This window comes from Streptomyces sp. E11-3, from assembly GCF_046540415.1.
Lineage (GTDB): Bacteria > Actinomycetota > Actinomycetes > Streptomycetales > Streptomycetaceae > Streptomyces.
In genome coordinates this window covers 1,320,394-1,375,276 of the sequence record NZ_JAZGRL010000001.1, presented here as the reverse complement: position 1 = coordinate 1,375,276, position 54,883 = coordinate 1,320,394, and the positions used below count along the sequence as shown (strand labels likewise).

At 70.3% G+C, this 54,883-nt stretch carries 57 protein-coding genes and 2 pseudogenes (1 of these 59 cut by a window edge); 32 read left to right on the top strand and 27 right to left on the bottom strand.

What is annotated here, in order from left to right; translation table 11 throughout:
* On the bottom strand, positions 1-547 hold the 5' portion of the coding sequence (locus tag U9R90_RS06340; protein WP_411055395.1) for an IclR family transcriptional regulator. Its footprint begins 272 nt before the window's first position; the window shows 547 of its 819 coding nt (coding positions 1-547); the start codon lies at positions 545-547; its stop codon lies beyond the left edge, outside the window.
* Positions 548-889: 342 nt separating this feature from the next.
* On the opposite strand from U9R90_RS06340, the gene allB reads away from it, so the two are divergent.
* Both allB and alc read left to right on the top strand, forming a co-directional pair.
* Positions 890-2,227 (top strand): allantoinase AllB, encoded by a 1,338-nt coding sequence (gene allB, locus U9R90_RS06335; protein ID WP_411055394.1) that lies wholly within the window; start codon positions 890-892, stop codon positions 2,225-2,227.
* A 4-nt stretch (positions 2,228-2,231) separates the two neighbouring features.
* Positions 2,232-3,347 carry an allantoicase gene (gene alc, locus U9R90_RS06330; RefSeq protein WP_411055393.1) on the top strand — a complete coding sequence of 372 codons (1,116 nt, stop codon included), beginning with the start codon at positions 2,232-2,234 and terminating at the stop codon, positions 3,345-3,347.
* A gap of 326 nt (positions 3,348-3,673) precedes the next feature.
* Here the strand turns inward: alc and U9R90_RS06325 are convergent, their stop codons facing one another.
* The 4 genes from U9R90_RS06325 to U9R90_RS06310 form a co-directional block, all read right to left on the bottom strand.
* Positions 3,674-4,354 carry a class I SAM-dependent methyltransferase gene (locus tag U9R90_RS06325; RefSeq protein ID WP_411055392.1) on the bottom strand — a complete coding sequence of 227 codons (681 nt, stop codon included), beginning with the start codon at positions 4,352-4,354 and terminating at the stop codon, positions 3,674-3,676.
* Between the two features lie 83 nt (positions 4,355-4,437).
* Complete coding sequence (locus U9R90_RS06320; RefSeq protein ID WP_411055391.1) at positions 4,438-4,947, bottom strand: hypothetical protein; 510 nt, start codon at positions 4,945-4,947, stop codon at positions 4,438-4,440.
* Between the two features lie 328 nt (positions 4,948-5,275).
* Entirely contained in the window at positions 5,276-5,641 is a 366-nt protein-coding gene (locus U9R90_RS06315) for a DUF6415 family natural product biosynthesis protein (protein WP_411055390.1), read from the bottom strand.
* Positions 5,634-5,849 (bottom strand): hypothetical protein, encoded by a 216-nt coding sequence (locus tag U9R90_RS06310; protein WP_411055389.1) that lies wholly within the window; start codon positions 5,847-5,849, stop codon positions 5,634-5,636. The genes U9R90_RS06315 and U9R90_RS06310 overlap by 8 nt, the downstream gene beginning before the upstream one ends.
* Before the next feature lie 172 nt (positions 5,850-6,021).
* Between U9R90_RS06310 and U9R90_RS06305 the strand changes: the two genes are divergently transcribed.
* Positions 6,022-6,774 (top strand): DUF6879 family protein, encoded by a 753-nt coding sequence (locus U9R90_RS06305; RefSeq protein ID WP_411055388.1) that lies wholly within the window; start codon positions 6,022-6,024, stop codon positions 6,772-6,774.
* Positions 6,775-6,790: 16 nt separating this feature from the next.
* Positions 6,791-7,648 carry a Scr1 family TA system antitoxin-like transcriptional regulator gene (locus U9R90_RS06300; RefSeq protein WP_411055387.1) on the top strand — a complete coding sequence of 286 codons (858 nt, stop codon included), beginning with the start codon at positions 6,791-6,793 and terminating at the stop codon, positions 7,646-7,648.
* A 54-nt stretch (positions 7,649-7,702) separates the two neighbouring features.
* On the opposite strand, the gene U9R90_RS06295 is transcribed toward U9R90_RS06300, so the two are convergent.
* Entirely contained in the window at positions 7,703-7,930 is a 228-nt protein-coding gene (locus tag U9R90_RS06295; RefSeq protein WP_411055386.1) for a hypothetical protein, read from the bottom strand.
* A 112-nt stretch (positions 7,931-8,042) separates the two neighbouring features.
* On the opposite strand from U9R90_RS06295, the pseudogene U9R90_RS06290 reads away from it, so the two are divergent.
* Positions 8,043-8,864: pseudogene (locus tag U9R90_RS06290) on the top strand (IS5 family transposase); the annotation flags it as partial.
* A gap of 46 nt (positions 8,865-8,910) precedes the next feature.
* Positions 8,911-9,333 carry a hypothetical protein gene (locus U9R90_RS06285; RefSeq protein WP_411055385.1) on the top strand — a complete coding sequence of 141 codons (423 nt, stop codon included), beginning with the start codon at positions 8,911-8,913 and terminating at the stop codon, positions 9,331-9,333.
* 38 nt (positions 9,334-9,371) lie between these two features.
* On the opposite strand, the gene U9R90_RS06280 is transcribed toward U9R90_RS06285, so the two are convergent.
* The 3 genes from U9R90_RS06280 to U9R90_RS06270 form a co-directional block, all read right to left on the bottom strand.
* Positions 9,372-9,740, bottom strand: a complete 369-nt coding sequence (locus U9R90_RS06280) for a holin (RefSeq protein WP_411055384.1) — start codon at positions 9,738-9,740, stop codon at positions 9,372-9,374.
* Positions 9,740-10,066 carry a hypothetical protein gene (locus tag U9R90_RS06275; protein ID WP_411055383.1) on the bottom strand — a complete coding sequence of 109 codons (327 nt, stop codon included), beginning with the start codon at positions 10,064-10,066 and terminating at the stop codon, positions 9,740-9,742. The genes U9R90_RS06280 and U9R90_RS06275 overlap by 1 nt, the downstream gene beginning before the upstream one ends.
* Positions 10,067-10,180: 114 nt before the next feature.
* On the bottom strand, positions 10,181-10,399 hold the full coding sequence (locus U9R90_RS06270) for a hypothetical protein (RefSeq protein ID WP_411055382.1): 219 nt from the start codon (positions 10,397-10,399) through the stop codon (positions 10,181-10,183).
* 195 nt (positions 10,400-10,594) lie between these two features.
* On the opposite strand from U9R90_RS06270, the gene U9R90_RS06265 reads away from it, so the two are divergent.
* Positions 10,595-10,942: a hypothetical protein gene (locus tag U9R90_RS06265; RefSeq protein ID WP_411055381.1), complete on the top strand. Its 348-nt coding sequence runs from the start codon at positions 10,595-10,597 to the stop codon at positions 10,940-10,942.
* 210 nt (positions 10,943-11,152) lie between these two features.
* On the opposite strand, the gene U9R90_RS06260 is transcribed toward U9R90_RS06265, so the two are convergent.
* Positions 11,153-11,341, bottom strand: a complete 189-nt coding sequence (locus U9R90_RS06260) for a hypothetical protein (protein WP_411055380.1) — start codon at positions 11,339-11,341, stop codon at positions 11,153-11,155.
* 34 nt (positions 11,342-11,375) lie between these two features.
* Between U9R90_RS06260 and U9R90_RS06255 the strand changes: the two genes are divergently transcribed.
* The 3 genes from U9R90_RS06255 (at position 11,376) to U9R90_RS06245 (ending at position 13,222) form a co-directional block, all read left to right on the top strand.
* Entirely contained in the window at positions 11,376-12,113 is a 738-nt protein-coding gene (locus tag U9R90_RS06255; protein WP_411057654.1) for a ComEA family DNA-binding protein, read from the top strand.
* A 93-nt stretch (positions 12,114-12,206) separates the two neighbouring features.
* Complete coding sequence (locus U9R90_RS06250) at positions 12,207-13,052, top strand: HNH endonuclease family protein (protein WP_411055379.1); 846 nt, start codon at positions 12,207-12,209, stop codon at positions 13,050-13,052.
* A complete protein-coding gene (locus U9R90_RS06245) occupies positions 13,049-13,222 on the top strand; it encodes a hypothetical protein (protein ID WP_411055378.1) in 174 nt (57 codons plus the stop codon). The genes U9R90_RS06250 and U9R90_RS06245 overlap by 4 nt, the downstream gene beginning before the upstream one ends.
* Before the next feature lie 282 nt (positions 13,223-13,504).
* On the opposite strand, the gene U9R90_RS06240 is transcribed toward U9R90_RS06245, so the two are convergent.
* From U9R90_RS06240 to U9R90_RS06230, 3 genes are all read right to left on the bottom strand, one after another.
* Entirely contained in the window at positions 13,505-14,212 is a 708-nt protein-coding gene (locus U9R90_RS06240) for a hypothetical protein (RefSeq protein ID WP_411055377.1), read from the bottom strand.
* A gap of 16 nt (positions 14,213-14,228) precedes the next feature.
* Complete coding sequence (locus U9R90_RS06235; RefSeq protein ID WP_411055376.1) at positions 14,229-14,582, bottom strand: recombinase family protein; 354 nt, start codon at positions 14,580-14,582, stop codon at positions 14,229-14,231.
* Between the two features lie 118 nt (positions 14,583-14,700).
* Entirely contained in the window at positions 14,701-15,447 is a 747-nt protein-coding gene (locus U9R90_RS06230; protein ID WP_411055375.1) for a 3-oxoacyl-ACP reductase family protein, read from the bottom strand.
* Positions 15,448-15,644: 197 nt separating this feature from the next.
* Between U9R90_RS06230 and U9R90_RS06225 the strand changes: the two genes are divergently transcribed.
* Positions 15,645-16,256 (top strand): dihydrofolate reductase family protein, encoded by a 612-nt coding sequence (locus tag U9R90_RS06225; protein ID WP_411055374.1) that lies wholly within the window; start codon positions 15,645-15,647, stop codon positions 16,254-16,256.
* A 16-nt stretch (positions 16,257-16,272) separates the two neighbouring features.
* Here the strand turns inward: U9R90_RS06225 and U9R90_RS06220 are convergent, their stop codons facing one another.
* Entirely contained in the window at positions 16,273-16,479 is a 207-nt protein-coding gene (locus tag U9R90_RS06220) for a hypothetical protein (protein WP_411055373.1), read from the bottom strand.
* Between the two features lie 148 nt (positions 16,480-16,627).
* Here U9R90_RS06220 and U9R90_RS06215 point away from each other — a divergent pair, with 148 nt between their 5' ends.
* Positions 16,628-17,908, top strand: a complete 1,281-nt coding sequence (locus tag U9R90_RS06215) for a sensor histidine kinase (protein ID WP_411055372.1) — start codon at positions 16,628-16,630, stop codon at positions 17,906-17,908.
* Complete coding sequence (locus U9R90_RS06210) at positions 17,905-18,573, top strand: response regulator (RefSeq protein WP_411055371.1); 669 nt, start codon at positions 17,905-17,907, stop codon at positions 18,571-18,573. Before U9R90_RS06215 ends, U9R90_RS06210 begins: the two co-directional genes overlap by 4 nt.
* Positions 18,574-18,600: 27 nt before the next feature.
* Here U9R90_RS06210 and U9R90_RS06205 read toward each other — a convergent pair whose 3' ends face one another.
* Positions 18,601-19,116 carry a GyrI-like domain-containing protein gene (locus U9R90_RS06205; RefSeq protein ID WP_411055370.1) on the bottom strand — a complete coding sequence of 172 codons (516 nt, stop codon included), beginning with the start codon at positions 19,114-19,116 and terminating at the stop codon, positions 18,601-18,603.
* Positions 19,117-19,491: 375 nt separating this feature from the next.
* Positions 19,492-20,496 (bottom strand): Gfo/Idh/MocA family oxidoreductase, encoded by a 1,005-nt coding sequence (locus U9R90_RS06200; protein WP_411055369.1) that lies wholly within the window; start codon positions 20,494-20,496, stop codon positions 19,492-19,494.
* Between the two features lie 130 nt (positions 20,497-20,626).
* On the opposite strand from U9R90_RS06200, the gene U9R90_RS06195 reads away from it, so the two are divergent.
* From U9R90_RS06195 to U9R90_RS06160, 8 genes are all read left to right on the top strand, one after another.
* Positions 20,627-21,370, top strand: a complete 744-nt coding sequence (locus U9R90_RS06195) for a GntR family transcriptional regulator (RefSeq protein WP_411057653.1) — start codon at positions 20,627-20,629, stop codon at positions 21,368-21,370.
* 131 nt (positions 21,371-21,501) lie between these two features.
* Positions 21,502-22,527: a substrate-binding domain-containing protein gene (locus tag U9R90_RS06190; protein WP_411055368.1), complete on the top strand. Its 1,026-nt coding sequence runs from the start codon at positions 21,502-21,504 to the stop codon at positions 22,525-22,527.
* Positions 22,528-22,661: 134 nt separating this feature from the next.
* Positions 22,662-23,663 (top strand): sugar ABC transporter substrate-binding protein, encoded by a 1,002-nt coding sequence (locus U9R90_RS06185; RefSeq protein WP_411055367.1) that lies wholly within the window; start codon positions 22,662-22,664, stop codon positions 23,661-23,663.
* Entirely contained in the window at positions 23,660-24,715 is a 1,056-nt protein-coding gene (locus U9R90_RS06180; RefSeq protein ID WP_411055366.1) for an ABC transporter permease, read from the top strand. Before U9R90_RS06185 ends, U9R90_RS06180 begins: the two co-directional genes overlap by 4 nt.
* The gene (locus U9R90_RS06175; protein ID WP_411055365.1) at positions 24,712-25,587 is read left to right on the top strand and encodes an ATP-binding cassette domain-containing protein; all 876 of its coding nucleotides are present in this window, start codon (positions 24,712-24,714) and stop codon (positions 25,585-25,587) included. Before U9R90_RS06180 ends, U9R90_RS06175 begins: the two co-directional genes overlap by 4 nt.
* Positions 25,588-25,683: 96 nt before the next feature.
* On the top strand, positions 25,684-26,829 hold the full coding sequence (locus tag U9R90_RS06170) for an ROK family glucokinase (RefSeq protein ID WP_411055364.1): 1,146 nt from the start codon (positions 25,684-25,686) through the stop codon (positions 26,827-26,829).
* Entirely contained in the window at positions 26,830-27,411 is a 582-nt protein-coding gene (locus U9R90_RS06165) for a sugar kinase (protein WP_411055363.1), read from the top strand.
* A gap of 69 nt (positions 27,412-27,480) precedes the next feature.
* Positions 27,481-30,699, top strand: a complete 3,219-nt coding sequence (locus U9R90_RS06160) for an SNF2-related protein (protein ID WP_411055362.1) — start codon at positions 27,481-27,483, stop codon at positions 30,697-30,699.
* Positions 30,700-31,035: 336 nt separating this feature from the next.
* On the opposite strand, the gene U9R90_RS06155 is transcribed toward U9R90_RS06160, so the two are convergent.
* Complete coding sequence (locus U9R90_RS06155) at positions 31,036-32,247, bottom strand: M20 metallopeptidase family protein (protein ID WP_411055361.1); 1,212 nt, start codon at positions 32,245-32,247, stop codon at positions 31,036-31,038.
* Between the two features lie 101 nt (positions 32,248-32,348).
* Here U9R90_RS06155 and U9R90_RS06150 point away from each other — a divergent pair, with 101 nt between their 5' ends.
* The gene (locus tag U9R90_RS06150; RefSeq protein WP_411055360.1) at positions 32,349-33,389 is read left to right on the top strand and encodes an Lrp/AsnC family transcriptional regulator; all 1,041 of its coding nucleotides are present in this window, start codon (positions 32,349-32,351) and stop codon (positions 33,387-33,389) included.
* Positions 33,390-33,808: 419 nt separating this feature from the next.
* Here U9R90_RS06150 and U9R90_RS06145 read toward each other — a convergent pair whose 3' ends face one another.
* The 5 genes from U9R90_RS06145 to U9R90_RS06125 are packed head-to-tail and all read right to left on the bottom strand — an operon-like array spanning position 33,809 to position 37,733.
* Positions 33,809-35,065: a cytochrome P450 gene (locus tag U9R90_RS06145; RefSeq protein WP_411055359.1), complete on the bottom strand. Its 1,257-nt coding sequence runs from the start codon at positions 35,063-35,065 to the stop codon at positions 33,809-33,811.
* Positions 35,062-35,670, bottom strand: coding sequence for a GTP-binding protein (locus tag U9R90_RS06140; RefSeq protein ID WP_411055358.1), 609 nt, complete (start codon positions 35,668-35,670; stop codon positions 35,062-35,064). Before U9R90_RS06140 ends, U9R90_RS06145 begins: the two co-directional genes overlap by 4 nt.
* Positions 35,648-36,010 (bottom strand): DUF742 domain-containing protein, encoded by a 363-nt coding sequence (locus U9R90_RS06135; protein ID WP_411055357.1) that lies wholly within the window; start codon positions 36,008-36,010, stop codon positions 35,648-35,650. Before U9R90_RS06135 ends, U9R90_RS06140 begins: the two co-directional genes overlap by 23 nt.
* The gene (locus U9R90_RS06130) at positions 36,007-36,441 is read right to left on the bottom strand and encodes a roadblock/LC7 domain-containing protein (RefSeq protein ID WP_411055356.1); all 435 of its coding nucleotides are present in this window, start codon (positions 36,439-36,441) and stop codon (positions 36,007-36,009) included. Before U9R90_RS06130 ends, U9R90_RS06135 begins: the two co-directional genes overlap by 4 nt.
* Positions 36,438-37,733 carry an ATP-binding protein gene (locus tag U9R90_RS06125; protein ID WP_411055355.1) on the bottom strand — a complete coding sequence of 432 codons (1,296 nt, stop codon included), beginning with the start codon at positions 37,731-37,733 and terminating at the stop codon, positions 36,438-36,440. Before U9R90_RS06125 ends, U9R90_RS06130 begins: the two co-directional genes overlap by 4 nt.
* 978 nt (positions 37,734-38,711) lie before the next feature.
* Here U9R90_RS06125 and U9R90_RS06120 point away from each other — a divergent pair.
* The 3 genes from U9R90_RS06120 to U9R90_RS06110 all read left to right on the top strand — a co-directional run bounded on the left by U9R90_RS06120 (position 38,712) and on the right by U9R90_RS06110 (position 41,596).
* Positions 38,712-40,010 carry an alpha/beta fold hydrolase gene (locus U9R90_RS06120; protein ID WP_411055354.1) on the top strand — a complete coding sequence of 433 codons (1,299 nt, stop codon included), beginning with the start codon at positions 38,712-38,714 and terminating at the stop codon, positions 40,008-40,010.
* 68 nt (positions 40,011-40,078) lie between these two features.
* Positions 40,079-40,711 carry an MBL fold metallo-hydrolase gene (locus U9R90_RS06115; protein WP_411055353.1) on the top strand — a complete coding sequence of 211 codons (633 nt, stop codon included), beginning with the start codon at positions 40,079-40,081 and terminating at the stop codon, positions 40,709-40,711.
* Positions 40,712-40,816: 105 nt separating this feature from the next.
* Positions 40,817-41,596 carry an exodeoxyribonuclease III gene (locus U9R90_RS06110; RefSeq protein ID WP_411055352.1) on the top strand — a complete coding sequence of 260 codons (780 nt, stop codon included), beginning with the start codon at positions 40,817-40,819 and terminating at the stop codon, positions 41,594-41,596.
* Positions 41,597-41,705: 109 nt separating this feature from the next.
* Here the strand turns inward: U9R90_RS06110 and U9R90_RS06105 are convergent, their stop codons facing one another.
* The gene (locus U9R90_RS06105) at positions 41,706-43,475 is read right to left on the bottom strand and encodes an SGNH/GDSL hydrolase family protein (protein WP_411055351.1); all 1,770 of its coding nucleotides are present in this window, start codon (positions 43,473-43,475) and stop codon (positions 41,706-41,708) included.
* Positions 43,476-43,718: 243 nt separating this feature from the next.
* On the opposite strand from U9R90_RS06105, the gene U9R90_RS06100 reads away from it, so the two are divergent.
* Complete coding sequence (locus U9R90_RS06100; RefSeq protein WP_411055350.1) at positions 43,719-44,159, top strand: DUF6278 family protein; 441 nt, start codon at positions 43,719-43,721, stop codon at positions 44,157-44,159.
* 171 nt (positions 44,160-44,330) lie between these two features.
* Here the strand turns inward: U9R90_RS06100 and U9R90_RS06095 are convergent, their stop codons facing one another.
* Positions 44,331-45,941 (bottom strand): CocE/NonD family hydrolase, encoded by a 1,611-nt coding sequence (locus U9R90_RS06095; protein ID WP_411055349.1) that lies wholly within the window; start codon positions 45,939-45,941, stop codon positions 44,331-44,333.
* Positions 45,942-46,056: 115 nt separating this feature from the next.
* Positions 46,057-47,265 carry a L,D-transpeptidase gene (locus tag U9R90_RS06090; protein WP_411055348.1) on the bottom strand — a complete coding sequence of 403 codons (1,209 nt, stop codon included), beginning with the start codon at positions 47,263-47,265 and terminating at the stop codon, positions 46,057-46,059.
* 222 nt (positions 47,266-47,487) lie between these two features.
* On the opposite strand from U9R90_RS06090, the gene U9R90_RS06085 reads away from it, so the two are divergent.
* The gene (locus U9R90_RS06085) at positions 47,488-48,309 is read left to right on the top strand and encodes an alpha/beta fold hydrolase (protein ID WP_411055347.1); all 822 of its coding nucleotides are present in this window, start codon (positions 47,488-47,490) and stop codon (positions 48,307-48,309) included.
* Positions 48,306-49,598, top strand: a complete 1,293-nt coding sequence (locus U9R90_RS06080) for a cytochrome P450 (RefSeq protein WP_411055346.1) — start codon at positions 48,306-48,308, stop codon at positions 49,596-49,598. Before U9R90_RS06085 ends, U9R90_RS06080 begins: the two co-directional genes overlap by 4 nt.
* Before the next feature lie 14 nt (positions 49,599-49,612).
* On the opposite strand, the gene U9R90_RS06075 is transcribed toward U9R90_RS06080, so the two are convergent.
* Entirely contained in the window at positions 49,613-50,368 is a 756-nt protein-coding gene (locus tag U9R90_RS06075; RefSeq protein WP_411055345.1) for a hypothetical protein, read from the bottom strand.
* A 103-nt stretch (positions 50,369-50,471) separates the two neighbouring features.
* Here U9R90_RS06075 and ggt point away from each other — a divergent pair, with 103 nt between their 5' ends.
* Together ggt and U9R90_RS06065 are read left to right on the top strand one after the other, a co-directional pair.
* On the top strand, positions 50,472-52,286 hold the full coding sequence (gene ggt / locus U9R90_RS06070; RefSeq protein ID WP_411055344.1) for a gamma-glutamyltransferase: 1,815 nt from the start codon (positions 50,472-50,474) through the stop codon (positions 52,284-52,286).
* 36 nt (positions 52,287-52,322) lie between these two features.
* A complete protein-coding gene (locus U9R90_RS06065) occupies positions 52,323-52,982 on the top strand; it encodes a glycoside hydrolase family 75 protein (protein WP_411055343.1) in 660 nt (219 codons plus the stop codon).
* Between the two features lie 106 nt (positions 52,983-53,088).
* Here the strand turns inward: U9R90_RS06065 and map are convergent, their stop codons facing one another.
* Positions 53,089-53,856: a type I methionyl aminopeptidase gene (gene map, locus U9R90_RS06060; RefSeq protein ID WP_411055342.1), complete on the bottom strand. Its 768-nt coding sequence runs from the start codon at positions 53,854-53,856 to the stop codon at positions 53,089-53,091.
* Positions 53,857-53,897: 41 nt separating this feature from the next.
* On the opposite strand from map, the gene U9R90_RS06055 reads away from it, so the two are divergent.
* Together U9R90_RS06055 and U9R90_RS06050 are read left to right on the top strand one after the other, a co-directional pair.
* Positions 53,898-54,149 carry a helix-turn-helix domain-containing protein gene (locus U9R90_RS06055; protein ID WP_411055341.1) on the top strand — a complete coding sequence of 84 codons (252 nt, stop codon included), beginning with the start codon at positions 53,898-53,900 and terminating at the stop codon, positions 54,147-54,149.
* Between the two features lie 178 nt (positions 54,150-54,327).
* A pseudogene (locus U9R90_RS06050) lies at positions 54,328-54,883 on the top strand (hypothetical protein); the annotation flags it as partial.

The following is a 54,883-nucleotide window of genomic DNA, read 5'->3' as shown; positions in this document are numbered from 1 at the left end:
TCTCGGTGGCGGCCGGCATGCCGGTACGGGCGAGGAGCGCCCGTACCTCGTCCGGCGGCGTGTGCGCGAGCAGCGCCTTGCCCACGCCGGTGGAGTGCGGCAGCACCCGGCGTCCGACCTCGGTGAACATCCGCATCGAGTGCTTGGAGGGCACCTGCGCCACGTACACGATCTCGTCGCCGTCGAGCAGGGCCATATTGGCGGTCTCGCCGGTCTCCTCGACCAGTCGCGCGAGATAGGGGCGCGCCCAGGTGCCGAGCAGCCGGGACGCGGACTCGCCGAGGCGGATCAGACGGGGGCCGAGCGAGTAGCGGCGGTTGGGCTGCTGGCGGACATAGCCGCAGGCCACGAGCGTACGCATCAGGCGGTGAATGGTCGGCAGGGGCAGACCGCTGCTCGCGGAGAGTTCGCTCAGGCCGACCTCGCCTCCCGCGTCAGCCATGCGCTCGAGCAGGTCGAAGGCCCGCTCGAGGGACTGGACTCCACCGCTGGCGGCGGGCTTGGAAGCGGCGGCCTCGGTGGAGGCGTCGCTGGCGCTGGACGTCACGGCGCGGTCCTTTCGGTACTGGCAGGAAATAAGCAGCCTACCGGGCGGTTCGGTTGCGGGTAGTGCCTCGGGGTGCGGGGATGTTCGCCGGTCAGCGCCTGTTTGTCCGGGTGTCGGCTCGCGCGTCGGCGGCTGGCTCCAGGGGCGCGCTTGTGGGTACCTACGTTCTATGATGCGAAAGACACATTCCACTTTGTGGAAACCACTAAACGGGCTGGAGTGGCGCCCCGCGGCGGGTCCGGCTGCGATGGAAGGGTCTTGACGGACTCCGGTCCGAGGTGAAGACTCTTTCAACAGAACGTTGAATTCCGCTCTGTGGAAGCGAACAAGAGAGGGGCTGGGGTGTCAGACGTAGAACTGGTACTGCGCTCGACGCGTGTCATCACCCCCGAGGGGGTGCGCGCCGCATCGGTCGCCGTCGCCGGCGGGAAGATCGCGGCCGTGCTGCCGTACGAGGCCGAGGTGCCACCCGGTGCCCGGCTGGAGGACTTCGGGGACGACGTGCTGCTCCCCGGCCTCGTCGACACCCACGTCCATGTGAACGACCCGGGCCGCACCGAGTGGGAGGGCTTCTGGACGGCGACTCGCGCGGCCGCCGCCGGCGGCATCACCACGCTCGTCGACATGCCGCTCAACTCGCTCCCGCCGACCACCACGGTGGACAACCTCCGCACCAAGCAGGAGGTCGCCCGTTCCAAGGCGCACATCGACATCGGCTTCTGGGGCGGCGCGCTCCCGGACAACGTCCAGGATCTCAAGCCCCTGCACGACGCCGGGGTCTACGGCTTCAAGTGCTTCCTGTCGCCCTCCGGCGTGGACGAGTTCCCCGAGCTCGACCGGGAGCAGCTCGCCGCGTCCATGAGCGAGATCGCCGGGTTCGGCGGACTGCTCATCGTGCACGCCGAGGACCCGCACCAGCTGGCCGCCGCCCCGCAGAAGGGCGGCCCCAAGTACACGGACTACCTGGCCACCCGGCCGCGTATCTCCGAGGACACCGCGATCGAGGGCCTGATCGCCGTCGCCAAGCGGCTCGGCGCCCGGGTGCACGTCCTGCACCTGTCCTCGTCTGACGCGCTGCCGCTGATCGCCGCCGCCAAGCGCGAGGGCGTCAAGCTGACCGTCGAGACCTGCCCGCACTACCTCACCCTCACCGCCGAGGAAGTCCCGGACGGCGCCAGCGAGTTCAAGTGCTGCCCGCCGATCCGTGAGGCGGGCAACCAGGACCTGCTCTGGGAGGCCCTGGCCGACGGCACCATCGACTGCATCGTCACGGATCACTCGCCGTCCACCGCGGACCTCAAAACTGACGACTTCGCCACCGCCTGGGGCGGCATCTCCGGCCTCCAGCTCAGCCTCCCGGCGATCTGGACCGAGGCCCGAGGGCGCGGGCACGGCTTGGAAGACGTGGTGCGCTGGATGTCCGAGCGCACCGCCCAGCTGGTCGGCCTGGATCAGAAGGGCGCCATCGAGGCCGGCCGCGACGCCGACTTCGCGGTCCTCGCCCCGGACGAGACCTTCACCGTGGACCCCGCCGCACTGCAGCACCGCAACCGCGTCACCGCGTACGCGGGCAAGACCCTGCACGGCGTAGTGAAGTCCACCTGGCTGCGCGGCCAGCGCATCCAGCACGACGGCGGGTTCACCGAGCCCACCGGCCGACTCCTCGAAAGGAAGAACTGACACCGTGACGGCGATCGAGACCTTCACCGGCGACGCGAGCCCCTACGGCGGCGGCGAGCCGTACGCCGACTACCGCACCGCCGAGTTCCCCTTCACCCAGTACGCCAACCTGGCCGACCGCCAGCTCGGCGCGGGTGTCATCGCCGCCAACGACGAGTTCTTCGCCGAGCGCGAGAACCTGCTCAAGCCCGAGCCCGGCGAGTTCGACCCCGAGCACTTCGGCCACAAGGGCAAGATCATGGACGGCTGGGAGACCCGCCGCCGCCGTGGTGTGTCGGCCGGGCAGCCGCACCCCACCGACGACGACCACGACTGGGCCCTGGTCCGCCTCGGCGCCCCCGGCGTGGTCCGCGGCATCGTCATCGACACCGCCCACTTCCGCGGCAACTACCCGCAGGCCGTGTCGGTCGAAGGCACATCGGTGGCCGGTTCGCCGTCGCCCGACGAGCTCCTCGGCGACGACGTGAAGTGGACGACCCTCGTACCCCGTACGCCCGTCGGCGGCCACGCGGCCAACGGCTTCGCGGTCGACGTCGAGCAGCGCTTCACCCACCTGCGCGTCAACCAGCACCCCGACGGCGGCATCGCCCGCCTGCGGGTCTACGGCGAGGTCGCCCCCGACCCGGTGTGGCTCGCCGCGCTCGGCACCTTCGACGTGGTGGCCCTGGAGAACGGCGGCCAGGTCGAGGACGCCTCCGACCGCTTCTACTCGCCCGCCACCAACACCATCCAGCCGGGCCGCTCGCGCAAGATGGACGACGGCTGGGAGACCCGCCGCCGCCGCGACAAGGGCAACGACTGGATCCGCTACCAGCTGGTGCAGCAGTCCGCGTTCCGCGCCATCGAGATCGACACCGCGTACCTCAAGGGCAACTCGGCCGGCTGGGCCGCCCTTTCGGTGAAGGACGGCGAGGACGGCGAGTGGACCGAGGTGCTGCCCCGCACCCGGCTGCAGCCCGACACCAACCACCGCTTCGTCCTGGACGCCCCGGCCGTCGGCACGCACGTCCGCGTCGACATCTTCCCGGACGGCGGCATCTCCCGGCTGCGCCTGTTCGGCTCGCTGACCGAGGGCGGCGCGGCCAGGCTGGCGGCCCGCCACCAGGAGCTGGGCGGCTGATCACCGCCGCCCGCTGACCGTGGGGCGCACCGGGAGGACCAAGAATCTTCCTATGCCCTCTCACTTTCGGGCTGGCGTTCCCAGCAACCCGTATCGCGCTACGTGGGCGAGGCGCAGGGGGCTCAGCCAGCCTGTGCCTCAGTCCGGCATGGCAAGTGGCCCCGCGGCGTGGAGGCTGGTGCTTCCTCCACGCGGCGGGGCTGGTGGTGTGGCTGCGAGACGGTGACATGGGGCGTGCACGCGCGTGTGGCACGAAGCCCGTTCTACGCCGGAGGCACAGCCGTCTCCCTCAGGGGGAGAGGTTGCGCCTGTGTCCGAGGCGGCGGTTACGTCTGGGCGCCGGACCTGTCGGGCAGCACGCGTCCCCGTGCGAGCAGGGTGCCGATGTGATCCGGCTCGGGGGCGTCGACAAGCTGCGTGTCGGCGTTGTCGAATCCGGCACGGGTGAGGAGCCGCTGCCACACCGTAGGGCGGTAGCTGTAGCGGTAGGTGAACATGGCCTTCCCGGCGAAGCCGCCCTTGTACATGCCCTGGGGCCCGTAGGCGCCGGGGATCGCCGGGGGTTGGCTGAAGACGAACACCCCGCCGGGGGTGAGCCGTTGCCGTACGAGTGGGAACAGCTGGCCGGGGTCGGCGAACCAGGCAGCGCCGAAGATCGAGTAGATGGCGTCGTAGGTCCGGGTGTCGTCGCGCAGGAAGTCGAGGACTTCGCCGCAGACGAACTCCGCCCCGGTACCACCCCACCGGTCGGTGGTCTTCTTGACCATGACCGGTGACAGGTCCACCCCGCGCGTGGCGACGCCGTGCTGTGCGAGGTAGGCCAGGGCCCGGCCGGTGCCGCAGCCGATCTCCAGCACGGACGCGGGGTCACCGAGCAGTTCCGGGCCTGGCCCGTGGCCGGTGTACTGCGTCCAGTTGAAGACCGGCTCCGCGTCTTCGTTGAATGCGGACTCCGCGAAGGTGTCCCAGAGTTCGGTCTCGGCGGCGACGTCGTGTGGTACGGGCAAGGGGATGTTCCTCCGGGTGTCGGGGGCAAGCCCCGTCCCCGCCTCGTGGAGAGCCAGGACGGGGGCGGGAGCACTCTGGTCGGTCAGTGGCTGTCGGGGACCTTGTCGTCGCACGGGGAGCAGTCCGCGCCGTCCATGGCCCACAGCTCTTCGTCCGCGTCGAAGCCCTGTTCGCGCAGGACGTCGGCGGTGCGGAGCACGAGACCGTCGCTCCTGCGGACAACGAGCGGGGCGTGGTGCTTGTACCGCCCGCTGTTGTACAGGTGGCAGAAGGCGAAGTACACCGGGGAGTCCAGAATGATCTGATGCACCCCCATGTCCACGGTCTTGCCGACCCCGAGGTGGATCTCAGGTTGCTCCATGGCCGTGATCAGGTACATCACCGCGTTCCCGAGGACGCGCTCCGCCATGTCGCGCACCATGACGTTGTCGCGCATCAGCAGCGCGATCTCACGGTCCCACAGATCGCCTTCGTTGCCGGGGGCCTCGAAGATGTTGTACGTGCACTCCTTCACGTACGGTCGCACCGCGTTGAGCAGTGCCCGCGGATCGCGGTACGCAGTCTGGCCGGGAGTTTCCAGTAAGACAGTCACGGCTGGTTCCCTTCTTGAGGGGTCTGGTGGACCCGCCCCGGTCGGCGCTGAAGGGGAGCAGACCGAGGCGGGCGTTCAGGAAACGGCGGCAGAATCCAGTCCCCACCTGCCGCCGTAGGCTTTGTGGGGTGCGTAGGTTCGAAGCGGACGCGCCCGTCGCTGCCGTCGGGGTGCTCGTCCAACGGGAGCAGCCCGAGTGCGCGACGGCAGTAAGGACACAGGTAGACGACCCGGCCAGGGCCCGACATGGCGTGCTCCAGGGCGACGGCGACCGGCTCACCGGTCGGCTGGGCGCACTCGCGGCAGATCCGAGTCATGGCCGCCGCCGTCATGTGCGGATGCCGTTCAGGTTCTCGTAGTGGTCGCACAGGGCGTCCACCGAGCGGGCCAGGCGCTGAGCGCGCCTCACCTCTGACACCAGGCCGACCTTCTCTACCGCGGCAGGGACATCGTTCAGGCGGTCTCGCGCCGCGCTCACACCGGGCAGAGCACACTGAGCGGGCACATCGCGGGCGGACAGGACACAGGCGATGTCCTCCACGATCGGGATGAGCAGCATCAGATGGCCGCGCAGCTGGAGCAGCATCAGCTCCAGGTCCTCGTACCGCGGCAACTGCGCATCATCCGCGAGCAGTGACGCGGTGACGGCGCGCATTGTCTCGATGTCCGGTGGTCGATCATCCTGCTCATCCATGTCTATCACGGCTTCCCTGCCGAATCGCCTCTGCCAGTTTCTGGACCACGTCCGGGCGGGCGCTGCCGAGGATGACGAGACCCAGACCGGGCGAGGCGTAGTCGACGCGCAGCGACGGCAGGACGATCCCGGCCCGGGTCAGCGCCTCGCGCAGTTCCTCGGTTGCGGCACCCGGATCGACGTGTTCCGGCTCATGCGTAGTGGCCATGAACTGGACGCTAGGGACCTGACGGTGGAGGTGTACAGGTAAGTTTCACGGAGTTTCTTGACGAGCCTGCAAGGTTGCGCCATGTTGCTCATACTGGCTAACCGAATCCGGTACAGAGGGCGTTGGCCGTGGGGAGGCTGTCGAAGACAGCTCCCGACGGAAGGCATCGACCATGGCGCGACGACTGCGCTTCAACGGCACAGGCAGCGGAGACACGGGCTGCCCCGCGGTGCACGAAGACCTCGACACGCGAGACGTCATCGTGCACGGTCCGCCGCTCACCGACCCCGACGACGTCGCTCAGCTTCAGCACCTCGGGCAGGGCGAGGTACCTATCGTGGTACCGCGTGATCTTCTCGTTGATTGGGGACCGAAGGACGTGACACGCGACGCAAAGATCATTGACCTGGACGCGTTCGGCAAGTTGTTTGAGACCTTCAAACACACAGCCTGGCGACTGGAGACGCGGCGCCGCTACGCCAGCGATGAGCAGACCGACACCTACCGCGAGTTCATCGCGAACGGCACCGTCACGTGGGACATGGATTCCTGGTACTGCACCACGATCCGCACACAGACCGCGGCTGGAAAGACTGTCGGGCGGGTACGGGTAGTCGACAGTCCGCCGACGCCGGGACAGCGGTACTTGATGGTCAATGCCGAGCGCAACGCCGCGCTCGGTGAGGACATGCGCAACCTGCCGCGCGCGGAAGCTGACCGGCTGGACCTCGGAGACGAGGACTTCTGGCTCTTCGACTCCCGGCTGGTCGCGCTGCTCAACTTCGACGACGCCGACAACCTCGTTGACGTCGAGCTGATCACGGAGCCCGGTGAAGTCATCCGGTACTCCATGCTGCGCGATGCCGCAATGCATCACGCCGTTCCGCACGACCAGTACGCGGCGCGAGTCGCCGCACAGAGGTAGAAGCAGGTGCGTACCGGTGAGCACGGACTACCAGCAGGCGCGCGAAGCGCTCGGGGTGAGCCTCCGGGAACTGCGTTTCTCAGCGCCAGGAGGACGGCTCACCGGTACGCAGCTGGCGCAGCGGCTAGGCGCCGGATGGACCAAGTCAAAGATCAGCAAGGTGGAAAACGGCAAGCAGACTCTGGAGCCCGAAGAGCTGCAGCAGTGGACCAACGCCACCGGCCAGCCCGAGGCGTATGACGGGCTACTGGCACAGCTCCGGGGCTTCAACTCCCACATACGGTCGTGGCGCCGCCAGTTGGCCGCCGGGCACCGGCCGGTACAGCAGGCCATCGCCGCCGAATACGAACGCTCAGCCGTGGTCCACGGGTTCGAGAGCGTCACCGTGCCGGGCATCCTGCAGACCGCCGACTACGCCCGATCGATCTTCACGCGGTACGCGGAACTCCAGCGCTCCCGACGGGACACCGAGGACGCTGTGCGCGCCCGTCTCCGGAGACAGGAGATGCTGTACGACTCCGGTAAACGGTTCAAGATCCTCGTGGGTGAGACCGCGCTTCGCTCTCTCATCTGCTCACCCTCGGCGCTCGCTGCCCAACTGGACAGGCTCGCCGGGATCATCGGCATCGACACCGTCCAACTCGGCGTCATCCCCTTCAGCGCCTCGCTGAAGATCCCACCCGTAGGCGGCTTCTGGATCCATGACGAGCGGCTCGTCACAGTCGAGACCTGGCACGCAGAACTGTGGATCGACGATGCGGCCAGCATCGCGACATACCTCCGCACCTGGAACACCCTCCGCGAGTCCGCGGTGTACGGAGCCGACGCCCAGAACGTGATCAACGCGGCGAGGCGTGCGCTCAGCTCCCGCTGACGTAAGCACCCTCCGGACAGCCGCTCAGGGCGAGTTGGTTCACACCCGGCACGCTCACGCCAGCCGGTAGACGGCCTGGTCCGGGTCCGGTCTCACGATCAGCCCGTTTTCGGCGAGCAGGCGCAGGTTCCGGCGAGCCTCCTTCTCTCCGGCCCGCTCATCCGACGGCTCGTATCCGGCGACCCGCAGAGCCAGCACGGCGCGCTGGGTGTCCCACGTGCCGCCCAGCGCCTGGATCACTGCGGCGAGCGCCTGCGGGTGTGTCAGCGGCGTATCGGTCATCGACGTCCTCAGTGGGTGTTTTGCGAGTGCTCAGCGGACTCGTAGTATTTGAAGACGGGTTGTCCGGTTCCGGGGCTTCACGGCGGGCCGGGGATGCGGTGCGCTGGTGGGCGTGGATGGACGTGAGCCGTACCCGAGCGATCTGTCGGATGAAGCATGGGAGCTGATCCGGCCGGTCATCGCCGCGTGGAAGGCGAAGCATCCCTCGGTCAGCGGGCACGCGGGCGGTTACGCGATGCGGGAGATCGTCAACGCGCTGCTGTACCAGGCCCGGACCGGCTGCCAGTGGCGCTATCTGCCTCATGATCTGCCGCCCAAGAGCGCGGTGTACTACTACTTCGGCCTCTGGCGCGACGACGGGACCGCCGAGACCATCCACGACCTGCTGCGCTGGCAGGCCCGGGAGATGCGCAAACGTCGCGAGGACCCCACCGCGATCGTGATGGACTCGCAGACTGTGCGGGCCTCGGCCAACGCGCCGAAGGAGACGACCGGGTGGGATCCGGGCAAGAAGAGCCCGGGCCGGAAAAGAGGCATCGCCACCGACGTGATCGGCCTGGTCATCGCCGTGCTCGTGGTGGCGGCGAGCGTGCACGACAACGCCATCGGAACCGCTCTGCTCGACAAGGCCGCCAAGAATGCGCCGACGGTGACGAAGGCGTGGGTGGATGCCGGGTTCAAGGAGGCCGTCGTCGAGCACGGCACCCGCCTCGGCATCGACGTCGAGATCGTCCAACGCGCCCCGGGGGCGAAGGGGTTCACTCCGCAGTCGAAGCGGTGGGTGGTCGAGCAGACTCTCGGCACCCTCATGCTGCACAGACGCCTCGTGCGTGACTACGAGACCAGGCTGGCCAGCTCGGTGGCCTGGATCCACTGGTCCATGACCGACGTCATGCTCCGCCGCCTCACCCGCACCACCACCCCGACCTGGCGCGACCCGCCTCGCCGGGCACCGGACACCCCGACGAGCCGGAGCATCGATGAAGCGTCTTCTGGACAAGCTCGAGGCCCGGCAGCAGCTGGTACGCGAGACGGCCGGACAGTTGCGTGAGCAGATCACGCTCCTCACCGAGCAGCTCGCCGCCACCGAACGCACCCTTCAACGCCTGGAAATCACCCGCGAGACCATGTTGGAACTGGCCTCTGAGGACGGCACCGAGCCGCCCGAGCCGCTGCCGCCCGGTTACCGCGAGGTCCTCGCCGCCTTCGAGCAGGCCGGGCACGGACTCCGCGCGAAGGAGGTCTGCAAGATCCTCGGCATCGGCACCGAGCCGCGGCACACCGAAAGCGTCCGCGCCAAGCTGAAACGCCTGGTCGATCGCGACATCCTCGCCGAGCCCGAACCCGGCCTGTTCACCCTCAACCAACCGGCACCGGCCACCCCAGACATCAACTCAACCTGAAACTTGACGAATCATCACAGAACACCCAGTCAGAGCTTTCACCCGGCCCTACGGTTCCAACCTCCTGGCTGCCTGCGAGCGGTCTCCCGCTTGTGGCAGGTACTGCACAACCCTCTGCTGTGCCGGGGATCGTTGGGGTCGAGACCCTCAGCGATCAGCTGCTTGCGGGAACGGGGCCAGTGGTCGGCCTCGGTGCTGGGGACCTCGCCGCAGACCACACAGACCGGGTCGCGGGCCAGGACCGGCTTGGGGAACAGCTCGCGGTGCTCGGTGCCGTAGCCCTGCTGGGTGGAGCTGCCGTGTGCTCGTTCGCCTGCGGCCTTGCGGCGGCGTGTGCATTGGGGTGAGTAGTTGCCGTCAGGCTTGCGGATCTGGCGGCACCGTGTGCAGCCGGAGCGGGTGGGCATCAGGGCTCGAAGGCGATCAGCTTCAGGTTCACGGAGGTGACGTCGACCGGCACGCTGGAACCGTAGAGGGCGGTCGACAGCTTGCCGAAGGTGCGTGTGGCGCCTGCGGGGATGCTGATCGGGGTGTCGTCTACGGCCTTGCCGCCCACGGTGATCGGCGTGACAAACGTGACCGTCTGGGCTGCCGCGTCGGCGTTGCGGACGCGGAAGACCGTCTTGCCCGTGTTCGGCAAGCTGTGGTTGTTCGTCGTGTCGCCGTCCTGCTCGGTGGGGTCGGCCACACCCTGGTCGGAGAGCTCGGTCACGGGGATGGTCACGCGCGGCATGGCCGGGATCCTCTCAGCGGGGGCGGGCATGCGAAAGCCCGGCTCACTGGCCGGGCTGAGGGTGCACGAGGTGCAACGTACGTAATGAAGCGTGCGGTGCTGGTCAGCGGGTTGTCAAGCAGCGTTGCCCTTGGTGCGCACGACATCGGCGATATCGGCGAGGTCCCACCATGCCTGCGGGTGGCCTGCGTTGCCGGTGGCCCGGTACGTCGCGGGCGTGATGCCGCGTCGCTTTGCCCAGCTGCGGAAGCCCGCCGGGGTGGTGCCGAGCGAGTAGGCGGCCATGGCCGTCGGCACGAGCGGGCGGCCGTCGCGCCCCACTGGTGTGCTCATGCCTCAATGGTGCCCGGCCGCCATGGATTCGAAAGGCGCTCAGCGTCCGGGGGTTTTCAGTTCAGAGGCGGTGGCGGGCTGCTGTCCCTCGTATGGGTGCCGCGCTGCGCAAGCTGGGCGCTCGCGGGCTGTGCCGGGTCTAGCCTTGACTCCTCGGCTCCTGACAAGTTCTGGAGCGCGAAGGCTGGGGGCGTCATGGACAGACGATTGGAAGCAGGCTGGGGCCAGAAGGTCGCGTGGTCGGTCGTGGTGGTGGGGTCGATGTCGATCCTCGCCTGGGTGCCGTTCTTGTACGTGGGTATCCGGCGTGGGCGACGCTCGGACTGGGTGGCCTTCGCCGTGTTCGTGGGGTACATCGTCGCAGTGGCGCCGTGGGCGGCCTCGACAAGTGACGGGCCGGGTGATGCGGTGCTCGGTACGGTCGTGATCGTGGCCATGGCGGCGGCCGTGATGATGCTGTTGTTCACGGTGTTCGACAAGCCGGGCACCAAGGACGACGCGGTCAACGTCGCCCAGCCCGAGGGCCGTCAGTTCTTGGAGTGACCGTACGGGGCGGGCTCAGCTCAACCCGAAACCGCTATCGGGTGAGCTTGCGAACGCGCGAGTGGCCGTCTGCGAGACGCGCATACTGCCAGCAGCTCCTCCCCCGAGTCGAGGGTCCGACCGTCGCGGCGGAGGCGGGGGTCCACATGGTCCAGCGCGCCCGCTGCCCGTGGATTCGAAATGGTCGCGCTCGGGCCACGTCTTCGGTTCTCAGGTGCGCCGGTTGCTGCACCATGGCTTGCCGCAGTCGATCAGGTTCGGGTTGGTGAGGCTGCCGGTGGGCTCGCTGGGCTCCATGCCGAGTTCGGTCTCCAAGGCGCGGGCCTTGGCCTGGGAGGCGGTGTCGTGGGTGTCGCAGCGCCGGACGATGCGGCGCAGGCCTCGTTCTTTACACCACAAATGTACGGAAAATCGGGGATATTATTAATGTGTGATGAGGAAGGATAGTGCCGACCTTCCGGCTAGGAAGATGAGCCCGGAAGGAAGTGTCTGGTGGGCGCTGATACCGCTGCTCACATTGGGTATGGGGACGGCGTTCGTCCTCGGATGGGCGGCGTACCGTCTTAGGTCACGGGGGCTCGCGATCATCGCCGGCGTGGCGTTTGTAGCAATGCTTGTCGCGCTGCCCCTCAGCGGCGCTCCGGGGGATTCGGCTGGCTCAGCCGTGAGCGGTGCACTGATTATTGCACTCGCGAGTGGCGGCCTTGCGGCGACGTTCTTGATACGACCGCGGCTCGTCGACCGGGATCACGTCGAGGCGGCGACGCGGCAAGGGTGGGGGCCTCAATCCCGCCCGGCGCCGTCTCGCCCCGCTTGGGCGCCACGACCGGGGCCGGGCCTGGACCCGGCTATCGGTGAAGCTCTCAGTCGCCGACAGCGACGGATCGAAGCCCGACGACTCCTCGCAGAGGACCCGGCTCTCGCCCGAGAGCTGCGAATCGGTCGGCCGGATCTTCCCAGGCGGTACGACGACGGCGGCCTTGTTGATGTCAACCACGTACCGGCCGCAATCCTCGCCTCCCTGCCAGGCTTCACACCGGAACTGGCAGATCGAGTCGTCCGGGTGCGCGACGAGCACCACGGCTTCGAACTTATCGAGGAGCTGAGCGTCTACGCTGATCTGCCCGGTGGCCTGGCCGACGAACTGGCGGAACGATTGATCTTCCGGTAGTCGTGACCGAGAGGCTCCGGAGGACCCAGGCGGGGCCCGTTCCTGCGCTGCGGTCCCACCCGGCGAAGGCGCGTGGTGGACACAGGGCAGGTCATGCGTCGCGTCGTGCACCGGGTGCGCTCAAACCGTTTGGCTGATCAGGCAGTCGTGGCGTCCGGTCGGACGTGCAAAAGCGGACAGGCTGCGCACGCACAGCAATCCGATGAAAGGAACGAACCGGTCATGGGGCGTCAGCAGTGGTGGGGGCGAGGAGTGGCGGCCCTGGCCCTGGTCGCGGTGGCCGGATGTTCGGCGGCCGATGGCGCCGCGTCCGACGGTGCGAACGACGGCCAGCCGTCTGTTTCAAGCAGCGGAGCCGACGGCGGCGAGGCGGCGGACAACGGGACGCTGCCCGGTGTGCCGACCGCCATGCAGGCAGGCATGGGGCTGGCCGGGCTCACGGTCGCCGCGCACGGTTCGATGTCCGGCTACAGCCGTTCAAAGTTCCCGCACTGGGCCGAGCAGGGCGAGCGTTGTAACACTCGTGACCTGGTACTGGAACGGGATGGCGCCGACGTGAAGCGAGACGAGGAGTGCCGGACGGTGTCGGGTACCTGGGTCAGTGTGTACGACGATGTCACCGTTACGGAGGCACCAGAGATCGACATCGATCATGTGGTGCCGCTCGCCAACGCGTGGCGTTCCGGGGCCAGTAAGTGGAACGAGGAGAAGCGGAAGGCGTTCGCCAATGACCTCACCGGCCCGCAACTGATCGCGGTCTCCGCTGCCTCCAACAGGGCCAAGGGCGACCAGAGCCCTGACCAGTGGCAGCCGCCGGTCAAGACCTACTGGTGCGTGTACGCGCGGGCCTGGACCGCGGTGAAGGCGGCCTATGAGCTGTCGGTGACAGAGCCGGAGAAGAGCATGCTCACCGAGATGCTGGATACGTGTGCATCATGAACGGCCCCGAGCGGACTGCCGAGCCCAAGAGCCTGGTCGATGAGGTGACGCCGGGGTCAGGCGGGGCGATGACCGACGAGGTCGGCGTCATCACCGGAGCTCTGACCGTCGCGACCATCGCCCTGCTCGATGAGAGCGCGGAGGTCGCGGTGCAGTGCGCCGGGGCTTAGAAACTGTGTCACAACCTCTTTCCGCAGTTCACAGCGCCATGAAGCACGACGGTGATTCTGCTTGCCGTTCAGGTTGGCGTCGTTGGACGGCCACTCGAACGGCAGCGGAAGGCTCACCAGTCCGGAGTCGTTGATTCGGGCGGGTCCCAGTCGCAGAACGAGCAGGGGTAGTACTCCAGTTCGTCGACATGCGCGTCGAGGCTGGCGGCCTGGTGCCGTGGAGCCAGGTCTTCCTCGCCACGACCATGTAGAGCCAACCAGAGGGATGAGTCTGAATGATCATCAAGTTTCCATGGAGAAGTCCATGTTGATGGGGCGAAGGCGCAGTGGCTCGGTCGTCCGAGGTACGTTTGTCCCGACGACTTCCAGCTTTACCTCGTCGACCCAGGCGGAGCCCTCACCAGCGAGAATCACACCGAAAAGAATCTTGTGGGCACTGTCTGGGATGTCGACGACAACACTCCGATCCAGCCAGCCTGTCGTTCCGCTTACGCGCTTGTCTGGGGCCTGGGTGTTGTCGAAGGCGACGCCCCTGCCACCGGAGTCATCCGCCCTGAGCCAGATGGTTACATAGCCGCGCGTGTCCTTCGATCTAAGGGTTGCGGTCATCCTGACGCGCTTACCCCAGTAGTCGTCTGCCCGGAAGCTTTGCACAAGGGAGCCAAAGGGGCGCGCACCAACGCATGAGCGTATGAAAGCACTCGCTACGCCTGTCCGGTGCACGTCACGGTCAACGCCGAAGTCGTAGTCGTTTGGGTTAGTGCCGGTGGTGCCCCAGCCTTTCGGCAGGTCCTCCCAACCTCCGGATGATGTCGGGCTCAGCTGCACTTCAGCGAGGATTCGAGTGGTCTCGGCTCGCGCCCGCTCTGCCTCGGCATCAAGTTTCCGCGCCTCGGCGCGGGTGCGAGTCCGCGTAGACAAGAACGTCACGAGCGCAACGGCAACACCGCCGAAGACGGGTCCTGCGAAGCCGGACAGTGAGAAGTCCACGTCTCCCCCCAGCGGGTTAACGCTCTAGGGACGCAAGCAGCACCTGCTTCTCTTCGCACAGCTCGATGAAGCTGACCCACTCGCCGACCTGACGGGAGCCACGCGAGGACTCCCACAGCATGAGGACGTCCGCGCCGAAGTCCCCGTTGAGGAGATCAGCGACGAGCCGCTCGAAGTCATCGCGTGTCTTGCGGGCGTACCGGGACGCGGACAGTCCGTTGTCGGAGTACGGCTGGCCCAGCGTCCAGCCGTACTCGGCGGCGGTGCTTCGATTGTCCGCGCCCTGGCGTTCCAGGCTCGTGCCGCCCTTGGCGTCGGAGAGACGTCGGTACTCGCGGGCGACGATCCCGCTGCCGTCGAGGTAGGTCATGTCACCAGTCGTACCGTAATGACGGGGCTTAGGACACTGCCTGGACAGCCCCGGCGCGCCCCACGCTCGTCTACGTACGCGTAGGTCACCTATCCGCAAGTCACGTACCCATCAGTGCCTACGCCGCGTGCCCGCCGTCGACCGAGAACTCCGACCCGGTGATGTACGAGGCCTCATCTCCGGCCAGATAGCCGACCAGCGAGGCGACCTCGTCCGGGGAGCCGTAGCGCCCCAGCGCCGTCAGCGCGCTCTGCGCCTCGGCGTACGGGCCGTCGGCCGGGTTCATGTCCGTGTCCACCGGGCCGGGGTGCACGATGTTCGCGGTGATCCCGCGCCCGCCCAGCTCCCGGGCGAGCGCCTTGGTCAGGCCGATCAGCGCGGCCTTGCTCGTCGCGTAGAGCGTCCCGCCGGGGCCCGGCACCCGCTGCGCCATGCAGCTGCCGACGCAGATGATCCGCCCGCCGCGCTCCAGCCGGGCGGCCGCGGCCTGGGACGCCAGGAACACCGAACGCACATTGACGTCCAGCACCCGATTGGCGTCATCGAGCGTGAGGCTCTCCAAGGGGCCGAGGACGCCGACGCCCACGTTGTTCACCAGGATGTCCAGGCGTCCCAGCTCCGCGACGGTCCGCTCCACGGCCGCGGCGGCCGAACCGGCCTCGGCAGCGTCCGCCCGGATCGCCAGGCCGCGCCGCCCGGCCGCCTCGATCTTCCGTACGACATCCTGGGCCGCGTCCGACCCCTGTACGTAGGTGATCGCCACATCGGCGCCCTGCTGAGCCAGCCGCACGGCGGTCGCCGCGCCTATGCCGCGGCTGCCCCCTGTGACCAGGGCCGTCTTGCCGGTCAGCGTCTGTGAAGACATCTTTGAACCTCTTTCACCGGTTTCACCAGAAGTGCTTGCAGGTTCAAGGAAATCGTTCGGAGGTGATGTCGGCTGGCGGGAACCGGACATCGCGGTCGCGATGAGTTCCGGGCCGGGTGAAGGTCTGAACAGTGAGTGGTCTGAACAGCGACGAACCGACACCCGGTTCGTCGCCCCTACGGGAGAAAGGTCCCGCCATGAAGCTCACCCTCACCCAGTTCGTCACCCTCGACGGCGTCTATCAGGCCCCCGGCGGCCCGGACGAGGACACCAGCGGCGGCTTCACGCACGGCGGCTGGTCGTTCCCGTACGCGGACGAGGACTTCGGCCGCTTTATGACCGAGGTCTTCGACCAGGTGGACGCCTTCCTCCTCGGGCGCCGCACCTACGAGATCTTCGCCTCGTACTGGCCGAAGATGACCGACCCCGCCGACCCGATCGCCTCCCGGCTCAACGCGCTGCCCAAGTACGTCGCCACCACCACGCTGACCAGCGCCGACTGGCAGGGCACCCAGCTGATCGGCCGCGACGACCTGGTCAAGGAGGTCACCGCGCTCAAGGACCGGCCAGGGCGCGAACTGCAGTTGCACGGCAGCGGCGGACTCGCCAAGTCCCTGCTGGCGCACGATCTGATCGACACCGTCCGCCTCCTGGCCTTCCCCGTCACCCTCGGCACCGGCAAGCGGCTCTTCGCGGACGGCGGGCTGCCGACGGCGTTCCGGCTGGCCGGGTCCCGTACGACCGCCGCGGGTGTCGTCATCGGCACGTACGAGCGCGCGGGGCGGCCGACGTACGGGACGTTCGAGTGAGACAACGTCCGGCCGTTCAGGACGACTTGACGCTCTCCGACGCGGCGAACAGCGCTCCCGCGAGTACGAGGCAGGTGATCCCCGCGTAGAGCTCGTAGCCGTCGAGGAAGTCCAGGCGCTGGATCAGTCCCCAGCCCTCGGGCCAGCCGGTTGCCCCGTACAGCGTCGCGGTCGCGCCTTGGAAGATGGCGAGTACGCCGAGGAATTCGAGAAGCTGCTTCATATGTCGATCTTCCCCGCGAGGGTCGACCCCCGGGTATTGGCCAGCGGGCCAGAGCCGACGCGCCGAAAGTCGAGGATCGGCCGACTTTGGTCTAGGGCGGCCCGCCACGGCGCTGAACAGGCCCCGGAGCTGCGTAGATTGAGCGACCATGAGTGGTGTGAAGCAGTCCGAGCCCCCAGCGGGCGCCCCGCCCTGGGAGCCTCCTTGGGAGGGCCGGGCCTACCCGTGGCTGCTGCCTTCGGGCGTCGCCGCCGAACTGGACCCGGACCGGGCCCGCGGCGGCCGGGTCCGGCGCACCGCGCGCGACTGGCTGGTCGACTTCGCGGCCTTCCTCTTCGCGGTCATCCTGGGGTTGGTCTCCATCGACACGATGGCCGAGCGGACCGACGTTCCGGACGGGCTGATGGTCCTCGACCAGCTGATCGGCGCACTGGCCTGCGCCGCCGTCTGGCTGCGCAGGCGCTGGCCGGTCGGGCTCGCGGTGGCACTGATGGTGGCCGGTGTGCTGTCCGACAGCTCGGGCGGCGCGGGCCTGATCGCCCTCTTCACCGTCGCCGTGCACCGGCCGTTCCGCTACGTGGCCTGGATCGGCGGGGCGAGCGTCGCCACCATCCCGCTGATCCTGTGGCTGCGTCCCGAGGACGAGATGCCGTACCCCGTGACGATCGCGTTCCTGGTGCTGCTCACCGCCATGGTCATCGGCTGGGGCATGTTCGTACGCTCCCGACGCCAGCTGCTGCTCAGCCTCCGCGACCGTGCCCAGCGCGCCGAGACCGAGGCGGCGTTGCGCGCGGAGCAGGCCCAGCGACTCGCCCGCGAGGACATCGCCCGCGAGATGCACGACGTACTGGCGCACCGGCTCACCCTGCTCAGCGTGCACGCGGGCGGACTGGAGTTCCGCCCCGACGCCCCGCCCGCCGAAGTCGCCCGCGCGGCCGGGGTGATCCGGGACAGCGCGCACGAGGCGCTCCAGGACCTGCGCGAGATCATCGGGGTGCTGCGCGCCGGTGAGCCCGCCGACGACAGCGGCCGGCCGCAGCCGACCCTCGCCGCCCTGGACACCCTGGTCACCGAGTCCCGCGCGGCCGGGATGCGGGTGGCCGTCGAGCAGCGCGTCGCCGACCCCGCCGCGGTCCCGGTGAGCGTGGGCCGCAACGCGTACCGCATCGCCCAGGAAGGCCTCACCAACGCCCGCAAGCACGCACCGGGCGCCCCGGTCACCGTGCGCGTGGCCGGTGAGGCGGGCGCCGGACTGACCGTGGAGGTACGCAACCCGGCGCCGCCCGGCGAGGTGCCCAGGGTGCCGGGCTCCGGCCAGGGCCTCATCGGGCTCACCGAGCGCGCGACCCTCGCCGGGGGACGTCTGGAGCACGGGACCGACGGCCAGGGCGGATTCCGGATCACCGCCTGGCTACCGTGGGGCCCATGACTCCGATCCGGCTGCTCCTCGTCGACGACGATCCCCTGGTTCGCGCGGGCCTTTCCTTCATGATGGGCGGCGCGGACGACATCGAGATCGTCGGCGAGGCCGCCGACGGCAGCGAGGTGCCCGCGCTGGTGGACCGTACCCGCCCCGATGTGGTCCTGATGGACATCCGGATGCCGCTCGTCGACGGCCTCACCGCCACCGAGGAGCTGCGCGGCCGCGCGGACGCCCCCGACGTGATCGTCCTGACCACCTTCCACGCCGACGAACAGGTGCTGCGGGCGCTGCGCGCGGGCGCCGCGGGCTTCGTCCTCAAGGACACCCCGCCCGCCGAGATCGTGCAGGCGGTACGCCGGGTCGCCGCGGGCGACCCGGTCCTCTCGCCGACCGTCACCCGCCAGCTCATCGCGCACACCGCGGGCCCGGAGCCGCACCTCGACCGAACGGCCAGGGCGCGGGCCCGACTTGGCACCCTGGCGGAGCGCGAGCGGGAGGTCGCCGTCGCCGTGGGCCACGGCCGGGCCAACGCCGAGATCGCCGCGGAGCTGTTCATGAGCGTCGCCACGGTCAAGGCCCACGTCTCCCGCACCCTGACCAAGCTGAACCTCAACAACCGCGTCCAGATCGCCCTGTTGGTCCACGACGCGGGCCTCCTGGAGGACGAGTGACCGACCGGCGCGGGGGCGTCCGGGCCGCTACTGCCTGAGCCGGAAGGCCAGTTCCGTCTCCCACTTGTTCAGGTCGGGCTCCACCCGTGGGTCCGTCTTGTAGCTCTCCAGGCGGCAGCCCCACACCTCGCCCGAGTCCGAGTGGGACATGTCCCACTCAAGACCCTTGGCATGCGCCCACTTCAGCAGTGAGGCCGAGACCTGCAGCAGCCCGTCAGGGTGCCCGACATGGGCGACGGTCGCATAGCGTCCGGCAGGCAGTACGCCGCCGAAGAGGTCCCCCTCACCGCTGACGGTACGCACCCGCTCCGAGACCGGGAACCCGGCCACCACCTGCAGCTCCCCATCCGCCAGGCCACCCGCGCCGATGACCTCGTACCGGAAGAAGGGCCCGTCCACCGGCGCGATCCCCCGCTCGCCGACCCAGCCCAGCACCTCGGGCAGACGGTCGGCGAGCAGCCCGAAACTCGTCAGCGTGATCCGGCTCCTGACACCCACGAAGGGCTGCTCCGCGCGCTCCACGATGCTCGGTTGCGTCCCCATGGGCCGATCCTGCCGGAGCCGTTCGGCTGCCGCCACCCAGCCCACAGGGCGTTGCATCGCAGAAGCGCAGCCCCACCGGACCGGTGGTAGCAAGCAGCCCCACCGGACCGGTGGCCGCAATGCAACGGGAGGGGGCACGGCGGGGGTGCGCGCGCAGCGCCGGCGGCACCACCGGGTTCCCTGACCCCACCGGACGCCCCGCCGGTGTGAGCACGTACCCCCGGCGGGTCCCCGCTCCACCCCCGAACAGAGCGCGCCCACCCGCACCCAAACGACGCCGCACCAGACACCCGAACCGCCAAGCAGTCAAGCCGCCAAGCCGCCTGGCGGCGGCCTCACCCGCCCCCGCTCACCCGCCCGGGTCACCCGCCCCGCTCACCCGCCCGCGATCTCCTCCAGCCGCACCACACGTCGCTCGCGCCGCGACAGCTCGCACGCCTCGGCGACCCGCAGCGCCCGCAGCGCCTCGCGCCCGTCGCAGGGGTTGTCCCGCTCACCGAGCACCACCTCGACAAACGCGGTGAGCTCCGCCTCGTACGCGGGCGCGAAGCGCTCCAGGAAACCGGACCACGGCTTGTCGGCGGCCGGGGGCCCGGCAGGTTCGGTGGAGGCGATCGGGGTGCGGTCGTCCAAGCCGACCGTGACCTGGTCGAGCTCACCGGCGAGTTCCATCCGGACGTCGTAGCCCGCGCCGTTGCACCGGGTCGCCGTCGCCGTCACGAGCACCCCGTCGTCCAGGGTGAGCACCACGGCGGCGGTGTCCACGTCGCCCGCGTCGCGGAACATCGCGGGCCCGGCGTCCGAGCCCATCGCGTACACCTCGCGCACCTCGCGCCCCGTCACCCAGCGCACCATGTCGAAGTCGTGGATCAGACAGTCCCGGTAGAGGCCGCCGGACAGCGGCAGATACGCGGCCGGGGGCGGCGCCGGGTCGGAGGTGATCGCCCGCACGGTGTGCAGCCGCCCGAGCCGACCGTCGCGTACCGCCTCACGCGCGGCCGTGAAGCCCGCGTCGAAACGCCGCTGGAACCCCAGCTGGAGCACCGACCCGGCGGCCTCCACATCGCGCAGCGCGCCCAGTGTCCCCGCCAGGTCCAGGGCGATCGGCTTCTCGCAGAAGGCGGGCAGCCCGGCCCGCGCCGCCCGGCCGACCAGCTCCGCGTGCGCCGACGTGGCCGCCGTGATCACTACCGCGTCCACACCCCAGGTGAAGACCTCGTCCGCGCCGGGCGCCGCTGTCGCGTCCAGCCGGTGCGCCAGCTCCGCCGCCCGCGCGGGGTCGGCGTCCGCGATGACCAGGGAACCCACCTCGCGGTGGCGGGCGAGCACCGCCGCGTGAAAGGAACCGATTCGACCTGCTCCGATGAGTCCGATGCGCATGGACCCAAAGTGACACCGCCGCACTCGCCTGTCCATCGTTTGTCCGGACAACCGAACCTCAAGACTTCCCGTCAACATCTTGTAGGACTACGCTCGGCCCGTGCCCAAGCCCGAGCCGGACCAGACCGCGCTGACCCAGTCCCTCCCTCTCGGCGTGGACCGCAGCAGCCCGGTCCCGCTCTACTTCCAGCTGTCCCAGCAGCTCGAAGCGGCCATCGAGAAGGGCAGCCTCGCGCCCGGCAGCCTGCTCGGCAACGAGATCGAGCTGGCCGGGCGGCTCGGCCTGTCCCGCCCGACGGTCCGCCAGGCCATCCAGTCGCTGGTCGACAAGGGGCTGCTTGTGCGCCGGCGCGGCGTCGGCACCCAGGTCGTACACAGCCGTGTCAGGCGCCCCCTGGAGCTCAGCAGCCTCTACGACGACCTGGAGGCGGCCGGGCAGCGCCCCACGACCCGCGTGCTGAGCAACACCGTCGAACCCGCGTCCGCCGAGGTCGCGGCCGCTCTCGGGATCGGCGAGGGCAGCGACGTACAGCGCATCGAGCGGCTGCGGCTGGCCCACGACGAGCCGATGGCGTTTCTGCGCAACCACCTGCCCGCCGGGCTGCTCGCCCTGGACTCGGCGCAGCTTGAGGCCACCGGCCTGTACCGGCTGATGCGGGGCGCGGGGATCACCCTGCACAGCGCCCGCCAGTCGATCGGCGCCCGTGCCGCCACCGCCGATGAGGCCGAGTCGCTGACCGAGCCCGCGGGGGCGCCGCTGCTCACGATGGAGCGCACCACCTTCGACGACACCGGGCGGGCCGTCGAGTTCGGCTCGCACACCTACCGCGCCTCGCGCTACTCCTTCGAGTTCCAGCTCCTCGTACGGGCGTGAGACCGCGCCCGTAAGAATGCAGTGAGACTGCGCCCGTAAGAATGTTCTGACAAAGCATTGACGGCGCTGTGCGCCCGCCGCTAGAACTCCCCCAGCCGCACCGGGCGGCCGGGAGATGAGGTGGGTGCACCATGCGTACAGCCCGTACAGCCCGTACGGCCCGAACACCCCGCACGGCGGCGACAGCCGCGGCCTGCGCAGCGCTGATCGTGCTCGCGGCCGGATGCAGCAGCTCCGGAGGCAAGGACTCCGAGGACAAGTCCGACGACGGCGGGGGCGGCGGCACCGTCTCGGGCCCCCGGCTGAAGATCGCGATGGTCACCCACTCCGGTGACGGCGACACCTTCTGGGACATCGTCAAGAGCGGGGCCGAGAAGGCGGCGGCCAAGGACAACGTGGAGTTCCTCTACGCCCACGACGACGAGGCCAAGGAACAGGCCCAGCTGGTCCAGTCGTACATCGACAAGAAGGTCGACGGGATCGTCGTCACCCTCGCGAAGCCGAAGGCGATGAAGGACGTCCTGGCCAAGGCCGCCGCCGCGGGCATCCCCGTCGTCACGATCAACTCCGGCGGCCAGTTCTCGCAGGCGTACGGCGCGCTCACCCACATCGGGCAGGACGAGGCCGTGGCCGGCGAGGCCGTCGGCGACGAGCTGACCAAGCGGGGTCTGAAGAAGGCGCTGTGCGTCATCCACGAGCAGGGCAACGTCTCCCTGGAGGACCGCTGCGCCGGGGTGAAGAAGACGTTCGACGGCTCGACCGAGAACCTGAACGTCACCGGCACCAACATGCCCGAGACCCAGTCGACGATCCAGGCCAAGCTCGAGTCCGCCAAGGACATCGATGTGGTTGTCACCCTCGGCGCGCCCTTCGCCGAGGCCGCCGCGGCGGCCAAGAAGGACGCGAACAGCAAGGCCGAGATCGACACGTTCGACCTCAACGCCGACGTCGTGGGGCAGCTCAAGGCCAAGGACATCGGCTTCGCCGTCGACCAGCAGCCGTATCTGCAGGGCTATCTCGCCGTCGACGAGCTGTGGCTCTACAAGACCAACGCCAACGTCATCGGCGGCGGCAAGCCGGTCCTCACCGGACCCGCGATCGTCACCGAGAAGGACGTGCCCCAGCTCGAGAAGCTGACCGAGAACGGCACCAGGTGACCGTTGTGACGCCCCCGCTGACCACGCCGTGGGCCATCGTGTCCGATACTGGGGCGTTCGGGGTCGCACACGCGACCCCGGCGTACCGGTCGGTACGGGCAGAGCGGCAAGATCAGCTAGAGGGGCACGGCTTCGTGGCAAGGGTTCGAACCTGGGTAGGCATCGCGCTGGCGGCGGCGGTCGGGCTGTCGCTGACCGGGTGCAGCAGCACCGGGGGCAAGCGCGCCGAGGACGCCCGCAAGGCCCAGGCGCAGGGCAGGGCCGCGGTCGACACCCCCCGCTGGACCATCGGCATGGTCACCCACTCGGGCGATGGCGACAGCTTCTGGGACATCGTGAAGAGCGGGGCCGAGCAGGCCGCGGTCAAGGACAACATCAACTTCCTGTACGCGCACGACGACGAGGGTCAGCAGCAGGCCCAGCTGGTCGACTCCTACATCGACAAGAAGGTCGACGCGCTGATCGTCACGCTCGCCAAGCCGGGCGCCATGAAGGACGCGCTGGCCCGCGCCAAGAAGGCCGGCATCCCGGTGATCACCGTGAACTCCGGCTCCGAGGAGTCCAAGGAGTTCGGCGCCCTGACCCACGTCGGCCAGGACGAGAGCATCGCCGGTGAGGCGGTCGGCGAGGAACTCAACGCACGCGGCAAGAAGAAGGCCATCTGCGTCCTGCACGAGCAGGGCAACGTCGGCCACGAGCAGCGCTGCGACGGCACCGCCAAGACCTTCAAGGGCAAGCTGGAGAACCTGTACGTCGACGGCACCAACATGCCCGACGTGCAGTCCGGCATCGGCGCCAAGCTCCAGTCCGACAAGTCCATCGATGCGGTCGTCACCCTCGGCGCCCCGTTCGCCGACACCGCGATGAAGGCGAAGCAGGACGCGGGCAGCGACGCCGAGATCGACACCTTCGACCTCAACCCCAAGGTCGCGCGGGGCCTGCAGGACGGCACCCTCGGCTTCGCCGTGGACCAGCAGCCCTACCTCCAGGGCTACGAGGCCGTCGACCTGCTCTGGCTCTACCTGTACAACGCCGACGTACTCGGCGGCGGCAAGCCCGTCCTCACCGGCCCGCAGATCATCACCAAGAAGGACGCCGCCACCCTGGAGGACTACGCGAAGCGGGGGACCCGATGACCACCACCGCCCCGGCCCCGGCACCCGACAAGGCAGTCGACGAGCGGCTGCTGAGAACCTCGCTGCTGCGCCGACTCCTCGGCCGCCCCGAGCTCGGCGCGGTCGTCGGCGCGCTCGCCGTCTTCGTCTTCTTCTCCTTCGCGGCCGACAGCTTCCTGCGCGCCTCAAGCCTGAGCACGGTCCTGTACGCGGCGTCGACCATCGGGATCATGGCGGTGCCGGTCGCGCTGCTGATGATCGGCGGCGAGTTCGACCTGTCCGCCGGTGTCCTGGTGACCAGCTCCGCGCTGACCTCGTCGATGGTCAGCTACCAGCTGACCGCCAACATCTGGGTCGGCGTGTTCGTCTCGCTGCTGGTCACCCTGGCCGTCGGCGTCTTCAACGGCTTCATGCTCACCCGTACGCAGCTACCGAGCTTCATCATCACGCTCGGCACCTTCCTGATGCTGACCGGCCTCAACCTCGGCCTCACCAAGCTGATCAGCGGCACGGTCTCCACCAAGTCGATCTCCGACATGGAGGGCTTCGACTCCGCGCGGCAGGTCTTCGCCTCGCAGATCACCGTCGGCGACGTCAGCTTCAAGATCACGATCCTCTGGTGGCTGGCGCTGGTCGGCGTCGCCACCTGGATTCTGCTGCGCACCCGCGCGGGCAACTGGATCTTCGCGGTCGGCGGCAACAAGGACGCGGCGCGCGCCGTCGGCGTCCCGGTCGTCAAGACCAAGATCGGCCTCTATATGGGGGTCGCCTTCGCCGCCTGGGTCTCGGGCCAGCACCTGCTCTTCTCGTTCGACGAGGTCCAGTCGGGCGAGGGCGTCGGCAACGAGCTGATCTACATCATCGCGGCCGTCATCGGCGGCTGTCTGATCACCGGCGGCTACGGCTCCGCGATCGGCTCCGCCTTCGGCGCCTTCATCTTCGGGATGACCGGCAAGGGCATCGTGTACGCGGAGTGGGACGCCGACTGGTACAAGTTCTTCCTCGGAGCGATGCTCCTTCTGGCGACCCTGCTCAACCACTGGGTCCGCAAGCGCGCGGAGGCCACGAAATGACCGGTTCCCCACAGGCCACCGACCAGGACCAGCGTCCCGAGCAGGGCACGCCGCTCGTCGCCCTCGAAGACGTCAGTAAGTACTACGGCAACATCCGCGCGCTCGAAGGCGTGTCGCTGGAGGTCCACGACGGCGAGGTGACCTGCGTACTCGGCGACAACGGCGCGGGCAAGTCAACGCTGATCAAGATCATTTCCGGGCTGCACCAGCACGACGCGGGCACCTTCTCCATCGAGGGCGAAGAGACCCGGCTGAGCAAGCCGCGCGAGGCCCTGGACCGCGGCATCGCCACCGTCTACCAGGACCTCGCCGTGGTCCCCCTGATGCCGGTCTGGCGCAACTTCTTCCTCGGCTCGGAGCCCAGGAAGGGCTTCGGCCCCTTCAAGCGCCTGGACGTCGACCGGATGCGCGAGACGACCCGCACGGAGCTGCTGCGCATGGGCATCGACCTGCGCGACGTCGACCAGCCGATCGGCACCCTGTCCGGCGGCGAGCGCCAGTGCGTGGCGATCGCCCGCGCCGTCTACTTCGGCGCCAAGGTCCTGGTCCTGGACGAACCGACGGCCGCGCTCGGCGTCAAGCAGTCCGGGGTCGTCCTGAAGTACGTCGCCGCCGCCCGGGACGCCGGACTCGGCGTCGTACTGATCACCCACAACCCTCACCACGCCTACCTGGTCGGCGACCGCTTCGTGCTCCTCAAGCGCGGCGCCATGGCCGGCAGCCACCTCAAGTCCGAGATCGGCCTGGACGAGCTCACCCGGCAGATGGCGGGCGGCTCCGAGCTCGACGAGCTCAGCCACGAACTGGAGCGCGCCCCCACCCCACCACAGATCGGCGGACACCCGACGGACGCGGCACCGGAGGGGGACTGACCCCGCCATAGCGCCCCCGAAGGGTTCACGGAGAGTACGACCAGGTCAGGGGCGGCGCACTGCGGCAACCCTGACGAGTGAGGCAGAATCGGCACGATGAGCACCTACCGCGACCTCGCACACCGCGGCACCGCGCGGGCCAGCGTCCTGCGCACCGTCGCCGCGCGCGAACGACGCTCCCACCTGACGGCACCGCGGGTCCCCACCGTCGGCATCGACATCGGCGGTACGAAGGTGATGGCGGGCGTCGTCGACGCGGACGGCCACATCCTGGAGAAGCTCCGCACCGAGACCCCGGACAAGTCCAAGAGCCCCAAGGTCGTCGAGGACACCATCACCGAGCTGGTACTCGACCTCTCCGACCGGCACGACGTGCACGCCGTCGGCATCGGCGCGGCGGGCTGGGTCGACGCCGACCGCAGCCGCGTGCTGTTCGCCCCGCACCTGTCCTGGCGCAACGAGCCGCTGCGCGACGCGCTGCAGGCCCGCCTCGCGGTCCCCGTCATGGTCGACAACGACGCCAACGCCGCCGCCTGGGCGGAGTGGCGGTTCGGCGCCGGCCGCGGCGAGGACCACCTGGTGATGATCACCCTAGGCACCGGCATCGGCGGCGCCATCCTCGAAGACGGCCAGGTCAAGCGCGGCAAGTTCGGGGTCGCCGGAGAGTTCGGCCATATGCAGGTGGTGCCCGGCGGGCACCGCTGCCCGTGTGGCAACCGCGGCTGCTGGGAGCAGTACAGCTCGGGCAACGCCCTGGTCCGAGAGGCCCGCGAGCTCGCGGCCGCGGACTCCCCGGTGGCGTACGGCATCATCGACCGGGTCGGCGGCAACGTCCAGGACATCACCGGGCCGCTGATCACCGAGCTCGCCCGCGAAGGCGACGCCATGTGCGTCGAGCTGCTCCAGGACATCGGCCAGTGGCTCGGCGTCGGCATCGCCAACCTGGCCGCCGCCCTCGACCCGTCCTGCTTCGTCATCGGCGGCGGCGTCAGCGCCGCCGACGACCTGCTCATCGGGCCCGCCCGCGACGCCTTCCGGCGCCACCTCACCGGGCGCGGCTACCGACCCGAGGCCCGTATCGCCAAGGCCCAGCTCGGCCCGGAGGCGGGTATGGTCGGTGCCGCCGACCTCGCCCGGCTCGTGGCCCGCCGCTTTCGCCGCGCCAACCGGCGCCGGGTGGAGCGCTACGAGCGCTACGCGCGCGTGCTCGGCACCGACCGCACCACCCAGGGAAACCCGTAGATGACCGTGCCTCACCCGTCGCCGTCCCTGTCCCCGGACGAGGAACCCGAGCCCGCGGAGGACCGGCGGCACATGATCCGCCGCCGCTGGCTGACCGCGATCACCATCGTGCTGCTGATCGGCATCCCGGCCGGCTACCTGGTGATCTCCGCGGCACAGAGCCGCGACAGCGGACGGGACAAGGCGGCCAAGTACTCCGCCACCGGCCTCACCGAGGGCTGGCCGTCCAGGCTCCAGCGGCGCATCTACGAGGTGCCGATCCCGGGGAAGTCGCAGCGCGTCGCCTACTACGAGACGAACAACTGGCGCGCCAGCCGCCTCTACGTGCAGTTCCTCACCAGCAACGACGGGCTCGACACCTTCCTCGAACGGATCGGCGCCGACCCCGCCGATCTTGAGGACGGCGAACTCACCATCGGCAAGCGCGACCGTGACGTCGTCTCCTGGGACTTCTCAGGACCTGGCCCGTGGTCCGGCCTGGTCCACGAGCAGAATCGGCCCCTGCCGACCCAGCGCATCACGGTCGACCGCTCCAACCCCGACCACCCCATGGTGTACGTGGTCTCGAAGGCCACACCCTGATTGTCAGTGCCCCTCCGTACAGTCGTGGACAGCTGATCGACGACGGTACGGAGGGCGGGTGAGTACGGCATGACCAGCGCGCCGATCCACGCGGCCGCCGTGTTCCTCCCCGCCGCGCTCCCACGCGAGGGCCGGGTGGCGTTCTGGCACCCGCAGGGGGCTCCCGCCGGGTGGGCGGCCGAGCACGCGTACGGGGGCCTGGCGTCGCCGACGGGCCCGGGCGAGGGCCCAGCGGGGCGCGAGGCGGCGTCGGCTGACGTGGGCTCGGCGGCTGCGAACGACGCGCTTTCGGCGTCTGTGAGCGGCTCGCGCGGCGTGCTCGGGACCGACGCGTCTCCGGCGTCTGTGAGCGGCTCGCGCTGGGTGTCCGGGACCGACGCGTCTCCGGCGTCTGCGAGCGGCTCGCGCTGGGTGTCCGGGACCGACGCGTCTCCGGCGTCTGTGAGCGGCTCGCGCTGGGTGTCCGGGACCGACGCGTCTCCGGTGGCGGCGGGCGGCTCACGCGGAGTGTCCTGGACCGACGCGCCTCCGGTGGCGGCGAGCGGCGCACGTCAGGTGGAGCTGGTCGTCGTGCGGCGGCACGGCACCGGTGCCCGCACCATCTCCGTACCCGCCCTGACACTGCCCCTCACCGACGCCCTGCCGCTGCTGGTGCGTGCCCGTCAGCACCCGGCCGCACACCCCGCGACGGCCTGCTGGGGCGCCGCCGCCCTGCTCGCGCTACGCCTCACCGCCCGCGGCAGGCTGCTGCCCGGACTCACCGGTGACGACTCCGACGCCTGGCGGGCCGGTCCGCTGGACGCCGAAGACCTCGCCCATCTGCGGGCCATCGCCGCCGCGCTGCCGTACGAGGGGCATGCCACCCCGCTCACCAGCACCTCCAGCGGTGTGCCGCGCAAGCCGTTGGAGCTGCCCGAGCCCGAGGCGCTGCTGCGGGCCTTCCTGGACGCGGTCGCCGACACACTGCCCCGCACCCCGGCCGCCGCTTACGCCTCGGGTGCCCCCTTCGCGGCCCGTGCGCCGCAGCGGCTGCCCGGCGCCCGCGCCTGGGCGGCCGAAGCCGCGGCCGGAATGGACACGGGCGTGCGCGTCTCGCTGCGCCTGGACCTGTCGGGGGCCGAACTCTTCGACCGTACCGACGACGACCGCTCCGCGGGCGCCGCGATCGTCCAGGTGCACAGCCTCGCCGACCCCACCCTCGTCATCGACGCCGCCGCCCTGTGGGCGGGGGACGGCGACCCGGCCTTCGGACCGCGCGCCCGGGTGGACGCGGCGCTCGCGCTGCGCCGCGCCGCCCGCGTGTGGGCGCCGCTGGAACGGCTCCTGGAGCAGGACACCCCCGCCGTACTGCCGCTGTCCGAAGCGGAGTTGTACGAGCTGCTCGGCACCGCGGCGAGCAGGCTCGGCGCGTCCGGGGTCGCCGTGCACTGGCCGCGCGACCTGGCCCAGGACCTCTCAGCGGCCGCGGTCGTACGGCCCGCACCCGGCTCCGCCACCGACGGCACCAGCTTCTTCGAGACCGAGCGCCTGCTGGAGTTCCGCTGGCAGCTGGCGCTCGGCGGGGACCCGCTCAGCGAGGCGGAGATGGACCAGCTCGCCGAGGCGCACCGCCCCGTCGTACGGCTCAAAGACCGCTGGGTCCTGGTCGACCCCGCCCTGGTCCGCAAGGCCCGCAAGCGGGAGCTCGGCCTGCTCGACCCGGTGGACGCGCTCTCCGTCGCCCTCACCGGCACCGCCGATGTGGACGGCGAGACGGTCGACGCGGTCCCGGTCGGCGCGCTCGCGACCCTGCGCGACCGGCTCACCGCGGGCCTGCCCCTGGCCGACCCGCCACCGGGACTGCACGCCCAGCTCCGCGACTACCAGCTCCGCGGCCTGGCCTGGCTCGACCAGATGACGTCCCTCGGCCTCGGCGGCTGCCTCGCCGACGACATGGGCCTCGGCAAGACCGTCACACTGATCGCCCTGCACCTGCGCCGGGCCCGACCGGAGCCGACTCTCGTGGTCTGCCCCGCATCCCTCCTCGGCAACTGGCAGCGGGAGATCGCCCGCTTCGCCCCCGGTGTCCCGGTGCGCCGCTACCACGGCACAGCCCGCACCCTGGAAGACCTCGACGGCGGCTTCGTCCTCACCACGTACGCCACGATGCGCGGGGCGGCGCCCCGGCTGGCCGAGCAGCCTTGGGGGATGGTCGTCGCGGACGAGGCCCAGCACGTCAAGAACGCCTACTCGGCGACCGCGAAGGCCCTGCGCACCATCCCGGCACCGGCCCGCGTCGCCCTCACCGGCACCCCCGTCGAGAACAACCTCTCCGAGCTGTGGGCCCTGCTCGACTGGACCACCCCCGGACTGCTCGGCCCCTTGAAGTCGTTCCGCGCCCGGCACGCGCGGGTGGTCGAAGGAGGGGACGACGACGAGGCGGCGGCCCGCCTGTCCCGGCTGATCCGCCCCTTCCTTCTCCGCCGCAAGAAGTCGGATCCGGGTATCGTCCCCGAACTGCCGCCCAAGACGGAGACGGACCACCCGGTGCCGCTCACCCGCGAACAGGCCGCGCTCTACGAGGCCGTGGTCCGCGAGTCGCTGGCCGCGATCGAGGCCGCCGACGGGATCGCCCGCCGCGGGCTGGTCCTCAAGCTCCTCGGCGCGCTGAAGCAGATCTGCAACCACCCCGCGCAGTATCTGAAGGAGGGCCAGTCGGGGCGCTCCGGCACGGCGTCGACGCCTGGTGGCCCGCCCGCGCCCGCCCGGCTCGTCGGCCGCTCCGGCAAACTCGCCCTGCTGGACGAGCTGTTGGACACCATCCTCGCCGAGGACGGCTCCGCGCTGATTTTCACCCAGTACGTCGGCATGGCCCGGCTGATCGGCGAGCACCTCGCCACTCGGGCGATCCCCGCCGAACTGCTGCACGGCGGCACGCCGGTGGCCGAGCGCGAACACCTGGTGGACCGCTTCCAGAGCGGAGCAACGCCGGTTCTGGTCCTCTCCCTCAAGGCGGCGGGCACCGGCCTCAACCTCACCCGCGCGGGCCATGTCATCCACTTCGACCGCTGGTGGAACCCCGCGGTCGAGGAGCAGGCCACCGACCGCGCGTACCGCATCGGCCAGACCCAGCCGGTCCAGGTGCACCGGCTGATCACCGAGGGCACGGTCGAGGACCGTATCGCCGAGATGCTCACCGCCAAGCGCGCCCTGGCGGACGCCGTACTCGGCTCCGGCGAGGCAGCCCTCACCGAGCTCACCGACCGCGAGCTCTCCGACCTGATCTCGCTCCGGAGGCCGCCCACATGACCCCGGCCCCGAGCCCCGCCGACCGCGCCCGCGCCGCACTCCGCGCGCAGCGCGCCGCCGCCGCGCCGCCGCGCACCCCGGCCGGTGACGACGCGCCGAGCGCCGGGGACCCGGGTGAGCGGTCGGTTACCAGCGATACNGATCTGGTGGCCGGGGATGCGTAGTCGGGCACGGGTCTTCTCCTGGGGGACGAGGCGCAGCTGGATGAGCTGCGTCCGGCGGGGCTGCGGGTGCGGCGGGGCTTGCCGGCGGGTGGTGCTGTGGTGCGCCCGGGCCCAGGGGCAGGGGCCCAGGGGCGCACGGAGACGCGGCGCGTGGGTGCCGCGGGCAGAGAGGTCAGCAGACAGGGGCGGGCTTCGCCTTCGCCAGGCGGCGCAGGGCGAGTTCGGCGTAGAGCGCGGCTCCGTCACCCAGTACGCCGTCGTCGAAGGCGGCCAGGGGCGAGTGGTTGTACGGGGCCTGCTGGACGTCCCGGTCCGGCGGGCAGGCGCCCAGGACCACGAACGCGCCGGGTATTTCGTCCAGGACCCGGGAGAAGTCCTCCGAGCCGGCGGCCGGCCGGGGCGCCCACGCGTAGCGTTCCTCGCCGTGCACCTCCGCCACCGTGTCGGCGACGAACTCGGCCTCGGCCGGGTCGTTGACGGTGAGGGGGTACAACTCGGCGAAGTCCACCTCGACGTCGAGGCCGTGGGCGGCCGCGATACCCCGGCACACCTGCGCGGCGCCGTCCTTGATCCGGCCGTGCGACGAGGCGGAGAACGACCGTACGGTCGCCGTGAACCGGGCCTCGTCGGGGATGACGTTGGCGGCCGTGCCCGCGTGGAAGGCGCCCACGGTCAGCACCACGGGGTCGAACGGATCGAATCTGCGGCTGATGAACGTCTGCAGCGCGGTGACCATCTCGCACGCCGCCGGTACGGGGTCATTGGCCACGTGCGGCATGGAGCCGTGACCCCCCGCGCCGCGTACGGTCACGCGAAGGCTGTCGGAGGATGCCAGGACCGGGCCACGGCGGGTCGCGAACATCCCGCTCGGGTAGCCGGCCGACGTGACGTGCAGGGCATAGGCGGCCACCGGCCGCTCACCGGAGGCGTCCAGGACTCCTTCGCCCAGCATGTGGCCGGCGCCGTCCTGCCCCTCCTCGCCGGGCTGGAACATGAAGACCACATCGCCCGCGAGTTCGTCCCGGCGAGCGGAGAGGAGCTGTGCCGCGCCGGCGAGCATGGACGTGTGCAGGTCGTGGCCGCATGCGTGCATCACCCCCTCCGTGCGGGAGGCGTACGCGAGATCGGCGCGTTCGGAGACGGGCAGCGCGTCCATGTCGGCGCGCAGCAGAACCGTGGGACCGGGGCGGGTGCCCCTCAGGACCGCGGTGACGGAGGTCAGCCCGTTCCCCGTGGTGACCTCCAGCGGCAGTCCGTCCAGGGCGGCCAGGACCTTGTCCTGCGTACGCGGCAATTCCAGGCCGAGTTCGGGTTCGGTATGCAGCGCCCGCCGCAGGCGGACCAGATCACCGTGCACACTCCGTGCGTCCTCGCGTACCGACACCCTCGTTCCCTTTCACTGACGTACACCTCGCTGTCGCTCGGTTGCCAGCGATGATGGATACTCGGTACTCACGCCCATCGAAATCGCAGGATCTTTCTTCCATGCCTGATCGTTTGCAGGAATCTGCACACCTGGACGAGCTCGACCTCAGCCTGGTCAACACGCTGCAAATCGATCCCCGAGCCCCCTGGTCACGTATCGGACGGGCCCTCGACCTCGACCCCGTCACCGTGGCCAGGCGCTGGTCCCGGCTGACCGAGTCGGGCGTCGCGTGGATCACGGCACAGCCCGGGCGCGCACAGATCTCCCAGGGCTGCCTGGCCTTCGTCGAAGTGGACTGTCAGGCCGGCCGCGCGCGCGAAGTGGCCAACACCGTCGCGCGGTGGCCCCACGTCCTGACCGTGGACCACACCAGCGGCGGCCGGGACCTGCTGCTCACGGTGTCGACGCCTACGCTCTCCGACCTCTCCGGATACCTGCTCGAACGCCTCGGAACGCTCCCCGGGATCAGCGCCAACCGCGCCCAGCTCGGCACCCACGTCTTCACGCACGCCACCGACTGGCGTCTGCGCTCCCTCGACCCCCGGCAGCGGGCCCGCATCACCGCCGAGCGGCCGCCGCGGTCTCCGTCGACGCCCCAGACCCTCACCGCGAGGGACCGGCTCCTCTTGGTGCGCCTCGCAGCCGACGGGCGCACCTCGCTCACAGAGCTCGCGGAGGAACTGGGCGTCGGCATCACCACCGTACGCAAGCGCCTCGCCCTCCTCATCGCGAACGAGGACCTGGAGCTGCGCTGTGAAGTGGCTCAGCCGCTGTGCGGCTGGCCGATCTCCACCTCGATCTGGGCCCAGGCCCAGATCGACGACCGCGACGCCCTGAACCGGCTGCTCGCCGCCGTCCCGGAGATCCGGGCGTGCATCGGACTCGCCGGGGGCACGGCGAACCTGCTCATCAGCGTCTGGCTGCGCTCCCTTCCCGACGTCCGAGGCCTCGAAGCCCGCCTCACCAGCGCACTGCCTGGGCTGAAGGTGCTCGACCAAGCGGTCTCCCTACGCTTCGTCAAGCGCATGGGCCGCATCCTCGACCCCGCCGGCCGCAGCATCGGCACCATCCCCATGGACATCTGGTCCGATCCTTCCTGAGGCGCCTCTTGGTACGCGCAGAAGCGCCAGGCCGCTGCCTCTCGGCGGTCTGGGAGCTCATCCGTCGCATCGTCAGGTCTGGCGAGAGCCCTGGCCCCCTCCCGTGAGGGAACGTGAGATATGGGAGCGTGAGCGGGTGAGCGAGACGACGACTGAAACCCCGCAATACCGCTTTGACGGGCCGGAAGACGCACCGGCTCTGGTCTTGGGCCCTTCCCTCGGTACCACCTGGCATAGGTAGTCGGAACCGTCTTCTGACGTCCACGTGGTCCAGATCGGCGCCGTTTACGCGGGTGCGGCCTATGTGGTCCAGGTGCGTCGACGGTATTGGTTATCAGAACGACGGCGACCCTCGAACCTCCGGCCCTGGCTTCGGACTGGAGGTCAGGAATGCCTTTTTGCTACACACCGGAGACCGTTCAGACCCGCCGGCTGATCGGCGGGAAGCGGACGGGCAGGCCGGCCAGAGCCCGGTGGAAGGGGCCCTGCCGCCATTCCAACTTCTCGACCGGGATTTCCAGTTCGATGTTGGGCAGCCGGTCGAGGAGCTTCTCCAGGGCGACCGCGGCGATCACCCGGGCGGGGCCCTTCGCCGGACAGGTGTGCGGGCCCGCGCTCCACGCGAGGTGCGCGCGGTTGCCGGTCCGGCGTTCGCCGCCGAGGCCGGGGTCGGTGTTCGCGGCGGCCAGGCTGATGAGGATGGGCTCGCCCTGGCACACGAGGGTTCCGTCGAGCTCCTGGTCGTGGATCGGATAGTGGACGGCGTAGTTCGCCAGCGGCGGGTCGGTCCACAGCACCTCGTCGATGGCGTCCTCGACGGGCGTGGTGCCGCGTGCGAGATCACCGGCGAACCGGCCGTCGGACAGCAGCAGCCGCAACCCGTTGCAGATCAGGCTCTGCTGGGGCTCGGTGCCCGCGCCCATGAGCACCACCAGCTGGTGCGTCATCTCCTCATCGGTCAGCCCGGCGGGGTGGGCCATCAGCCAGGACGTCACGTCCGGCCCCGGCTCCGCCCGTTTGAGTGCCACCAGCTCGGCGAGGCCCTCGGCCAACACCGCGTTCGCCTTCTCGGAGCCGGAGTCGGCGTCGAAGATCCCGGACATGCCCTCGACCAGCTTGTGCCCGGTGGCGGGCGGGCAGCCGAAGAGCTGGTTGAAGACCAGCAGGGGCAGGACGGCACCGTACTCGTGGAGGAGATCCGCCCGCCCCTTGGGGCCGATCCGGTCGATGAGGGTGTCGGCGCTCTGCTCCACATGGCGCCTGAGCGCGTCGGGGTCCACACGGCGCAGGCTGTCGGTGATGGCGCCGCGCAGTCGGCTGTGCTCGTCGCCGTCGGTCCACAGGGCGTTCGGCCGGTACGTCATCATCGGCACGACCGGGCTGTCCGCCGGCACGGTCCCGTCGGCGAGAGCCCGCCATCGGCGCGGGTCCTTCGAGAAGCGCTCCGGACTGCGCAGTACCTCCAGAGCGGTGTCGTAGCCGATGACCAGAGAAGCGCGCACGCCGGGCGCTATCTCCACGGGCGCGACGGAGCCGTGGGCGCGCAGTCGGGCGTACGACGCCATGGGGTCGGCGGCGAACTCCGGGCCGTACAGCCGCTCCACCGTACGTGCGCCGGCGTGTGCCGGGCATCCGAGAGGAGGCGCCGCGTCGTGTGCGGGCCAAGGTGTCGTCATCCTTGCTCCTGAGGGGTGCGGGTCTGGAGGTACTCGATGAGGGAGATCAGCGCTCCGGCACCGGACGTGGCTTCCCGCGCGTCGCAGGTGACCAGGGGGGTTTCCGGGAGCAGGTCGAGAGCCTCGCGGACCTCCGCCTCGGGGAACACCGGCGCGCCGTCGAACTGGTTGACGGCGACCGCGTACGGCATGCCGTGCTCTTCCAGCAGGCCCATGACGTCGAAGGACTGGTCGAGCCTTCGGGGGTCCGTCAGCACCAGTGCGCCGAGAGCACCGTTCAGCATGTCCTTCCACAGCTGGGTGAAGCGCTTCTGCCCGGGGGCGCCGAAGAGATACAGCACCAGGGACTCGTTGAGCGTGAGGCGGCCGAAGTCCATGGCCACGGTCGTCGTGGTCTTGTCGGGGACGCCCGCGAGGTCGTCGACGAGTTCGCCGGCCTGCGTCATGGTCTCTTCGGTGCGCAGCGGCCGGATCTCGGAGAGGGTGCCGACGAACGTGGTCTTGCCGACGGCGAAGTGGCCGACGACGAGGATCTTGATCGCGGTCGTGACCGTGTCCGGGACGTAGACCGGGTCGACCGGGTCAGAAACGGGAGCGGAGACCATCCAGCACCTCCTGCAGGAGTCGGGCGTCGGGCAGTTGTGCCTTGGGGGCGGGGGGCCGGACGTGGATATGGCCGCTGTCGACGAGGTCGCTGAGCAGGACCTTGGTGACGCTTATCGGCAGAGCGAGATGTCCAGCCACTTCGGCGACCGACAGCGCCCCTGGCCGGCACAGCTGGATCACACGCCGCTTCTCCGGGCTCAGCCCGTTCAGGGGACGGTCGTGCACTGCCGTGACCAGCGCCACGAGGTCCAGTGTGTTGCGTGTCGGATGGGCGCGGCCCTCCGTGACGACGTACGGCCGTACGAGTCCTGTGTCACGCCGGGGGCGCGGCGGGGTCATGCCGTACCGGAGTCGTCCGGCCTGCCGGGTACGGAATGCTGCCGGGGCAAGCTGGTCAGCTCCTTGCCCAGCCGGTCGACCAACTTGTGCATGCTGTAGGTGACGGCTTCCATGTCGACGTCCTGGCCGGCCGAGACAGCCAGATACGCGCCCGCGCCGGCGGCCACCAGGAAGACGTACCCGTCGGCGAACTCGACCAGTGTCTGCTGCCACGGAGAGGTCTCCCGCCCGCAGAACTCGGCGGTACTGCGACTGATGGACTGCAGTCCGGACAACGCCGCGGCCTGCCGCTCGGCCTCGTCGCGCTGGATGCCCTGGGAGTGGGCGCGGAGCATGCCGTCCGCGGAGAGCAGGATCGCGTGGCGGGCTTCCGGGACCTTCAGGACCTCGTCGAGCATCCATCCGAGTTCGTTGGTCATCTGGCCGGTCATTCCTGGGGGGCTCCTTCGGTGTCGGGGGAGGAGTCGCGGCCGGAGCGGGTGCCGCGGGCGAACGCGCCCATACGGGAGGCGGTCTCGGCGGCGGGGCGGACCAGCGCGGGATCGGAGTCCGGGGCCTCGGGGCCGCCGTCGGCTTCCTGGTGCTGCTGCTTGCGTCGGCGACGCTTGGGCAGGCCACCCGCGGTGGACGACGGCGCTGCCTCCGCTTTGGACGCGCCGGGGGAGACCGGCTCCGGGTCGGGCGGCGTCTCGGCCTGCAGTGTGGGGATGGGCGGGCCCATGAAACGCACCCGGTTGAGGAGCGCGTTGGGGAGAAAGAGCACGGCCCGCACACCGTTGTACGGGGACTGCGTGTCGACCGAGACGCTGAATCCGTACCGGGCGGCGAGTGCGCCGATGACGGCGAAGCCGAACTGCGGCGGGTCGCCGAGCTTGTTGATGTCGATGTCCACCAGGCCGGACAGACGCCGACCGGCCTCCTCGGTTTCGCGTGCGTCCATGCCGATGCCGGCGTCGTCGACGACGATGCTGACTCCGTGGTGGGCGGGTTGGATGCCGACTTCGACGGTGGCGTCGGGCCGGGAATGCCGCGCTGCGTTGTCCAGCAGCTCGGCGATCGCGAGGACGACCGGCTCGACGGCTCGGCTCACGACGTCCATGTCGACGTGCGCGTGCACCGTGACGCGCCGGTAGTCCCGAATCCTCGATGTCGCACCGCGTACGACATCGAGCAGCGGTGACGCGGCCCGCTGCCGTCCGGGCCAGGAGCCGCAGAGCACGGCGATAACTTGCGCCCTCCGGCCGAACTGCGCATTGGCGTGGTCGATCTCCAGGAGGTCCCGGAGCACATCGGGGTTGTCGTGCCGGTCCTGCATGTCGGAGATCGACAGCTGCTGCTCGTTCGCCGATGCCTGCAGGGCGTGCATCGCCGCCTTCAGTGTCGCCTTCGCCGACCTGTCCGCCCGGGACCGTGTGGCCTCGGCGGCTCCGGTGAACTGCTCTACGACCTGTTGCAGGTTCCTTCCGTACGTCGTGCCGGCGAGATCCGTATCGAGAGGCCCGGGCACGGGTGCGCTGCCGTGGGCCGCCTCGACCAGTGCGGGAAGCCTAACCTCGCAGAGGTGCCGGACCTCCTCCTCCCGGGCGAGCAAGCCGGCTTCGTGGATCGTCAGTCGACGACGCAGGGCGGCGGTGATCCGGTACTCGCGTACCAGCAGCGACACTCCGGCGAGCGTGACCACGGCGAGGCACCAGAACACCGCCTCCGGTATGTGTTGTGTCATCAGGTCCTCATGAAGGGGGAGTACGACAGGCGCGGAGGCAGCGGGACATGCGGGAACCGGCTCTGAGGACCCATCGGATTTCGATCGGCCGGGCCGGACGCACCACCGTGGCGGTGGGTGGTGCCAGGGAACACCCGGGTCCCCTCCGGGGGGCGGCGCCCTCAGGTGAGGGCGTTGCCGGCCCTTGGCCTCGCCACGCTCGATCGCGCATTGCCAATAGGTGTTCGGCAATGCCGACCGGTGAACGGAAGTTTTGCCCCGGATCAGCGCGACGTCAAGGGTTGTGTCGCTGAAAACCGTACGCAGGCACGACGGCGGCCATCGCCGACGGGCCGGCGGCCTGGCCCCTCCCCCATGGCCTTAAGTAGCTGAGCTGTTCCAGCGGCTGGACCGGGCGGATGAGCTGTTCCGTGGTGCTGTGCGCACACCACAAACCCCTCGATATCGCCGGCCAGAGCCGTGATGGTCTGCCGCTCGGCCGGAGTGAGGATGCGCGGACTGCTGCGGGTGAAGCGGTCGTACTCCTCGCGGAGCCGCTGCTGGACGGCGAGTGCGTCCTCCCGTCCTTCTCCAACTGGCGCACGACCAGGCGGCCGGAAGATCGGCGAGGCCCGGCACGAGGACCGGGGCCGTCATCTGCTTCCGCTGATTGCTCAGCTGACACCTGCGGAACAACAGGCGATCGCCGCGGCCACCCGCCACGACTCGGAGGTGCAGACGCTGCACCTCGGACTGAATCGCGGAAAGCGGCAGGTTGGTCTTCTGAGGGTTTGAGCCCGTGGCGCGCACACGCGTGGAGTAGGCCGCCTGCTCCGCAGACCCCGTCGTCGTCGCCCTGCGGGGTGGTGCTGGGAGACAGGCAATCGGGCCCGAACTGGGAAGCCGTGAGGCGGCCCGGGAGGTCTTCCACCTGGTCGAACAGCTGTAGTCAGGACCCTGCTTATAGGGGCTGTCGTGACAGATGAGAGGGTCGGACGGGTGAGTGAGACGCCAAAGAACACCCTGCAATACCGCTTTGACGGGCCAGAAGACGCTCCGGTCCTGATCCTGGGTCCCTCACTGGGTACCACCTGGCATATGTGGGATCGGCAGATACCCGAACTGTCGCGCAGCTGGCGCGTGTTCCGCTTCGATCTGCCGGGCCACGGCGGCGCCCCCGCCCACTCCACGAACTCCGTCGAGGGACTCGCGGACCGGGTGCTGGCCACCCTCGACTCCCTGGGCGTCGAGCGGTTCGGCTTCGCCGGCTGCGCGCTCGGTGGCGCGATCGGCGCCGACCTCGCGCTGCGTCACCCGCATCGGGTCGCCTCACTGGCGCTGATCGCGACGTCGCCCCGGTTCGGCACGGCCGACGAGTTCCGCCAGCGCGGTGTGGTCGTGCGCGCCAACGGCCTCGACCCGATGGCCCGCGCCGCCCCGGAGCGCTGGTTCACCGCCGGGTTCGCGGCCAACCAGCCTGCGATCACCGAGTGGGCCGTGCAGATGGTGCGCACCACCGATCCCGGCTGCTACATCTCCGCCTGTGAGGCGCTCGCCGCCTTCGACATCCGCGACGAGCTGGGCCGGATCGGCGTTCCCACCCTCGTCCTGGTCGGCTCCGACGACCAGATCACCGGGCCCGCCCAGGCCCGTACCCTGGTCGCCGGAATCCCGGACGCCCGGCTCGCCGTGGTGCCCGGCGCCTCCCACCTCGCGCCGGTCGAACAGCCCGTGGCCGTCACCGATCTGCTCGTACGCCACTTCTCCACCGCCTGGTCCGACGGCCACCCGACACTCGGGGCACCCGCCGCCAGGCCGGTACCCGCCGCGCAGCCCACCGGCACCGGTGAATTCCCCGCGGCCCGCGGTCCGGTGGCGGAGATCGCCCCCCTGGCCGAGCCCGAGCCCACCGGCCGCCCCGACCCGTACGCGACCGGGCTCAAGGTCCGCCGCGAGGTGCTGGGCGACGCGCACGTGGACGGCGCGCTGGTCGCGGCGGACGCCTTCTCCGAGGACTTCGACCAGCTCCTCACCCGCTACGCCTGGGGCGAGGTCTGGGCGCGGCCCGGGCTCGACCGGCGCACCCGCAGCTGTGTCACCCTCACCGCGCTGGCCGCGGGCGGTCACCTCGAGGACCTGGCCGCCCACACCCGCGCCGCCCTGCGCAACGGCCTCACCCCGGACGAGATCAAGGAAGTACTGCTGCAGACCGCTGTCTACTGCGGCGTACCTGCGGCGAACGCGGCGTTCCGGGTCACCCAGGAGGTCATCCGCCAGGAGACCACGCCCCAGGAGTAGCAGGATGGGTCCAGACGGGCCGAGAAGGGCCGAGATGGATAAGGATACGGAGAGGCAGCGGGAACCCCATGGAACTCACGAAGAAGTCTCACGCCTGCGTCCGCCTGGAGAAGGACGGCCGCACCCTGGTCATCGACCCCGGCGCCTTCAGCGAGCAGGACTCCGCGATCGGCGCCGACGCGATCCTGGTCACCCACGAGCACCCGGACCACTTCGCCGAGGACCGGCTGCGGGCCGGTCTGGAGGCCAATCCGGCCGCCGAGATCTGGACGCTGCGTTCCGTCGCGGAGCAGATCTCGGCGGCGTTCCCCGGCCGGGTGCACACAGTCGGCCACGGCGACACCTTCACGGCCGCCGGATTCGACGTCCAGGTGCACGGCGAGCTGCACGCGGTGATCCACCCGGAGCTGCCGCGGATCACCAACGTCGGCTTCCTGATCGACGGTTCGGTCTTCCATCCCGGCGACGCCCTCACCGTCCCCGACCACCCGGTCGACACCCTGCTCGTCCCGGTGATGGCGCCCTGGAACAAGGTCTCCGAGGTCATCGAGTACGTCCGCGAGGTCAAGCCGCAGCGCGCCATCGACATCCACGACGCGCTCCTGACCGACCTCGCCCGCCCCATCTACGACACCCACATCGGCAACCTCGGCGGCGCCGACCACACCCGGCTGGCGTCAGGAGACGCCACCCGTGTCTAGTCGCCGCAGAGGTGCGCACCAGACCACCGCCTCCCAGGCCTGATCCGCCGGACAGCCCCGAGACACAGCTGCCCGTTGTCAGACCCGCCCGGTAGGTTGTGAGACATGCGCATCGCCACCTGGAACGTCAACTCGATCACCTCCCGACTGCCTCGCGTGCTGGCCTGGCTGGAGAACACCGGCACGGACGTGCTGTGCATCCAGGAGACCAAGTGCGCCGCCGAGCAGTTCCCGGCCGACGAGCTGCGCGAGCTCGGCTACGAGTCGGCTGTCAACGCCACCGGCCGGTGGAACGGCGTGGCACTGGTCTCCAAGGTCGGACTGGAGGACGTGGTCAAGGGTCTGCCCGGCGACCCTGGCTATGAGGGCGACGTGGAGCCCCGCGCCATCTCGGCCACCTGCGGCGGCGTCCGGGTCTGGTCGGTCTACGTACCCAACGGCCGCGAGCCGGACCACGCCCACTACGCCTACAAGCTCCAGTGGTTCGAGGCCCTGCGGGCGGCCGTGACCGAGGACGCGACGGGCTCCCGGCCCTTCGCGGTGCTCGGCGACTTCAACGTGGCGCCCACGGACGCCGACGTCTGGGACATCAGCCTGTTCGCCGACTCCACCCATGTCACCCCGGCCGAGCGCGCCGCCCTCGCCGCCCTGCGCGAGGAGGGCCTCGCCGAGGTGATGCCGCGCGCCCTCAAGTACGACGTCCCGTTCACCTTCTGGGACTACCGCAACCTCGGCTTCCCCAAGAACCGCGGTATGCGCATCGACCTGGTCTACGGAAACACCCCCTTCACCAAGTCGGTGCAGGACGCGTACGTGGACCGCGAGGAGCGCAAGGGCAAGGGCGCGTCGGACCACGCCCCCGTGGTGGTGGACCTGGAGGTCTGACCCGGCCTGTGGCGACGAGCCGGGCGGATCAGACCTGTGCCGGTCTGGTCCGCCCCTCGAACAGTCCTGTGCCGGTCTGGTCCGCCCCCTGCCCTCCCCGCTCAGCCGGTCAGTCCGCCCGCAGCAGCCGCAGGTCCACCGACTCCGCAAGCGCCGCCAAGCCCGCGTCCCCAGGGTGCAGGTGGTCGCCGCTGTCGTACGCGGGCAGCATGCGGGCGGGCCGCGCCGGGTCACGCAGCACCGCGTCGAAGTCGAGCACGGCGTCGAACGCGTCGGTGCCGCGCAGATACGCGTTCACCGCCGTGCGCTCCGCGTCCACCGCCGCCGTGCACCGTGTCTCGCCCTCGCAGGGCACGATGGTCGCCCCGACCACCCGCAGCCCGCGGGCGTGCGCCCGGTCCGCGATCTCCCGCAGTCCGGCGATCACCTGCTCCGCCGTGGCGCCCCAGCGCACGTCGTTGACGCCTTCGAAGACCACGACGGTACGCGCCGAGGTCTGCGCCAGCACATCGCGCTCCAGCCGGTGCACGGCACTGACCCCGCCGGTGGACCGGGACACCCCGTCGCCCGGATAGACGTCACTGACCACCCGGTTCGCGGAGATCCCGTGGTTGACGACCCCGTAGTGCGGGACCTCTCCCTGCGCAAGGAGCCGCCGCGCCAGCACATTGGGCCAGCGCCGGTTGGCGCCCTGCGTCGACTTCACCCCGTCGGTGATCGAATCGCCCAGCGTCACCACCGACCCGGGCCCGCCCCCCACATCGACTCCGGTCAGAAACGGCCAGGTGGAGAGGGTCGAGGTGTACGCGTCGGGCGAGCCGTCCGCCGTGTGGTCACCGGGTTCGCTGAGGTACGAGTGCTGGATCGCCCGATGGTGAACGGGGGCCGCAGCCACGGTGCCCGGCAGGTGGAAACTCACCAGCAGATCGCTGTCCGGGGGCACGTCGAAGCCCAGCGGATCGCTGAACACCTGGGCCCCGGCCGGGATGTCCGTACCCGATCGGCCCCCGAAGGACAGCGGTGCAGGGCGTTGCCGCGCGCCCGCCCCGGCCGACCGCACCGCGACCGTCGCGCTCCCGATCCGGGCCGGGGAGCCGGCGAAGGTGTTGTCCAGACGGACGCGGACCCGGGGGCCGCCGACCGACGTACGCACCACCAGGCGCAGCGTCCGGTCGGTCCACGGCCCGACCGCGGCGTATCCGGAGGTGGACGCCGACCAGGTTCCGGCCCAGTTGCGCGCCGACTCCCGTACGGAGAGAGCGAACACATGGAGATCGGCCCCGGCCGGGTCCCGCGGCAGCTCGACCGAGGCCACCGCACGCCCCGCGGTGAGCGGTACCGACACCACGTACAGCCGTGCCCGCTCGGCGCGTTGGCCGCCGGGGGTGTTGATGTGGGGCAGGGCCACGGCCTTGGTGGCGAGCGGGCCCGAGCGCCAGTCGGGCGCCGTGAGCCGGTAGCCGCTGACCGACCCGTCGCGGTAGCGCACCGTCCCCGCACCACTCGCCGTGCCACCGGTCCCGGCGACCAGGAAGGACAAGGCGGTGCCCCGCCCGCCCAGGCGCACCAGCTGGCCGTCGGACCGTACGTTGTCGGGCTCACCCGGTGCCCGGTCGGGCAGCCTCAGCCGGGTCGCGTCGACGGACAGCGCACGCCCCGGATACCAGCCCGCGGCGCGCAGGTCCTGCGCGGACAGCGAGGCGCCTGACCCGTCGAAGTCGGCCGCCCGCGGTCGGGCGTCGTCGCTCACCGCGCGGTTGTCGAACAGCCGGGACAGGGGAAGTGCGTGCTGTCCCGTGACGGTTTTGGCCACCGCGGGCGGTGCGCCCCCCGCCAGCAGCGCGAGCACGATGATCGCGCCCCAGATACCTCGTCGCACGCTTGGCTCCTCCCGGTGACCGTGACCGTGACCGTGACCGTGACCGTGAATGTGATCGTGATCGCTGTGACAACAGGCGCGCCATGAAGCTAGAGCGATCACAGCACAAGATCAACGAACGCGGGCATAACTCAGGGCTATCTGCTGCTAATCGGTACTAACGTGGTTCCATGGTCAGCAGGTGGCCAGACCGCAGCCGCCCGACGACGATTCCGGCAACAACGCCACCGTGCGAGGTCGATCATGCATATCCCGTTCCTGGACAGGTGGCGCAAGCGGCAGGTCGCGGACCGGGACGAGAGCCTCGCGCAGGCGTTCGCGGAGGAACCCGAAGCGGTCGCCGAGCTGCTCTCCGAGTGCGAGCTGCTGCGCTCCCAGGCCGCGGGCGCGGGCCTGGAACTCGACGACAGCCCCGCCTCGTTGGAGGCCCTGGACCAGCTGCCGCCGCGCTGGCGCGACGATCCGGAGCTGCTGCCCTGGATCGGTAACGACGCGGGGCTCTATCTCGGCACGGTCGTGGTGCGCACCGTCCCCGGGGCCGCCTGGCACGTATGGCCCGGTGGCCACCCGGTGGTCAGGCTCGCCTCTGGGCGGGAGATCCATGTGGTGGAGGCCGGCCTCGACTGGGCGATGACCGGTGCCCCCGAGCTCTCCCACGTCTATGCGGAGGCCTCCGAGGGCTGAGCGGCCCCCGCTGAGCGCGGCCGGGCAGGACCTCAAATACGGTTAATGGTCAATTGATGCGTGTCGCCTGTTAAGTCCCATATGTCTACGGGACGCTGCTGCCGGGCGCGCAGTAGCTCAGGGGGCAGGCCCGCCCGGCAGCAGCCGGTGATCACTTCTCGCGCGCGGGGGTCACTCCTCGCGCAGCGGCACCGACACGTACGACGGGTCGGCCGCGGGTGAGGAGAAGGTCAGCTGTGCGCCGGTCGGGTTGTGCTCGATATACAGCGGGTCGACCGTGTCGATCACCAGCGCCAGACGGTGTCCCGCCGGGACGTCGTAGGCCGTGGAGAACAACTCCAGGTCCACACCGAACGGCTGGCCGGGTGTCTGGCCGTGGAAGGTGTACGGCGCGTTGCTGACCAGCTTGCCGAGGCCGAGCGGGCCCACGTCGTAGAGATAGGCGACGAGGGTGCCGCTCGCCTTGGTGCTGGTGACCGTGGTGTGCAGCTTCGTCGTCCCGCGCACCCGCTGGGCGCTGGAGTACCGCTCGGACTGCCAGACGGCCGCGAAGCTGCGCGGCAGCAGCGGGACGTACGCCATCGGGGGCAGCTTCAGGAACTGGTCCAGGGCGTTGGAGAGGATGGTCACTCCGCCGTTGGCACCCGAGTCGACGTTCGCCCAGATCTTCCGCGTGGAGCCGAGCTCGATCTTCCTGGCGTCGGCGCCGACCGACTTCCAGTCCGGGTAGCCCTCGTAGCCGCCCGTGGAGCGGGACTTGAGCTGGACCGGCTGCTCGCGGTCGATGCCGTTGTCCTCGCCCTTGAGGTGGTGGTCGAACCAGCGCTGGGAGTTGGTCCATACGTCGTTGGGCAGGCCGAGCAGTCCGGTCGCCTCGGCGGTGGCGTGGTCACCGGGGCGGAACTCCAGCCGCTTGGGGCCCTTGAGCTTCTCGTAGAACGACGCGTACTGGTTGGGCGGGAAGATGGTGTCGCCCCAGGCGTTGCCCAGCATCACCGCGGTCCCGTTGCGGTTGATCGAGTCGAGGTAGGTCGTGGGGGAGCGCTTGGCACCCCAGTCGATCATGTCCTGTTCCTTGTCCAGGTTGGAGCTCAGGAAGTCCTTCATGATCTGCTGGAGTTCGGCGCTCGGGCGGCCGGTGAGGAAGCCGGCCCCGGTGAGCAGGCCCGCGGCCTGGACGTGCTGGGTGCGGCCGCTGTAGATCGAGTCGACCAGGTCGGCCCAGCCGCTCATCGCGACCACCGCCTTGATCCGCTTGTCGTGCGCGGCGGCCAGCAGGCCGATGCCCGCGCCGTACGACACGCCTGCCATGCCGACCTTGTCCGGGTCGGCCGGGGTGTTGGCCAGTGCCCAGTCGATGACCTTGGAGGCGTCGGCGATGTCGGGCGGGCCCGCGACCTCGATCTCGCCGCCGGACTGCCAGAAGCCGCGGGAGTTGTAGCTGACCACCACATAGCCCTGGTCGGCCAGCTTCTTGGCCTGGGCGATGTATTCGATCTGCGGCATCGCCCAGCTGGTGGGCAGGACGATCACCGGATGTCTGTCGCCCGCCTGCGCGCCCCCTGGAGTGAAGACGTTGGCCTTCAGGACGGTGCCGCCGTCGCCGGTGATGTCGACGAAGCGCACATCCGCCGCGGCCACCGCCCCGGTGGGCTGAGCTGCGGGTCGAGCGGCCGGGGTGGCGAGCGCGGTGGGGGCGAGGCTGAGGGCGGTCCCGGCAGCCAGAGCCGCCGAGACGGTGCCGATGGTGGTGGTACGCAGAGCCTTGCGCGGGTGAGCCACGGGTCACTCCTCGCTCATGAGGTGAAAGTGACCCGACGGTAACCTCGGCGCCTTACTGGGGGTAACCCATCGGTAAGTTACGTACGGGTAAAGAAAACTGGGATCGGTTGCGGACTCAGCGCAGGGCGCTCTTGGCCTGCCACTGGTCGTAGCTGAGGTTCCACGCGCCGTAGCCGTTGCCCGGAGCCGGATCGCCCTTGTCCCCGCTGCCCTCGACCGTGAACGGGTCGCCCACCTGCACCTGCTCGTACACCCACTTGGCGTCCGCGTCGCTCATGCCGACACAGCCCGAGCTGCGGTTGGCGCTGCCGAAGTACGCGGCGTTCCAGGGCGCGGCGTGCGCGTACATCCCGGACCAGGTCAGCCGCATCGAGTAGTCGACCATCTTGTCGTAGGCGTCACCGAGGCCGACCGTCTCGGAGTTCATCCTGATGGTGCCCTCCTTGGCCATCAGGACGGAGGTGCCACCCCAGGAGGCCTTCTGGCCGCCGGGTGTGCCCGCCGACATCGGGACCGTCTTGACCTCCTGGCCGTCCCGCAGCAGCGTCAGCCGCTTGGTGTCCAGGTTGACCTTGGCCCGCTGGTCCTTGCCGATGGTGAAGTGGGTCTCGTAGTCGCGGACGAAGAAGCCGCCGCCGTCACCCGAGTTCACGCCGTTGAGGTCCGCGTTGAGCTTCACCTCGGTGCCGGACTTCCAGTACTCCTTGGGCCGCCAGTCGACCCGGTCCTTGCCGGAGTAGTCCTCGATCCAGCCCCAGGAGCCCTCGGTGTTGTTCGAGGTGGTGACCTTGAGCTGCTTCTCCACGGCGGCCTTGTCCTTCACCGGGTTGTCGAAGACGATCGACAGCGGCTGGGCGACACCGACCGTGGTGGCCTTGCCGGGGGCCAGCGTCAGCTTGTTGACCTGGCCCGCCTTCTCGGTGGTGAACGACGCCTTCGCGGTGCGGCTCTTGTCGTCCTTCGCCGTGACCGTGTACGTGGTGCCCGGGGACGCCGCGCGCTCGGAGGTCCAGGACGTGCCGTCGGCGGATATCTTGCCGGACAGCTTCCCGCCGTCGGTGTCCGAGACCGAGACGTCCGCGAGCCTGCCCTCGGCCAGCGTCACCTTCACCGGCTCACCGGCCTTCGCCTGCTCGCCCTTGAGGTTCACGGAGATCTTCGCGTCCTTCTTCTCACCCGCCAGCTCGGCACCGGCCTTTCCGGAGCCGGAGCCGGAGTCGGAGCCACCGCAGGCGGTGAGCGCGAGAGCCAGCAGCGCCGTACCCGCGATCGCGGCGGTGCGGCCCTGGTGGCGGGGCGGGGTGTGGCGGCGTATGCGGCTCAACTGGAGACCTCCGTTGCGAACTCTGTCCACACGGGATGAGGGCAAAGAGGTCCCCTAGGTTGCATAAAGTACGGAAAATCTCCCTCATCCGTGGATGAGGTGGACGGCGGGCGGGCGGATGGGCCGCCCGCGGGTGCGCCAGCCGAGCGCTATGCGCCCTTGTCGGGCAGGGGAGTTCGGGCCACCGTGGTGATCCCACACCTCTCTCGGGACGGAGACACCGTGGCACCCTTCCTGCTGCCCCACACCCTGCTCGGCGACGGACCCCACCGGGTCTTCGCCGTACACGGCTGGCTCGCCGACCGCAGCGCCTTCGCCGCCGTGCTGCCCGACCTGGACCTGGAGTCGTTCACGTACGCGGTCGTCGACCTGCGCGGCTACGGCGAGGCCAAGGATGTCCCCGGCGCCCACACCACCACCGAGGGTGCAGCCGACCTGCTCGCGCTCGCCGACCACCTCGGCTGGGACCGCTTCTCGGTCATCGGGCACTCCATGGGCGGCGCCGTCGCCCAGCGGGTCGTGGCCGCCGCGCCCCACAGAGTGCGGCGCCTGGTCGGTGTCTCGCCCGTCCCGGCCTCCGGGCTCGCGATGCCGCCCGAGCAGTGGGAGGTGTTCACCTCGGCGGCCGACCGCCCCGAGTACCGCCGAGCCATCTTCGACTCGACCACGGGCGGCAACCGCCCCGCCGCCTGGCTGGACCGTATGGTGCGCCGGTCGCTCGACACCAGCGACCCCAAGGCCTTCCGCACCTGGCTGGACTCCTGGGCGGGCGACGACTTTCACGCCGAGCTCGAAGGTTGCCGGGTTCCGGCACTCGCCGTGGCCGGGGCGTTCGACCCGGCGCTCAGCGCGGACCTGATGCGGCAGACCTGGATGCGCTGGTTCGTCCACGGTGAGTTGGTGGAACTCGCGAGCGCGGGACACTACGAGATGGACGAGACCCCGCTGGAGCTGATCCGTACGGTCGAGGACTTCCTCCGCGCGGACGACAGCGTGGATGTGGAGGGGGACGCGGACGGCGGCGAGGGCGCCACCACCGCATGAGCGACGTACCGGACATCTTCGACCCACGGATCTACGCGGCCGGGATTCCGCACCAGGCCTACCGGGAACTGCGCGAGCGGCACCCGGTGTCCTGGCAGGAGGAGTACGAGGTGCTGGGCTGGCCCGCGGGCCCCGGCTTCTGGGCCATCGCCCGCCACGAGGACGTCGTACGGGTGCTGAAGGACCCCGGCACCTTCTCGTCGCACCTGGGCGCCACCCAGATCCGCGACCCGGCCGCTGCCGACCTGCCGTTCATCCGCCGCATGATGCTCAACCAGGACCCTTCCCCCAGCTCTCAACGTCGTTCGAGCAAGGGCGCCCCCACCGACCACGGCAGACTGCGCCGCCTGGTCAGCCGCGCCTTCACGCCCGGGCGGATCGACCGCTTCGAGGCGCGGGCACGCGCGCGTGCCCGCGAGCTGCTCGGCGCGGCCCGCGCACACGGCGGCACCGTCGACCTGGTCGCCACGGTCACCGACGACTACGCCCTGCTCAACCTCGCCGACCTGCTCGGCGTGCCGCGAAGCGACCGGGCGCTGCTGCTGCGGTGGACCGAGCGGGTCATCGGCTACCAGGACCCGGACGAGGCCGAGGCGCTCGTACGCGGCCCGGACGGGCAGCCGGTCAACCCGCGCTCGCCCGAGATGCTCAGCGAGATGTTCGCCTACGCGCGCGGGCTCGCGGCCTACAAGCGGCGCCACCCCAGCGACGACGTGATGACCGCACTCGCCCACGCCACCGACGGCGACACCCGGCTGACCACCGAAGAGCTGGAGATGTTCTTCTTCCTGCTCACCGTGGCGGGCAACGACACCGTACGCAGCGCCGCACCCGGTGGCTTCCTGGCACTGGCCGAGCACCCCGCCGAGCAGCGCAGGCTCCGCGACGGCCAGGTGCCCTGGGCCAACGCCGTGGACGAACTCCTGCGCTGGCACCCGCCCGTACTCACCTTCCGGCGCACCGCCGCCCGCGACACCGAGCTGGCCGGGCAGCGGATCAGAGCGGGCGACAAGGTCGTGGTGCTGCACGCGTCGGCCAACCACGACGAGCGCGTCTTCACCGACCCCCACCGCCTGGACCTGGGCAGAACCCCGAACCCGCACGTCTCCTTCGGCGACGGCCCGCATGTCTGCCTCGGGGCGCACTTCGCCCGGCTGCAACTGCGGGTGCTGTACGAGGAGGCGCTACGGCTGCTGCCGGGCCTGGCACCGGCGGGGCCGCCGCGCCGCCTGGTCTCCAACTTCATCAACGGTGTGAAGGCACTCCCGTTGAGCCTGGAGGCGGGCTGAGGGGCCGGAGTCTGTCAGTTGGCCCGGTGCGAGGTACGCGGCACCACGGCGGGCGCCGGAGCCTGCGCGGCGCGGGTGACATCCGCGACCAGCTCGGCCACATCGGGGCCGTACGCCTGGGAGTTGACGACCTTGAGGAGCAGCACGAAGGAGTTGCCGCCGTGCTTGCGGGCCAGCCGCGCGTGGTGGCGCGCGAGATAGCGGGTCGCCGCCTGGTTGCAGATGGAACGCTGCCCGCAGAAGAGGAAGACGGGTCTGGTCTGGTGCCCCTGGCCGGCCGTGAGCCGCGCCAGCACCACGTACTCGGTGCGGCCCGGCTCCATGCGGTAGCGCTCGCTGCCGATCTGGAAGGCGGCGCGGTCCGGGCCGGGTTCGGGGTCGGCGTTGATGCGTATGCCCGGCAGCAGCGAGTGCAGATGCGCGGCCATCCGGCGGTTGACCGTGGGGCCGCCGACACAGAACTCGGTGCGCTCCCCGAAGCCCTGCTGGGCGATGTCGTGCGAGATGACCTGTGCGTGCGCACCGCAGTCCTTGATCAGCGCGGCGAGTTCAAGGAGCGCGAAGACGTCGTTGCGGGCGACCGCCTGCTCGGGGCCGCCCGCGTCGCGGCTGACGACCAGGAGCGACTCGGCGTTGTCGGGCAGCCCGAAGAAGGCCTGCTTGCGGCGGAGCTTGCGCTTCCACAGATACGTACGGGCGAACCAGCCGAGGGAGGTGGTCACCCCCGCGGCGATCACTCCGAGAACGATGTTGCGCAGGTCTTCATTCATGGGCGCGCATGCTAGTCGCCGCACGTATCGGTGTTCGAGGGGGTCCTGACGTCACGGGCGGCCGAAGTTACGCTGCGCAGACACCCGTTGACCGGAGGTACGGATGCGTCGTCCAGTTGCGCGGAATCTCACGTTGATGGCCACTGTCGCGGCCTTGGTGTCGGTCGGTGCCGCGGCACCCCCTTCGTCCGCTTCGCGGGCGGCGACCACACCGGAGAAGACGCCGGTCGCGGTCGGCTACGGCGGGGCCGTCTCCAGCGTGGACGCGGACGCGTCGGCCGCGGGTATCGAGGTGCTCCGCAAGGGCGGCAACGCGGTGGACGCCGCGGTCGCCACGGCGGCCGCGCTCGGCGTCACCGAGCCGTACTCGGCGGGTATCGGAGGCGGTGGCTACTTCGTCTACTACGACGCGCGATCCGACAAGGTCCACACGGTCGACGGGCGGGAGACCGCGCCGCTGAGCGCGGACGCCGGGCTCTTCCTCGAAGACGGCAAGCCGGTCCCCTTCGGCGAAGCGGTCACCAGCGGGCTGAGTGTGGGCACCCCTGGAACGGCCGCCACCTGGGACGCGGCCCTGGACGCCTGGGGCAGCAGGCCGCTGCGCAAGTTGCTCAAGCCCGCCGAACGGCTGGCGAAGCACGGCTTCGTGGTGGACGAGACCTTCCGCGCGCAGACCGCCGCGAACGAGGAGCGGTTCGCCGACTTCCCCGCCAGCGCCGAGCTGTTCCTGCCGGACGGGCGGCCGCCGGTGGTCGGCTCGGTCCTCAAGAATCCTGATCTGGCGCGTACGTACGCGGAGTTGGGCCGCAAGGGCACCGGCGCCCTGTACCGCGGCAAGCTGGCCGCCGACATCGTACGGACGGTGAACAAGCCGCCCGTCGACCCGGCCGCCGACCGGGTGGTGCGCCCCGGCGACCTGGCGAAGCGGGATCTGGCGCGGTACCGGACGCTGCGGCAGGCACCGACGAAGGTGTCGTACCGGGGCCTGGACGTCTACTCCATGGCGCCCTCGTCGTCGGGCGGCACGACGGTCGGCGAGGCGCTGAACATCCTGGAGAGCGGCAACCTCCCGGCGGGGGAGGAGACCTCGGAGAAGGCGTATGTGCACCGGCTGATCGAGGCGAGCCGGATCGCGTTCGCGGACCGGGGCCGATGGCTCGGCGACCCCGCCTTCGAGGACGTACCGACCCAGGAGCTGCTCTCCCAGGAGTACGCCGACTCGCGCGCGTGCCTCATCCGGGACGACCAGGCGCTGACCAGCCCGCTGGCGCCCGGCGACCCGCGCTCGCCGGAGCCGTGCGCCACCGCGGGCGCGGCGGCCCCGACGACGTACGAGGGGCAGAGCACCACCCACCTCACGACGGCCGACAAGTGGGGCAACGTCGTCTCCTACACCCTGACCATCGAGCAGACGGGCGGCAGCGGCATCACCGTGCCCGGGCGCGGCTTCCTGCTGAACAACGAGCTGACGGACTTCTCCTTCGCGCCCGCGAGCGCCGATGTGCCGGACCCGAACCTGCCGGGTCCCGGCAAGCGGCCGCGGTCCTCGATGGCGCCGACGATCGTGCTTGAGGACGGCGAGGCGGTGCTGGCGGTCGGTACGCCGGGTGGCTCGACCATCATCACCACGGTGCTGCAGACCCTGACCGGTGTCATCGACCGCGGGCTTCCGCTGGTGGACGCGATCGCGGCGCCGCGCGCCAGCCAGCGCAACGGGCGCACCACCAACCTCGAACCCGGGCTCTACGACTCCCCGTTGCGGGCCGAGCTGGAGGCGCTCGGCCACGCCTTCCAGCGGACCTCGGAGATCGGCGCCGCGACGGGTGTGCAGCGGATGGCGGACGGCCGGTGGCTGGCGGCGGCGGAAAAGGTGCGGCGGGGCGGGGGTTCCGCAAGGGTGGTGTACCCGAGCCCCTGATCGTTTCGTCCTGATCGTTCGTCTTGAGGTGTCCCCGTGCGTGCGTTGGTTCCGGCCGCCCTGTCCGCTGCCCTCCTTGTCGCCGCGCTGCCGTTCACGGAGACGGGTGACGCCGAGGTCGGGGCGGCCGCCCTGCTGGCCAAGGTACGGAGCTGTCAGCAGATCTCGCGGGGGCTGTACCGCGCGGACGCCGGGGCGCCCGCCGATATCCCGGTCTGCGGTGTGAAGGGCGCGGTCTTCTTCACGGCCGACCTGGACGTCGACTGCGACGGGCGGCCGAGCCGGGAGTGCGGCGAGCGGACCGACCCGTTGTTCCAGCCGACCACGGCCTTTCAGCAGTCGGACGGGCGGCAGCTGGACGCGGCGCGGCTGCCGTATGTGGTGGTGCCGGGGGCGAGTGAGATCTGGGACCACGCGGAGTCCGGGATCCGGGGTGGCGCGGTGGCCGCCGTCATCCACGAGGACAAGGTCCTGTACGCGGTGGTGGGCGACACCGGGCCCACGGACCTCGTCGGCGAGGCGTCGTACGCCGCGGCGGAGGCGTTGGGCATTGACCCGGACCCGGTGCGGGGCGGCACCGGGTCCGAGGTCACGTACATCCTGTTCGAGAACTCGCGGGCGACGCCGATCGAGAGCCATGAGGCGGCGGTGGCGGAGGGTACGGCGCTGGCGCGGCGGTTGTTGCGCTCAACGTGAGCCCGTCCGGCGATTGAGGACATCCTTTCGCTGTCCGCAGGACTTTCGGGAAGGGGCGGGGTGGGGGATCAGTCTCTGACGCGAGCACCCCACCGGCCGACACCCCTCAGCGCGCCGTCAGCACGCGCGGCCCCCCATCCGTGATCGCCACCGTATGCTCCGCATGCGCCGCCCGGCTGCCGTCCTGCGTGCGCAGCGTCCAGCCATCCCGGTCGGGATAGTAGTCATCCCGCCCGCTCGCGATCAGCATCGGCTCGATCGCGAGCACCATGCCGTGCTTGAGCGGCATCCCCCGCCCAGGACGGCCTTCGTTCGGCACCCCCGGGTCCTCGTGCATCCGGCGCCCGATGCCATGCCCGCCGAACCCTTCCGGGATGCCATAGCCCGCGCCCCGGCACACCGTGCCGATCGCGTGCGCGATGTCGCCGATACGGTTGCCGACCACGGCCGCCGCGATCCCGGCCTCCAGCGCGGAGAACGCGGTCGACACGAGTCGTACGTCCGCCGCGCGCGGCGTCCCGACCGTGAAGCTGACCGCCGCGTCGCCCACCCAGCCGTCCAGCGTGGCGCCGCAGTCCACGCTCACCAGGTCGCCGTCGCGCAGCCGGTAGTCGTCCGGGATGCCGTGCACGATCGCGTCGTTGACGGAGGTGCAGATCACCGCGGGGAAGGGGGTGGGGGCGAAGCTCGGCCGGTAGCCGAGGAAGGGTGAGGAGGCGCCGGCCCGCTTCAGGACGCCCCGGGCGACCTGGTCGAGTTCCCGCAGCGTGACGCCGACATCCGCCGCGTCGCGTGCGGCTCCCAGGGCCTCGCCGACGATCCGGCCCGCCGCGCGCATGGCGTCCAATGACGCATCTGTTTTGAGTTCCACCATGCCAATTACTATACCGGTCGCAGCGGTATTAGAATAACGACATGGTCCGTACCCCCCTCACCCCCGAAGAGCGCCAACGCGGCGAACGGCTCGGCCGGTTGCTCCGCGAGGCGCGTGGCCCGCGCAGCATGGTCGAGGTCGCCGCGAGCGCCGGACTCTCCGCCGAGACCCTCCGCAAGATCGAGACGGGCCGCGCTCCGACGCCCGCCTTCTTCACCGTGGCCGCACTGGCCCAGGCCCTGGGCCTCTCCCTGGACGAGGTGCTGGCGCGCTGCGCGCCCGCGCCCGTCTGATCCTGGGAGACCCTGACTCACCTGGGAGCGCCTGACTCACACGGACAATCTTGGCTGAGCGCGGACAAGGGTCCGTGGGCGAAAGCCGCCCGTAGCCTTCCCGTAACACGGCGGGTGTCGAATGCGTGCCGGGGGGATGTATGGACCGGAGGTCTCCAGTGGGCTAGGGCGGACGGCAATGACAGTGGAACAACTCCCAGCAGCGGTCGGCGAGTTCGCGGCGTACCTCAGGAACCTGCTGGCGCGCCTCGACGAGCGCGGCGGCTGGTGCGGCGTGTTCTGGCAGCGGGACCCGGACGGCATGGCGGCCTGCCTGGACGGCCGCGAGGTGCCGCCCTGGGATGTGGTGGAGGCGCTGCTGCAGGACCTCGCCGCGGACCTGGGGCAGGCCGCCGCCGAACGCGAGGCGCACTGGGCGCGCGAGCTGCACAGGGCATCACTCGCGGCGTACGACTCCCGGCCGGGCGGGTACGAGATGCTCGGCGACCGGCTCGACGTGATGCTCAGAGAGCAGCGGTACGCCGCCGAACGCATCCGGGAACTGGGCGAGTTGCTCCCCACCGCCGCCCCCGAGGACGTCGAACGCCTCCGCCTCGACCTGGCCTGGGCCCGCGACGACCATGAGCGCGCGACAGCACGGTGCGCGGAACTCCGCGCCCGCCGGGCCGAACTGGACCGCCACAGCGCCACCGGCGACCTCTGGACCGCATCCCCGCCCCCGTCCCCGCCCCCGC

What these genes read in the sequence shown, in the direction of transcription:
- U9R90_RS06190 (WP_411055368.1), top strand. Translation starts at nt 21,502, where the DNA reads ATGCGTACAGCCCGTACAGCCCGTACGGCCCGAACACCCCGCACGGCG.
- U9R90_RS06080 (WP_411055346.1), top strand. Translation starts at nt 48,306, where the DNA reads ATGAGCGACGTACCGGACATCTTCGACCCACGGATCTACGCGGCCGGG.
- U9R90_RS06245 (WP_411055378.1), top strand. Translation starts at nt 13,049, where the DNA reads ATGAACGGCCCCGAGCGGACTGCCGAGCCCAAGAGCCTGGTCGATGAG.
- U9R90_RS06270 (WP_411055382.1), bottom strand. Translation starts at nt 10,399, where the DNA reads ATGAGCACACCAGTGGGGCGCGACGGCCGCCCGCTCGTGCCGACGGCC.
- U9R90_RS06295 (WP_411055386.1), bottom strand. Translation starts at nt 7,930, where the DNA reads ATGACCGATACGCCGCTGACACACCCGCAGGCGCTCGCCGCAGTGATC.
- U9R90_RS06280 (WP_411055384.1), bottom strand. Translation starts at nt 9,740, where the DNA reads ATGCCCACCCGCTCCGGCTGCACACGGTGCCGCCAGATCCGCAAGCCT.
- U9R90_RS06225 (WP_411055374.1), top strand. Translation starts at nt 15,645, where the DNA reads ATGAAGCTCACCCTCACCCAGTTCGTCACCCTCGACGGCGTCTATCAG.
- U9R90_RS06160 (WP_411055362.1), top strand. Translation starts at nt 27,481, where the DNA reads ATGACCAGCGCGCCGATCCACGCGGCCGCCGTGTTCCTCCCCGCCGCG.
- U9R90_RS06250 (WP_411055379.1), top strand. Translation starts at nt 12,207, where the DNA reads ATGCGTCGCGTCGTGCACCGGGTGCGCTCAAACCGTTTGGCTGATCAG.
- U9R90_RS06235 (WP_411055376.1), bottom strand. Translation starts at nt 14,582, where the DNA reads ATGACCTACCTCGACGGCAGCGGGATCGTCGCCCGCGAGTACCGACGT.
- U9R90_RS06075 (WP_411055345.1), bottom strand. Translation starts at nt 50,368, where the DNA reads ATGAATGAAGACCTGCGCAACATCGTTCTCGGAGTGATCGCCGCGGGG.
- U9R90_RS06305 (WP_411055388.1), top strand. Translation starts at nt 6,022, where the DNA reads ATGGCGCGACGACTGCGCTTCAACGGCACAGGCAGCGGAGACACGGGC.
- U9R90_RS06310 (WP_411055389.1), bottom strand. Translation starts at nt 5,849, where the DNA reads ATGGCCACTACGCATGAGCCGGAACACGTCGATCCGGGTGCCGCAACC.
- U9R90_RS06165 (WP_411055363.1), top strand. Translation starts at nt 26,830, where the DNA reads ATGACCGTGCCTCACCCGTCGCCGTCCCTGTCCCCGGACGAGGAACCC.
- U9R90_RS06230 (WP_411055375.1), bottom strand. Translation starts at nt 15,447, where the DNA reads ATGTCTTCACAGACGCTGACCGGCAAGACGGCCCTGGTCACAGGGGGC.
- U9R90_RS06220 (WP_411055373.1), bottom strand. Translation starts at nt 16,479, where the DNA reads ATGAAGCAGCTTCTCGAATTCCTCGGCGTACTCGCCATCTTCCAAGGC.
- U9R90_RS06175 (WP_411055365.1), top strand. Translation starts at nt 24,712, where the DNA reads ATGACCGGTTCCCCACAGGCCACCGACCAGGACCAGCGTCCCGAGCAG.
- U9R90_RS06170 (WP_411055364.1), top strand. Translation starts at nt 25,684, where the DNA reads ATGAGCACCTACCGCGACCTCGCACACCGCGGCACCGCGCGGGCCAGC.
- U9R90_RS06210 (WP_411055371.1), top strand. Translation starts at nt 17,905, where the DNA reads ATGACTCCGATCCGGCTGCTCCTCGTCGACGACGATCCCCTGGTTCGC.
- U9R90_RS06115 (WP_411055353.1), top strand. Translation starts at nt 40,079, where the DNA reads ATGGAACTCACGAAGAAGTCTCACGCCTGCGTCCGCCTGGAGAAGGAC.
- U9R90_RS06255 (WP_411057654.1), top strand. Translation starts at nt 11,376, where the DNA reads ATGAGGAAGGATAGTGCCGACCTTCCGGCTAGGAAGATGAGCCCGGAA.
- U9R90_RS06055 (WP_411055341.1), top strand. Translation starts at nt 53,898, where the DNA reads ATGGTCCGTACCCCCCTCACCCCCGAAGAGCGCCAACGCGGCGAACGG.
- ggt (WP_411055344.1), top strand. Translation starts at nt 50,472, where the DNA reads ATGCGTCGTCCAGTTGCGCGGAATCTCACGTTGATGGCCACTGTCGCG.
- U9R90_RS06110 (WP_411055352.1), top strand. Translation starts at nt 40,817, where the DNA reads ATGCGCATCGCCACCTGGAACGTCAACTCGATCACCTCCCGACTGCCT.
- U9R90_RS06140 (WP_411055358.1), bottom strand. Translation starts at nt 35,670, where the DNA reads ATGGTCTCCGCTCCCGTTTCTGACCCGGTCGACCCGGTCTACGTCCCG.
- U9R90_RS06285 (WP_411055385.1), top strand. Translation starts at nt 8,911, where the DNA reads ATGAAGCGTCTTCTGGACAAGCTCGAGGCCCGGCAGCAGCTGGTACGC.
- U9R90_RS06125 (WP_411055355.1), bottom strand. Translation starts at nt 37,733, where the DNA reads ATGACACAACACATACCGGAGGCGGTGTTCTGGTGCCTCGCCGTGGTC.
- U9R90_RS06145 (WP_411055359.1), bottom strand. Translation starts at nt 35,065, where the DNA reads ATGACGACACCTTGGCCCGCACACGACGCGGCGCCTCCTCTCGGATGC.
- U9R90_RS06135 (WP_411055357.1), bottom strand. Translation starts at nt 36,010, where the DNA reads ATGACCCCGCCGCGCCCCCGGCGTGACACAGGACTCGTACGGCCGTAC.
- U9R90_RS06130 (WP_411055356.1), bottom strand. Translation starts at nt 36,441, where the DNA reads ATGACCGGCCAGATGACCAACGAACTCGGATGGATGCTCGACGAGGTC.
- U9R90_RS06275 (WP_411055383.1), bottom strand. Translation starts at nt 10,066, where the DNA reads ATGCCGCGCGTGACCATCCCCGTGACCGAGCTCTCCGACCAGGGTGTG.
- U9R90_RS06200 (WP_411055369.1), bottom strand. Translation starts at nt 20,496, where the DNA reads ATGCGCATCGGACTCATCGGAGCAGGTCGAATCGGTTCCTTTCACGCG.
- U9R90_RS06180 (WP_411055366.1), top strand. Translation starts at nt 23,660, where the DNA reads ATGACCACCACCGCCCCGGCCCCGGCACCCGACAAGGCAGTCGACGAG.
- U9R90_RS06215 (WP_411055372.1), top strand. Translation starts at nt 16,628, where the DNA reads ATGAGTGGTGTGAAGCAGTCCGAGCCCCCAGCGGGCGCCCCGCCCTGG.
- U9R90_RS06315 (WP_411055390.1), bottom strand. Translation starts at nt 5,641, where the DNA reads ATGGATGAGCAGGATGATCGACCACCGGACATCGAGACAATGCGCGCC.
- U9R90_RS06100 (WP_411055350.1), top strand. Translation starts at nt 43,719, where the DNA reads ATGCATATCCCGTTCCTGGACAGGTGGCGCAAGCGGCAGGTCGCGGAC.
- U9R90_RS06205 (WP_411055370.1), bottom strand. Translation starts at nt 19,116, where the DNA reads ATGGGGACGCAACCGAGCATCGTGGAGCGCGCGGAGCAGCCCTTCGTG.
- map (WP_411055342.1), bottom strand. Translation starts at nt 53,856, where the DNA reads ATGGTGGAACTCAAAACAGATGCGTCATTGGACGCCATGCGCGCGGCG.
- U9R90_RS06150 (WP_411055360.1), top strand. Translation starts at nt 32,349, where the DNA reads ATGCCTGATCGTTTGCAGGAATCTGCACACCTGGACGAGCTCGACCTC.
- U9R90_RS06265 (WP_411055381.1), top strand. Translation starts at nt 10,595, where the DNA reads ATGGACAGACGATTGGAAGCAGGCTGGGGCCAGAAGGTCGCGTGGTCG.